Below are 56,164 nucleotides of genomic sequence, written 5' to 3' on the forward strand. Positions count from 1 at the left end.
CATTCGGCGCTTGGCGGAAGGACACCGGTTGAGGCCCATCAGGGCCAAGACCTGAAGGCGGCGGCATGATCAACAGGCAAGCTTAGCAACGCCGCAAATCTGTCCAGAAAACGGGGACCACCTCAGATCGGCCTTTACGGCAATTCCCGGGAAGAGGCGATCTATCCGGTCTATCGCGTCGACCACGAGGGGAAACCCCTGGATGGCGCGAAGCACCGCTACACGCTGCGCCTTGCTCCGGGACAGCTTCCGCCGGCCAACGCTTTCTGGTCACTGACCATGTACGGCCTGCCGGACAGCCTGCTGGTCGCGAACCCGATCAACCGCTACCTCATCAATTCTCCGATGCTGCCCGGCCTGCTGCGCGACGCCGATGGCGGGATCACGCTGTACATTCAGGCGACGTCGCCCGGGTCGGACAAGGAGTCGAACTGGTTGCCGGCGAATGACGGTCCGTTCTGGACGGCCATGCGCATCTACTGGCCGAAGGAAGCCGCGCTCGACGGAACCTGGACGCAGCCACCGTTGATCAGGGTGGAGTGATGGGGGGGGCGCCTTCGTCGGCGGCTACCGGTTCCAATCGCAACCGGGCGTGGACATCCTCGACGGCGCCACCTTCGTCTACTTCATGGCCACCGGCGTGACCCCGGCGATGGAGCAGAAGGTGGTCGTGCTCGGCCCGCAATACGCCTGGACGGCGCATGACGCGGTCGGCCCGCCGCTCGACGGCGGGTCGACCTATCGCCTCCACCCGCCCAAGGGCATCCCGGTCAAGGACTTCTGGTCGGAAATCCTCTTCTCCAACCCGGCCCGGTCGATAAGAATGGCATGTCGGAAGGCGCCGTCTGCAATTGGAAGGCCAGGTTCGGCGGCACCACGGTGCCCCGGGCTCGCACTTGCCGCGTAATCGGTCCGAGCGACGATGGCGACGCTGCTGAAGGCACTCCGGGATGAAAACGCCAAGCAGGAAAAACTCCTGCCCGAGGGTTCTCGGCGCCCCCCCCCCCCCGGCGACGGTTTCACGGGACGGCGGGATCTGCCAAAGCGTCAGGCCATCTCGGCCACGCGCGGGACCCAGTCATGCCCGGCCCGGCCGCGGTAGAAGCCGTTGACGAAGGGCGCCTCGATTCCGAGTTCGCGCAACTTCGCCTCGCCCTCGGCCACGTCGATCCGGCCTGCAAGCACGTCGTCGAAGGCCCGCGTGACCGCGATCATGTCGCAGGTATGCGGCATCACCCGGAAATGCGTGACCCCGATCGCGCGCATGTCGTCGATATCGGCCATCAGGTCGAGATAGCCGTAACTCAGCGTCTGGATGCCGTTGATAGTCAGGAACGGCTTTTCGTCCATGGTCATCAGCGTCATGCCGTCAGGGTCGTCGCCGCAGACGAACTGGCAATTGTCCTTGGTCCGCTCATGCGCCCGGGCGTGATAGCAGCGCGCCGACAGCGCCAGCGAGGCCCGGCCAAAGACCTGCACCTCGACGCCGACGCCCAGTTCCCGCGCCTTTTCGCCCAGCCGCGCGATGGCCGCGCGCGGCAATTCGGGCAACAGGCTGAAATGGGTCGTGCCCTGGCCCGCCAGATAGGCCATGGTGTCCTCGTTATAGACGTTCAGCAGCCCGCCGATCCGGTGCGGCCGGTCCTTGAGGTGCAGAAGTGCGGCGGTGTTGTTCACCTCGAGGTCGCGCCCCTCCTGCTTGGACCACTCCATCAGGATGTTGCGCTCGCGCTTGATCACCACCTCGGAGAAGGAGGAATAGACCACCGTCTTGCCCGCGCGTTCCAGCCGCTCGGCCACCGCCGGAAGGTGGACATCGTCGAAGAACGGCGTGCGCTTGGAACAGATCACCTCGCCCAGATAGACGGTCGAGACCGGGCTTTCGTCGGCGATCCGGCTGTAGAAGTCGATCCGCTGCTCGGCCGGCCAGTGAAACAGGTTCGGCCCCAGGGTCAGAGACGGGTTCATTCCGTCACCTCCATTTCTTGGTCTTGAGCGCGCCCTCGGTCTGCTTCTGACCCTCGGTCAGCGCGACGAGATCGGCAAGCTTGGGCTCCTGGCCCGCCATGATCGAATCGACGGCCTCGCGGAAGGCGGCGACCACCTTCTTGACATAGGCGCGCGAGCGTTGGCGGCCCTCAATCTTGAAGGCATGCACCCCCGCATTGATCAGGTCGGGCAGCATGGTCGAGGCGTTCAGGCTGATCGGTTCCTCGAAGGCGTAATAGCCGCCATCGCGGGCATCGCATTTGTAGCGGCCCTTGCAGATCGTCGGGTAGCCCGCGGTTTCCTCGGGACCGAAGCGGTCGATCATGTAATCGCCCAGGATCGTCGACATGCTGCCATCATCGGCGCGTTCGTATTTCACGCAGGCCGCGGGCGAGCATGCCCCGTCCATGTTGGTGGACTGGCCGGTGACATAATTGGTCAGCGAACAGCGCCCCTCGACCATCAGGCCATGGTTGCCGAAGATGAAGGTCTCGACCTCGCAGGGGATTTCCTTCAGCAGTCCCCGGATCTCGCTGACGGTCATGATGCGCGGCAGCACCACGCGTTTCACGCCGAATTCGCGGACGTAATACTCGATCGCCTCGGGCGACGAGGCGGCGGCCTGCACCGACAGATGGATGCGCAGGTCCGGGTAGGTGTCGCGAATATAGGCGGCCACCGCGATATCGGCGACGATGCAGGCATCCGCGCCCAGCCGCGCCGACAGATCGACCATCTCCTTCCACAGTTCGACCTTGCCCGCGGGCGGGAAGGTGTTCAGCGTGATCAGGACCTTGGTGCCGCCGTCATGGGCGTAGCGGATGGATTTCTCCATCTCCTCGGGGGTGAAGTTCAGCCCGACGAAATTGCGCGCATTGGTGGCGTTCTGATAGCCGCAATAGACGGCATCCGCGCCCGCATCCACCGCCGAGCGCAGCGCGGCAGGCGTGCCCGCGGGGCAAATCAGCTCGGGCTTGACCATGGCGTTCATCACTTGGCCCCTTTCCGTTTCTGGGCATTCTCGGCGGCGCGGCGCAGGGCGTTCAGCGCGGCGCGCCCGGGCGGGCCGAACATGTCGGCCACGCTTTCGGCAATCGGGTCGTCCACATCGTCCAGCGCGTTGCGCAGGCAGACCACCGCCTCGGTATCGCCCGTGACGATCAGATCGCGCGAGAAGAACAGCGCGTCGCCATCCTGCTCGGTATCCATCAGCGTCAGCAGGTCGAGGAACTTGCCCGAGATCCGCGCGGCATGCGGCGGCGGGTTCCTGCGGCCGACGGCGCGGAAATCCAGCGCCTCGGGATCGGGGCGCAGATACAGCATGAACGGGATGTCCACCGGGTCGATCAGGAAATAGGCATGCCGATGCGGACCCAGACGGTCGAACATGTCGGGGTTCTGCACCGCGATCCGATGCACGATCCGCTTGAGGATCGGGTTCAACAGGAACAGCGGCAGCGGCGGCGCGAAAGGGAAGCCGCCGGGGCCGGCGCCAAGGCGCGAGGACTGGGGTTCGGATGTCATGGCGTGGTCGTTACAGGAGTGTTCGGGCGAAGGACTTGACCTACGTCAAACCCCCGGGCCTGTCCGCGCCACGAATTGTCACAGGCGCGGCACAGGGGCCGAAAACAGGCTGTTTCCGGCCCTCGCTTCCCCGATCACATCGCCGCGAGATCCCGGGCACGGCGATCGAAGGGCAGACCGCAGAGCGGGGGAGGCAGACCATCCGGCCAGTCCTCGGCACCGTCTTGCGCCAGATCGGCAGACGCTGGCGCGACCCCATATCTAGCTGGCGAAAAGTCCACTACCCAAATCCTTGAGGCTCACCTATAGTCGCTGTGGATAACATTTCAGCACCACCGAGGGAGAGGCCATGCGCTGCCCGTTCTGCGGAAATATCGACACCCAGGTGAAGGATTCGCGCCCCGCCGAAGACCATGTGGCGATCCGGCGGCGGCGCTTCTGCCCGGCCTGCGGCGGGCGCTTCACCACCTATGAGCGGGTGCAACTGCGCGACCTGGTGGTCATCAAGTCCAACGGGCGGCGCGAGGATTTCGACCGCGACAAGCTGGAACGCTCGGTCCGGATCGCATTGCAGAAACGCCCCGTCGATCCCGAGCGGATCGACCAGATGGTGTCGGGCATCGTGCGGCGGCTGGAGAGCATGGGCGAGACCGACATCCCCTCGAAAACCATCGGCGAGATCGTGATGGAGGCGCTGGCCCGGATCGACACCGTGGCCTATGTGCGCTTCGCCAGCGTCTACAAGAACTTCCAGGCGGCGGACGATTTCGACAAGTTCGTGAGCGAGCTTCGCCCCGGCGCCGCGGCCGAGGAGTGAGCGCAGAGGACGATGCCCGCCACATGGCGCTTGCGCTGGCGCTGGGCGCGCGCGGGCAGGGGCGGGTCTGGCCGAACCCCGCCGTGGGCTGCGTGATCGTCAAGGACGGACGGATCGTCGGGCGCGGCTGGACCGCGCCGGGCGGGCGGCCGCATGCGGAACCTCTGGCGCTGGCCCAGGCGGGCGCGGCGGCGCGCGGGGCCACGGCCTATGTCAGCCTTGAGCCTTGCGCCCATCACGGGCAGACCCCGCCCTGTGCCGAGGCGCTGGTTGCGGCGGGCGTGGTGCGGGTGGTCACCGCGCTGGAAGACCCCGACCCCAGGGTGGCCGGGCGCGGCCATGCGAACCTGCGTGCGGCTGGCATCGCGGTCGAGACCGGCGTATTGGCCGAGGCCGCGCGGCGGGCGCATCGCGGGTTCCTGCTGAACCGGATCGAGGGGCGGCCCGCGGTCACGCTTAAGCTGGCCACGTCCTTCGACGGGCGGATCGCCACCGCGGCGGGCGAAAGCCGCTGGATCACCGGCGAGGGCGCCCGACGGCTGGTCCATGCCCAGCGCGCCCGCCATGACGCGGTGATGGTGGGCGGCGGCACCGCGCGGGCCGACGATCCGGAACTGACCGTGCGGGGGCTGGGCGCGGTGCAAAAGCCTGTGCGCGTGGTGCTGTCCCGGAGGCTCGACTTGCCGCCGGAAGGGCGGCTTGCCGCGACGGCTGCCGCAGTGCCCCTGTGGCTGTGCCATGGCCCCGATCCCGCGCCGGACCGCCGCAGCTACTGGCAAGGGCTGGGCGCGCGGCTGATCGAGGGGACCATCGGCCCGGGCGGCCAGCTCGACCCGGCGACGGTGCTGCGCGCGCTTGGCGCGGCGGGGCTGACGCGGGTGTTCTGCGAGGGCGGCGGCAGCCTGGCCGCGGCGCTGCTGTCGGCGGGGCTGGTGGACGAGCTTGTCGGCTTTACCGCGGGGCTGGCGCTGGGCGCCGAGGGGTGGCCCGCGATTGGCGCGCTGGGGCTGGAGCGGCTGACAGAGGCGCCGCGATTCCGGCTGATCGAGACCCGCGCCATCGGCGGCGACGCGATGCATCGGTGGGAGCGGGCCTGATCGGCGCGGTCCTCCGTCAAGGCGCTTGCGTCCTGCGACAAACTGCCACAATCCTTTTGCATCCTCCGGGCCAGGCCGCGGAGGATGCGTGTATTCGGACCAGTGCGGGGCCGTCTTCGGGCGGAGTTTTCCCGAGTTTCAGGACGCCCAGTATTTCAACGCTCCAAAAGGTGCGACATGATCAAGAAACTTTCGGCCGAATTCTTCGGCACATTCTGGCTGGTCTTCGGCGGCTGCGGCAGCGCGGTGCTGGCGGCGGGCTTTCCCGAACTCGGCATCGGCTTTGTCGGCGTTTCGCTCGCCTTCGGCCTGACCGTGATGACCATGGCCTATGCGGTCGGTCATATCTCGGGGGGGCATTTCAACCCGGCGGTGTCGCTGGGCCTTGCGCTGGGTGGCCGCTTCGGCTGGGGCGAGTTGCTGCCCTATTGGGCGGCGCAGGTGGTGGGCGGCTTTGCGGCGGCGGTGGTGCTGTTCCTCATCGCCTCGGGCGCGCCCGGCTGGACGGCGGGTGGCTTTGCCTCGAACGGCTATGGCACGCTCTCGCCGGGGGGCTATGGCATGGTCGCCGCGCTGCTGGCCGAGATCGTGCTGACGGCGGCCTTCCTCATCATCATCCTGGGGTCGACCTCGGCGCGTGCGCCGGCGGGCTTTGCGCCCATCGCGATCGGGCTTGGGCTGACGCTGATCCACCTGGTCTCGATCCCGGTGACCAACACTTCGGTCAACCCGGCGCGGTCGACTGCCGTGGCGGTCTTTGCCGAGACCGGGGCGCTGGGTCAGCTCTGGCTGTTCTGGGTGGCGCCGCTGATCGGGGCGGCCATCGGCGCGCTGATCTGGAAGGCGCTGCTGTCCGACGAGGGCTAAGCGCATGATCCTGCCCCCGGCCCGTTGCCCGGGCCGGGGCGCTAGCGCCAGAGCCAGGCATGGGCGGCCAGCGCCCCCTGCGCCCTGGACAGCATCCTCAGCCCCGGACCGGGGCGCGGCAGGCGACCTTCGGCCAAGCGTTCGGCCACGATCTCGGCGGGGCAGGGGCGGCCCGTGACGGGGTCGCGGTAACGCGGGTAGTCGATCAGCACCGCATGGGCCAGCGCCACGATATCGGGCCGCGCGGCACGGCGGGCGGGCACCGGGCCCAGATCGCGTGTCAGCCTCCAGCCCGCATAGAAGGGCACGCCCAGGCAGGTGACGGGCAGGCCGCGCAACAGCGCCTCGAAACCAAGGCCGGAACTCAGCGTCCAGACCTCATCGACCTGCGCCAACAGATCGGGCAGGCCCGCAGCGGCGGGGACCAGATCGGCATGGGCGCGCACCTGTTCCACGGACAGGGCGCCGGGGCGCAGGCCCGCCTCGACATCCGGATGCGGACGGTACAGGAGCACGGAATCCGGGTTCTCGGCCCGGGTGCGGCGCAGCAGCGCAAGGTTGGTCCGCTCGGCCGGGCAGCCCAGCCGCACCGAGGCGTCGTCCTCGACCTGGCCCGTCACCAGGATGCGGCGGCCCGGCGGCAGGTCGGGCAGGGAGGCGCCACCAAGGTTGTATTTCGTTACCCCCCGGCGCGTCAGAAGGCCGATCAGCCGCTCGGCCCGGGCGCGCGCGACGGGGTCGAGCGTGCAGGCCGCCGCCACCAGCTCTTCCAGCCTGCTTTCCCGGGCCGGATCGTAATGGATGCCCAGATCGTCCAGCACCAGCGACATGGGCGGCACCAGCGCCGCGCCCAGACCGCGCGAGCGCAGGAACCCGTCCTCTACTCGAACCGTGCCGGGGCGCGCGCCCTGCTCGGTCGCGGCCCAGACCATCGCCCGCCGCCCCGTTGCCGCCGCCCGCGCCTCGGCCGACGCGGCATCGGGTGCGAAGCGGACCGGCCGGACCCCACCGAAGAAGCGCTGCACCGTGCCACGTTTCCACATCCGCATGCCGCCCGCGACCCAGCCCTGCCGGTCCTCGCGCCAGGCGCGCGTCTCGGCCTCCAGCACGGCCAGCGCGTCTTCCAGCTCGCAGAGCCGGTCGCGGAACGGGTCGTACCAAGTCGGCGCCAGGATCAGCGCGGCGGCGGCCAGTTGCGCGCGGGTCAGCCTGCGGGTGCGGCGGGCGAGGGGGCGTTCGTCCGTCGTGAGCCCCCAGCCCGCGTAGAACGGCTGGCCGAAGACGCGGGGCCGGTGGCCCGCCAGGATCGCCTCGAACCCCATCTGGGAAGAGACGGTATAGACCGCCACCGCCCCCTCCAGCAGCGCCCAGGGCGAAACCGGTGCGGACAGCATTCCCGGCTGATCAGGCGCGTAATGCCCCGGCCGCAGGCCCAGCGCGGTTTCGGGATGCGCCTTGACGATCACCCGCGCGCCGGGGTTCTCGATCTGCGCCATGGCCAGCATCTCGCGGAAGGTGTCGGCATCCGCCCCGCTGGCCGTGACCGAGGCATCGCCCCGGCTCTGGTCGATCACCAGCACGTATCCGGGCGCGGGAACCGGCGTGGCGGGGTCGAAGCCGGTGTATTTGCCCAGATGCCCGGCTCTGATCCGCCCGATGGCCGCCCGCGCGCGGTCCAGCAGCGCGGTGTCGTCCAGCGGGTGGGTGGCTAGCAGATGTTCCAGATCGGACGGGCAGGACGGGTCGAAATGCACCCCACGCCGGTCGAGCATCAGCCCGAGCGGCCCGCCCGCGCCCCGCGCCCGCCCCGGCAGGACCGAGCGCAGGAACGCATCCTCCACCCGCAGGACGCCCGCGCCGCGGGCGTTGGCAACCGCAAGCCCCCGCCCCGCGCTCGGCCGCGCCCCCCAGACCGCCACAAGGTCGTCGCGGCCGGGCAGGCCCAGCCGGATTTCGTGGCCCGCCAGCGTCAGGATGCGCCGCACCCGCCGCCCGGTCAGGAAGCCGCCATTGAAAACGAAAAGCCGCCGGGAGGCCTGCCCCCCGGCGGCGCCGCTATCCCGGTCGGGGCGCATGGCCCCGGTCAGTTGCTGTCCGCAAGGTTGGCCAGGCTGTTGGCCGTGCCCGCCGTGCCCGTGATCGCGCCCAGCGTCTTCTGCCACTGCACGAAGGGCGCCTCGGTCACATAGACCGTGTCGCCATCGCGGATCGCGAAATCGCGGGCCAGGAACATGCCGTTGGGCTCGGTCAGGTCGAGCACATAGACCATGCGCTGTTCGCCGATCAGGTCGTCGCGGCCCAGTACCATCTGGGCGACCTCTTGCGACTCGTTGCGCATCACGAAGACGCCGGTGGGATCGGCCAGCCCGGTATTCAGCCCGCCCACCTGCGCGATCGCCTCGATCGCCGACAGGTTCTGCGTCTCGAACGGAACCCGGCGCTGGGCGCCCATCGCGCCGAGCGCGGTAAAGGCGCGGGTGTCGCGCTCCACGAGGATGCGGTCGCCGTTGCGCAGGGCGATGTCGATCTGGGGGTGGCTGTAGAGATCCTGGAACCACACATCGCCGCGCCGGCTGCCGCGCAGCACCGAGATGCGCGCCACCTCGGGCGGGATCGAGAGGCCGCCTGCGGTGGCCAGCATGCCGGACAGCGTTCGATTGGGGCGCTGGATCGGGTAGACGCCCTGGCCCGCAACGCCGCCCACGACCGATACGGTCGCCCCGTCCCCCGCCAGCCGACGCACCACGACTTGCGGATCGGGGGTCTGGGCGTCGAGCTTCTCGGTCACGATCTGGCGCAGCCGCTCGGGCGTGTTGCCTGCCGCGCGGATCCGCCCGGCATAGGGGATGAAGATGAACCCCGAATCGTCCACCTGCACCTCGTTCAGCATCGCGGCATTGCTGCCCTGGCGCGCGAGTATGCCATCGTCCACATTCTCGTAGATCGTCAGGCCCAGCACGTCGCCCGGCTGGATGATGTCGGCAGTGGCAATGCCTGCGCCGCTGAATTCGGGTGGAAAGCCGATCGCCGGGACTACCGACGTGGCCCGGGTGACCCTGTCATTGACCGCGACCACGAAGGAATCGCCCTGTTTCTGGACCGCACCGGCAAAGATCTCGCGCTTGTTGGGACCGGAGCGCGGCAGGCCGCAGGCGCTCACGGTCGCCACGAGGGCAAGAAGGGCCACGGCCCTCGCCCCTCGGGAATACATGATTCTCACTGCTCGGCGTCCTTGTTCTTGCTTGAAACTGCCTCAGGATCGTCTCGGACAGCATGGAACTGCCACGATTATTTTGGCTCAGCCTACAATGCCCGAGCCGTTCGGGCCAGTCCCGCGCGACCCTTGCTATCCGGCAAGGCGAAGGTGTTGCCCCTGCGCCGCGCCCCGGGCGGCGTGCGAGTCGTAGGGGTCGATGCTGGCCAGCATCATGTCGACCATAAGGCGCATCAGTTGGTCGCGACCCCTGCGCGAATAAAATCCCCCCGGCACCTGACTGGTTTCCAGCAGGAAGCGGCGGAACAGCCGATAGGCGGCGGGGTCCGGTGGGCGGGGATCGGCGAAGAACTCGGCCAACGGCTGGTCCGAGACCAGCTCCGGCTTGTCATAGACCGCCCGGCCAAAGGCGCGCAGCGGCAGGCCTCGCCACAGCGCCTGTTGCGCGGCTGTGGAATTGACGGTGACAGCACTGGTCGCCCCGTCGAGCAACAGCGCCAGCTTGCCGCCCGGCACGAAATGCACCCGCCCGGCCAGCCCCTGCGCGCGGGCCAGAGCCCGGATCGTGCGGGGCAGGGGGCTGCGCCCGTCCTCCAGCGGGTGGGCCTTGAACACCAGATGATGATGGGAGGGCGCGCCACGGGCAAAACCGTCTATGCAGAGCGCCAGGAAATCCTCGATCCGGGCGAATGGCCCGTGATGGCGGAAATTCGCGTCATGGGCCAGTTGCAGCAGCACCAGATGATAGGGAAACCCGCCGCCCCGGATCGTGCGTGTGGCGGCAAACCGGGCCGCGGCATGGACGGGCAGAAGCGCCAGCCGGCGCAGGTAAAGCGCGAACTCGGCGCGCACGGGCAGGCCGCGATGGGGGCTGAAGTGGCGATAGCGGCGCGAGGGCAGCATGACCAGCCCGTGATAAAGCGCGCCGTGGAAAATATGTGCGCGCAGGTCGCCCCAATGGGCGGGGGCCTCGGCGGCGGGGGGCGCGTCGCCCGGCAAACGTGCCGCGATGTCGGGGATCGACAGATCCATCAGCCGCGAATGGCCGTTCGCGCCTTCGCGCTCATAGGTGACCCAATAGGGCCGCAGATAGCCTTCTTCGAAGATATGGATGCGCAGCCCCCTGGCGCGGGCTGCGGCGATGGCGGCGGCGTGGATGGGCCTTGTATCTCCGTAAAGCGCGATATCGGTGATCGCCAGCCGATCAAGCAACCCGGCGCAGGCCATGGGCCAGTCGGCAGGCGTGCAGGTGACAGGCACATACCGCGCCCGGTCCGACCAGAAGGCGGAATCGCCCCGGTTGAAGCCTGCGCGCCAGACCGCGTGCCCGGCGGCGCGCAGGGCGCGGCCCAGCCGGTCGAAGAACGGCCCGTGCGGCCCCTGAAGAAGCAGAAAGCGCCGGTTGCTGCCCGAATGCGTCGTCATGCCCGCAATAGGGCCATTTTTCGGGCGGTTGCGAAAGCGTCAATCGGCTGCGCGGGCGCGGCGCTTGCCCTGTCCGTGGCCAGCGGCTAGGTCGGGCGCAGAACCGCAGAAGGAGCCAAGCGCCATGTTCACCGGCATCATCACCGATATCGGCACCGTCCGCGCGCTGGAAAAGCGCGGCGACCTGACCGCGCGGATCGGCTGCGGTTACGCGCCCGAGACCATCGAGATCGGCGCCTCGATCGCCTGCGACGGGGTCTGCCTGACGGTGACCGACCGGGGCCGGGACGAGAGGGGCGGCTGGTTCGCCGTCTCGATCTCGGCCGAGACGCTGTCAAAGACCAATCTGGGCGGCTGGGCCGAGGGCAGTCGGATGAACCTGGAGCGCGCGCTGCGGGTGGGCGACGAGCTGGGCGGGCATATCGTGTCGGGCCATGTCGATGGGCTGGCCGAGATCGTCGCGATGGTGGACGAGGGCGACAGCACGCGCATCACCTTTCGCGCGCCCGACGCGCTGGCGAAATTCATCGCGCCCAAGGGATCGGTCGCGCTGAACGGCACCTCGCTGACCGTGAACGAGGTCGAGGGCGCCAGCTTCGGCGTCAATTTCATCCCCCATACCAAGCAGGCCACGACCTGGGGGCTGGCGCGGGTGGGCGACCGGGTGAATCTAGAGATCGACACGCTGGCGCGCTATGTCGCCCGGCTGGCCGAGGCCGCGGGATAAGCGGGTCCGCGCCCTCTGGCGCTCTGTCGTGTGATGGTCTATCTGCCTCGCGACAGCCAAAGACGGGCAGACCATGACCACCGACCCCTCCGCATCCGATCAGGAAAGCTTCCGCGACGCGATCTCGTCGATCGAGGAGATCATCGAGGATGCGCGCAACGGGCGGATGTTCATCCTGGTGGACCACGAGGACCGCGAGAACGAGGGCGATCTGGTCATCCCCGCCCAGATGGCGACGCCCGAGGCGATAAATTTCATGGCCACCCACGGCCGCGGGCTGATCTGCCTGACCCTGACCGGCGAGCGGGTGGACGCGCTGGGCCTGCCGCTGATGGCCTCGCAGAATTCCAGCCGCCACGAAACCGCCTTCACCGTCTCGATCGAGGCGCGCGAGGGTGTGACCACCGGCATTTCCGCCCATGACCGCGCCCGCACCGTGGCCGTGGCCATCGACGCGGGCAAAACGGCGGCCGATATCGCGACGCCCGGCCATATCTTCCCGCTGCGCGCGCGCGATGGCGGCGTTCTGGTGCGCGCGGGCCATACCGAGGCGGCGGTCGATGTCGCCCGGCTGGCAGGGCTGAACCCCTCGGGCGTGATCTGCGAGATCATGAACGAGGATGGCTCCATGGCGCGGCTGCCCGACCTTGTGGCCTTTGCCCAGCGGCACGGGCTCAAGATCGGCACGATTTCCGACCTGATCGCCTATCGCCGCCGCCACGACAACCTGGTGAACGAAACGGCGGCGCGGCCTGTCACCTCGGCATTTGGCGGCGACTGGCTGATGCGCATCTTCGCCGATGTCACGCAGGGCGCCGAACATGTGGTGCTGACCAAAGGGGACATCGCTGCGCCCGGCCCGGTGCTGGTGCGGATGCACGCGCTCGACCCTTTGCAGGACGTGCTTGGCCTTGGCCCGCACCCGGCCGGGGAACTGTCCCGCGCGATGGAGATCATTGCCGCCGAGGGGCGCGGCGTGGTTGTCCTGCTGCGCGACACCACGATGAAGCTGGGCGGCGGAAGCGCGTCCCCCCAGACGCTGCGCCAATACGGGCTGGGTGCGCAGATCCTGGCCGCGCTGGGCCTGCACGAGTTGACTCTGCTGACGAATTCGCCCCTGCCGCGGGTCGTCGGGCTTGAGGGCTACGGGCTGTCCATCGCGGGCACCCGCAAGATCGACATGGAGGGCTGAGACATGGCCGACCAGGACCCACACCATATCCTGCCGCTGCCCGCCTTTGACCGGCCGGTGAAGCTGCTGATCGCGGTCGCGCCCTTCTATCGTGACATTGCCGAGATGCTGATCGCGGGCGCGCGGGCGAAACTGGACGCCGCGGGCGCCACCCATGACCTGATAGAGGTTCCCGGCGCGCTGGAGCTGCCGCCCGCAATCGCGCTGGCGCATCGGCTGTCGAATTTCGACGGCTATGTGGCGCTGGGCTGCGTGATCCGCGGCGCGACCAGCCATTATGAAACCGTCTGCAACGACAGCTCGCGCGGGCTGATGCTGCTGGGGCTTCAGGGCGCGCTGATCGGCAACGGCATCCTGACCGTGGAAAACCACGAACAGGCGTTTGAACGGGCGAACCCCGCGGACATGGACAAGGGCGGCGGCGCGGCGGCGGCGGCGTTGCACCTGATCGCGCTGGCCCGGCGCTGGGGCGGCGAAACCCGTGGCGTCGGCTTCCGGCCCTCGGGCGGCTTCCAGATCGCCGAGGGGGCGGACCGCGCATGACCTCAGCCGCCGAACGCCGCCAGATGAAATCCGCCGCCCGGCTTTACGCCGTGCAGGCGCTGTTCCAGATGGAGCAATCGGGCCAGAGCGTGGACGCCGTCCGCCGCGAGTTCGAGACATGGCGCTTCGGTGCCTCCTACGAGGAAGGCGAGGAACTGGCCGAGGGTGATGTCGAGCTGTTCCGCGCCACGCTGGAAGGGGCGGTGACCTGGCAGGCGAAGATCGACCAGATGACCGACCGGGCGCTGGTGGCGAAATGGCCGATCGCGCGCATCGACCCGACGCTGCGGGCGCTGTTCCGTGCCGCGGGCGCCGAACTGGTAGACGGCAAGGCACCGCCCAAGGTGGTCATCACCGAGTATGTCGATGTCGCCAAGGCGTTCTTTCCCGAGGGCCGCGAGCCCAAATTCGTCAATGCGGTGCTGGACCACATGGCGCGGGAAGCCCGACCCGAGGCGTTCTGAAACGCCCAGGCCGCATGATCCGAGTAGGGGGATGCGAGATTCTTCTTGGAATCGATCCATGAATGGCTACCTAATGGTGGGAAGCAACGGAGTCGGTCCATGCCCACACTGATCAGCCTTTATATTCGTCAGACGATCATAGGGTTCATCCTGTCATTCGTCTTCGTGGCGCTGCTGCTCCATTTCAACGTGGCCAATCTCTGGCACCTCGTCACCCATGTCTCGGGTGGGTGGCTGGCGGCGGTGCTGCTGTTCCTCTTCAACGGTATCGTCTTCTCGGGCGTGCAGTTCGGCATCGCGGTGATGTCCATGGCTCGCGACGAGAATGACGGTTCGCGCGGCCGGCGCCAGCCGGAGCGTGTGCGTGGGCTGGCCGAGGCGCTGGCGCCGATTCCGGTGCTGGTGCGTGACCGACGCCATCCCCCGCGATGACGATCACGACCCTTCGTTCGGGATGATGCACAAACTGGCGGCTTTCGGGCCGCCATTTTTTATCCGCGCAGCGGCTATTCCCCGGTCAGTGCCCGGAACCTCTGTTCCTGCCGCGCGGTCCAGTTGACCGTCAGAACGACGCCGTCCTCGCCTTGGCATTCGGCCTCGACCACGCCCTCGGCATAGAGCCAGGCCCGCCGCCGTCCGTCGGAAAAGCCCAGATTCACTTCGCGCCGCACCCGCGTCTCGTCCAGCGCCGCAGTGATCGCCTGCAGCAGACCCTCGATCCCCTCGCCTGTCCAGGCCGAGATCGTGCGCACCCCCTCATGCCGGGCCGCCACGGCTGCCAGCGCCTCGCGCCGCTCGGGCTCGATCAGGTCGGCCTTGTTCCACAGCTCGATCTGCGGCGTCTCTTCGGCCACGCCCAGATCGGTCAGGATCGCGCGCACATCGGCGGCCTGGGACTCGGTATCGGGATGGGCGATGTCGCGCACATGCAGGATCAGGTCGGCCTCCAGCACCTCTTCCAGCGTCGCGCGGAAGGCCGCGACCAGTTGCGTCGGCAGGTCCGAGATGAACCCCACAGTGTCCGACAGGATCACCTTCAGCCCGCTGGGCAGCGTGATGCTGCGCATGGTCGGGTCGAGCGTGGCGAACAGCATGTCCTTGGCCAGCACCTCCGCCCCGGTCAGCCGGTTGAACAGCGTCGACTTGCCCGCATTGGTATAGCCCACCAGTGCCACCACCGGGAACGGCACCTTGCGCCGCGCGGCACGGTGCAGGTCGCGGGTCTTGACCACCTTGGAAAGCTGCCGCTTCAGCCGAACGATCGCCTCGTCGATGGCGCGGCGGTCGGCCTCGATCTGGGTCTCGCCGGGGCCGCCCACGAAACCGAGACCGCCGCGCTGGCGTTCAAGGTGGGTCCAGGCCCGCACCAGCCGCGTGCGCTGATAGGACAGCGCGGCCAGTTCGACCTGCAACACGCCCTCGCGGGTGCGGGCGCGGTCGGCGAAGATTTCCAGGATCAACCCGGTCCGGTCGAGGATCTTGACCTTCCATTCCCGTTCCAGATTGCGCTGCTGCACCGGGGTCACGGGGCCGTCGATCAACACGAGCCCCACCTCGGCCGTCTTGAGGCGACTGCCCAGATCCTCGATCTTGCCCGACCCGAACAGCCAGCCCGGCCGCACCTTTGGCAGCGGCACGATCTCGGAGCCGACCAGTTCAAGGCCGGGCAGGGCAGCGGCCAGCGCCACCGCTTCTCCAAGCGCCGGGGCTGCGTCGCGGCGTGCTCGGTCCGCGGCAATATCGGGATGAAGCACCCAGGCGCGCGTCACCTGGGGGCCGTGCTCCTGAAGGTCAGAGGGGCTCAATCCTCACCGTCATAGAGATTGATTGGCTGCGAGGGCATGATCGTCGAGATCGCATGCTTGTAGACAAGCTGCGATTGCCCGTCCCGGCGCAGCAGAACGCAGAAATTGTCGAACCAGGTGATCACGCCCTGCAACTTGACGCCGTTGATCAGGAAGATCGTGACCGGCACCTTGGTCTTGCGAACATGGTTAAGGAATGCGTCCTGCAAATTCTGCTTGTCGGCAGCCATTCGTTTCTTGCCCTTGTTGTCTGGACCTGCCCCGGTATGGACAGAAGCCGTTCCCTCGGCGCGAGTATGTCGCGAGGTTTCAGGACTTTCCACCCCCCTTGACGGGTCGGCAATCCGAAAATGCAGCGCCGCGCCTCAGTTGCGCCAGAATTCGGGGTTCAGCAGCGCGATGATCGCCAGGGTCTCCAGCCGGCCCACAACCATCGCGGCGGCCAGCACCATCCGCGCGCCATCGCCCAGCGTGGCATAGGACAGCGCGGGTTCGGTCGTCGCGGCGGCCAGCGGGCCGGTGGTGGTCAGCGCGGCCACGGTCAGCACCATCGCCGCGTCGAACCCGATCCCGGCCGCGCCCAGCGCTACCATGGTCACGGCCACCGACAGCGCGAAGAGCATGAAGAAGACAAAGGCGATCTGAGCGCCCTCGCGGCGGATGCGCCGCGCAAAGGCTCCGGCGCCGCCGACCGAGGAGGGATGGATCAGCTTTTCCATCTCGCGCACCCCGTGCTTGTAAAGCGCGTAGATGCGCAGCAGCTTGACCCCGCCCGCAGTCGTCGCCACCCCGCCGCCGAACACCGCCAGCCCGACCAGGATCAGCCCCGGAGTGGCCAGCCCCGACCAGGTCTGCGCCTCGGCCCAGTCGGCCGAGACGAACCCCGTGGTGGTCAGGAAGGACGTCACCGTGAAGACCGCCCCCCAGAGCGCGCGCAGCGCCGCGAGGCCGCTGTCATCGGCGCCGCCCTCATAGGCGCCCAGCCAGTGGCGCGAGAACAGGAACAGCGTCACCGCCCAGGCGATCACCACCCCCATCCGCAACTCCATGTCCGTGCTCAGCGCGCGCCAGCTTTCGGGCCGCAGATCGAGCATGAAGCTTTGCCGGGTGAAGGCAAAGATGAAGAAGCCCCACAGGAACAGTTCGCCGGCAAAGCCGCTCTGGCCGCCGGGCACGCCGCCCACCGGCGAGATTCCCGAAGTCGCCAGCACCGACATCGCGTGGCAGGCTGCCACCAACGGGCCTTCGCCCGCGAGCAGCATCAGCACCCACAGGCTGGCCGTGAGGCCCAGATAGATCGGCGCGAAGCGGCGGGCAAAGCGCAGAAGCCGCCCGCGCGGATCGGCGGCCCGGCCCGTGCCCGGCCCTGCGGCGCCCAACTGGCGCGCGCCGCCGGGGCCCGCCGTGACCTCGAACCCGCCCAGGTTCATCGGCGCCAGGATCGAGATCGCCGTCACCCAGATGAAGAACCCGCCCAGCCAGCCGACCAGCGCCCGCCACAGATGCAGCCCCGACGACAGGGTCGCGGGGTCGTCGTAAAGCGTGGCTCCCGTGGTGGTCAGGCTCGAGATCATCTCGAAATAGCCGTCGAGATAGCGCGCGTCGGGCACTGCCTCGACAAAGGGAACGGCCAGCATCAGCGGCATCAGCCCATAGAAGCCCAGCATCGCCAGCAGATGGCTGCGGGCCTGGTTCGTCACCCGGTTGCCGATCGTCGCCAGCCCCAGCACCGCCGCCAGAACGCTGAACAGAAGCCCCGAATAGAAAAAGCTGCGCGCGGTCAGCCAGTCGCGTTCCGCCAGCGCCACGCCCACCGGCAGGAACATCGCCAGCGCCCCGATCCCCATCAGGATCACCAGGAACGGAAGATCGTAAAGCCGACGCATGGCCTCAGAAGAAGTCGATGGAGACCTGCAACAGGCGCTCCACTTCGGGCACATCGGCGGCCAAGGCAAAGATCGCCACCACGTCGCCTTCCTCGATGCGGGTGTCCCCCTTGGGCCGGATCACCCTGTCGCCTTTCATCACGCCGCCGATCAGCGCGCCCTCGGGAAAGTCGATGTCCTGCACCCGCTTGCCCGCCATCGGCGAGGTTGACAGCACCTGCGCCTCGATCACCTCGGCCTCGGCATCGCCGATCGAATAGACATTGCGCACCCGGCCGTGACGGACATGGCGCAGGATCGAGCTGACCGTGGTGGCGCGCGGGTTGATATAGGCGTCGATGCCCAGCGGACCCATCAGCGGCACAAGCGCGGGATCGTTGACCAGGCAGATCGCCATCGGGCAGCCCGACAGTTTGGCCCGGACTGCGGCCAGCAGGTTGGTCTTGTCGTCATCGGTCAGCGCCAGAACCGCGTCGGCGCGCTCGACATTGGCCTCTTCCAGCAGGCTGACATCCAGCCCGTCGCCATGCAGCACGATGGTGCGCTCCAGCGCATCGGCTGCCGTCTCGGCACGGGCGCGGTCCTTCTCGATCACCTTTGCGCGGACCCGGTCCTCGTTCCGTTCAAGCGCCTGGGCCACGGAAAGCCCGACATTGCCGCCGCCGATGATGACCACGCGCTCCTGCTTCTTCGTGGATTTGCCGAAGATCTCGAGCGTCCGGTTCACATCCTCGACATGCGAGAAGACATAGACCTGATCCTCGGGGAATAGCTGGTCGCCCGGTTCGGGCGCGAACAGCGTTTCCTCGCGGCGGATGCCGACGACCAGCGCGCGCAGCGTCGAGAACAGGTCGGTCAACTGGCGTAGCGGCGTCTTGAGAACCGGGCAGTCCGCATCGAGCGCGATCCCCAGAAGCTGCGCCTGGCCGCCCAGGAAATACTCGGTATCGAAGGCCGCGGGCGCCGCGATGCGTTGCAGCGCGGCCTCGGCGACCTCGCGTTCGGGGCTTATGACCACGTCGATGGGCAGGTGATCGCGGCGGTAAAGCTCGGAATAGATCGCGGTCAGATAGGACTCGGCGCGCAGTCGCGCGATCTTGCGCGGGATGGCAAAGATCGAATGGGCCACCTGGCAGGTGACCATGTTGACCTCGTCGGACTGCGTGGCGGCGATGATCATGTCGGCATCGCGAGCGCCCGCCCGTTCCAGGATGTCGGGATAGGAGGCATGTCCTGCGATGCCCTGAACGTCCAGCGCATCGGTCGCCCGGCGGATCAGGTCGCCGTTCATGTCGACGATGGTCACGTCGTTCTTCTCGCCCGAGAGGTGGCGGGCGATCTGCCAGCCGACCTGGCCCGCGCCGCAGATGATCACCTTCATTCAGGACACCTGACTGGGGAAACACGCCCCCGATGCATCGCAGAAGCCCGCTTGCCGGTCAATCGGCGCGGGCTTCCTCTTCCTCGTCCTCGAAATGCGCGAGCCGCGCGCCCGATTTGGGCGAGGTGACCACGCCCAGAGATTTCAGCTTGCGATGCAGCGCCGAGCGTTCCATGCCGACGAAATTCGCGGTGCGCGAGATGTTGCCGCCGAAACGATTGATCTGGGTCAGCAAGTATTCGCGTTCGAACAACTCGCGCGCCTCGCGCAGCGGCAGCGTGGCCAGCCCCGCCGACAGCACCAGGCGCCCCTCCTCGGCGGCGCCCTCGACCGGCATCGGCAGTTCCGCCGCCGTGATCGGATCGTTGCCTTCGCCCAGGATCAGCACCCGCTCGATCACGTTCTTCAACTGCCGCACATTGCCAGGCCATGCCATGGTCTGCAGCAGCGCCTCGGCCTCGTCGCTGAGCGCGCGCAGCGGCAGGCCCTGACTCTGGTTGAAGCCCTGAATGAAATGGCGGGCGAGGGTGGGGATGTCCTCGCGCCGTTCGTCCAGTGCGGGCACCTCGATCGGCACCACGTTCAGCCGGTGATAGAGTTCCTGGCGGAATGTGCCCGCGGCGATCTCGGCGGGCAGGTCGCGCGTGGTGGATGAAATTACCCGAATATCGACGCGCACCCGGTCGGTGCCGCCCGCGCGCTGGAACTGCTGATCGACCAGCACGCGCAGGATCTTGGATTGCGTGCCCAGCGGCATGTCGGCCACCTCGTCGAAATAGAGGATGCCGCCATGCGCCTGCTCCAGAAGGCCCGGCTCCACGCCGCGCGCGGCACTTTCCCGGCCGAACAGCACCTCCTCCATGCGCTCGGGCTCGATCGAGGCGGAATTGACGACCACGAAGGGGCCGTTCGCGCGGTTGGAATTTGCGTGAATATAGCGGGCGGCGACTTCCTTGCCCGATCCGGCGGGGCCGGTCAGCATCACCCGGCCATTCGATTTCGTCACCTTGTCGAGGTGGGATTTCAGCCCCTTGAAAGCCGGGCTTGCGCCGATCATCTCGGCCTGCGTCACGTCCTTGCGGCGCAGTTCGTGGTTCTCGCGGCGCAGGCGCGAGGCCTCCATCGCGCGGCGGATCACCACCAGCAACTGGTCGATGTTGAACGGCTTCTCGATGAAGTCATAGGCGCCCTGCTTGATCGCGGCGACCGCGATCTCGATATTGCCGTGGCCCGAGATGATGACCACCGGAATGTCGGGGTTGTCGCGCTTGACCCGGGACAGGATGTCGATCCCGTCCATGGTGCTGTCCTTGAGCCAGATGTCGAGGATCATCAGGGCGGGCGGTTCGGTGTTGATCTCGGCCATGCAGGCATCCGAATTCGCGGCCAGCCGTGTCGTGTAGCCCTCGTCCTGCAGGATATCCGCGATCAGTTCGCGGATGTCGCGTTCGTCGTCGACGATCAGAATGTCGCCCATGTCCTACTCCCCGGATACCGCTATTCTGGTTTCGTTGATTGCCGACGCGGACGACTGTCCGGCCTCGGCCACCGGCAGGCGGATCACCGCCATCGCGCCGCGGTGCGTGTCGGGCGCGAACGGTTCGGCGTCGACCAGTTCCAGCGTGCCGCCATGTTCCTCGATGATCTTCCTGACGATCGGCAAGCCCAGCCCGGTGCCACTGTCGCGCGTCGTGACATAGGGTTCGAAAAGCCGGGCGCGGTCCTCGGGCAGACCGATGCCATTGTCGGCGATCTCGATCAGGCCGCTGTCCTCCTCGCGCACGAGACGCAGCCGGATCTCGGGTACGAAGCCTTCGGGCACGCCCTTCTCGGTCCGCGTCTCGATGGCCTCGCCGGCATTCTTGATAAGGTTCGTCAGCGCCTGGCTGATCATCGTCGGGTCCAGTTCGGCGGGCATCGCGCCCTCGGGCAGGTCCGCGACAAAGCGCACGCCGGGCTGGCCGCTTTCCTGCAGGACCAGCGCATCGCGGACCAGCGCGGCAAGGTCGACGGGCTTGCGTTCGGGCTCGGGCATTCGGGCGAATTTCGAGAATTCGTCGACGATCCGGCGCAGATCGCCGGTCTGGCGCACGATCACGTCCGTATACTGGTCCAGCGTGTCGGCCTGGTCGCCCACCAGCGGGCGGAACTTGCGCTTGATGCGCTCGGCCGACAACTGGATCGGGGTCAGCGGGTTCTTGATCTCATGCGCGATGCGGCGGGCGACATCGCCCCAGGCGGCCATCCGCTGCGCGGTCACAAGGTCGGTGACATCGTCGAACGCCACCACATAGCCCTCGCGCCGCCCGTCCGCGCCACGCCGCGTCGACATGCGGACCAGCAGGTTCTCCATCTTGCCGCTGCGGATCAGACGGATTTCCTCTTGCGCGGTGGCGCGGCGATCGGTCCGCAACCGGTCTAACAGCGCGGCGAATTCGGGAACGGCGACGCGCAGGTCGTGGCCGTTGTCGCGCGCTTCGTCCAGTTGCAGAAGCGTCAGAGCCGAGCGGTTCATGAACTCGACCCGCCCCTCGGCATCCAGACCGATCACGCCTGCGGTGACCGAGGACAGCACCGAATCGAACAGCCGTCGCCGCATTTCGGTCTGGCGGTTGTTCTCCAGCAGCGCGTCGCGTTGCAACTTGAGCTGCCGGGTCATCTGGTTGAACATCCGCCCCAGCATGGCGATCTCGTCATCGCCCGCCTCCTCGCGCACGCGCACGTCCAGATCGCCCGCGCCGACCCGTTGCGCCGCCCCCGCCAGCCGCCCAACCGGACGCGACAGCCGCTCGGCGAACCACAGCCCCAGCCAGACCGCGGCAAGGATCAGGATCATTGCAAAGCCCAGATAGAGCAGCCCGAATTCGAACAGCACCCGCCCGCGCTCGCTTTCGAGTTGCTGGTAGAGCCGCGAGGTGGCCTGGGTGTCGTCCAGCAGGCTCAGCAACTCGCCATCCACGCTGCGCGAGATGTAGAGGAAACGATCGACATAGGCGCCCAGCGCCAGCAGTGCCCGGAACTCGTTATTGTCCCAATCATCGATGATGACCGTCTCGCCCGCGGCGGCCCGCGCGATCTCGGGCGCGGTCGGCTGCTCGTAATCGAACAGATAGGAACGTTCGCCGCGGGCCTTGATCTCGCCCGTGCCGTCGATGACATAGGCCTCCTTCAGACCACGCTGGACGCGTGCCTGGGCCTGGGTCAGAAGCTGCCTCAGTTCGCCGTCCGACAGCATGAAGCTGGCGTGGCGCGCGACATTCAGATAGCCTGCCAGCGTCTGCGCGTCGGCGGCAAGGTCGCGGCGGTGTTCCTCCTCATAGGCTTCGGCGGCCGAGAGCGAGGCGCCCACCACGTTGCGCACCCGCTCGGAGAACCAGCCTTCGAGCCCGATATTGATGGTCAGCCCCGCGAAGACCGCGACCAGAACGGTCGGCACCAGAGCGATGGTTGCAAAGACGCCCGTCAGCCGCATGTGCAGGCGCGAGCCCGCCGAATGGCTGCGTCTTGCGGCGACCATGCGCGCGATCTGGCGCACCACCATCGTGGCGATCGCCAGCGAATAGACCAGATCGGCCAGAAGGATCGCGCGCAGTCCGTGCGAGGTCGCGCCCTGGTCGAGCGGGCCGAGCAACAGGAAGGTGCCTATTGCCAGAACCGGCCCCAGCAGGACAAGACCAAGGGTCGCGACGTTCCGAATCCGCCGCGACGACCGTCTCTGGAAGAGCCGTTCAAGGGCCATCCGGCCCGTGGCGCTGGCCACTGCTCGCCTCGTGTCGTTGTGCCGCGGGGCGCGCGGCTTCGCTATCTGACGCGCGCTCCGCGGAAATGCGGATTCGACGCAACGCCCTGTTGCGAATTTACATCAACTTGCGGCGGCGTGTCACGCGGATATCGAGATCGGTGATCTTTTTCCTCAAGGTATTGCGGTTGATGCCCAGCAGATCGGCACATTTGGCCTGATTGCCGCCGGTCGCGTCGAGCGCGATCTCGATCAGCGGCATCTCAACCTCACGCAGTATTCGGGAATACAGGCCCGGAGGCGGCAGCACCCCGCCATGCAGGTCGAAATAGCGCCGCAGATGCCTGCCGACCGAGGCCGACAGTTTCTCGCCCTCGCCCCCACCGACCAGCGGTTCGATCTCGGGCTGGTTGCCCAGCACCGCCTCGACCTCGGCGCGGGTGATGACCTCTTCGGGGCTGGTGACGACAAGGCGGCGGATCGTGTGTTCAAGCTGGCGGACATTGCCCGGCCAGCTATAGGCGCGGATCAGGTCCATCGCATCGCCCGCGATCGTGCGCCGCGCCGCGCCGTCGCGTTCCGATCGGGCAAGGAAATGCTCGGCAAGCAACGGGATGTCGTCCACCCGTTCGCGCAGGGACGGCACGGCGACGGTGACCCCGCCCAGGCGGTAGAACAGGTCCTGGCGGAACTGGCCCGCCTCCATCCGGCCCATCAGGTCGGTCTGGCTGGTGGCCATGACGCGTGGCGCGGTATCGCCGAAGCTGTCCAGCATCCGCACGATGCGCGCCTGCGCGTCTTCGGTCAGGTCCGCCACCTCGTCGAACAGGATCGACCCGCCGCGGGCGCGGGCGGCCAGCGCCGAGGGCCCGTCTGCGCCCTCGAGGTCGCCGCCCGCGGCGATCACGAAGGGCAGCGAGCGGCGGTCGGAGAAATCATGGATCGCGCGCGCGATCAGCGATTTGCCGGTGCCCGATTCGCCGGTGATCAGCACCGGCAGATCGGCATTCATCACACGGGCCACAAGACGGTACAGTGCCTGCATCTGCGGCGTGCGGCCGACCAGCGGCAGGTCGTCCTCGTCGCGTGGCGGCTCGACGCTTTCGGTGCGGCTGCGCACCCGGCGCTTGGTTTCCAGCGCGCGGGCTGCGCGCTTCATCAGGTCGGGCAGGTCGAAGGGCTTGGGCAGGTAGTCATAGGCTTCGGCCTCGGCGGCCTGGATCGCCGTCATGATGGTATTCTGCGCCGAGATCACGATCACCGGCAGGCCGGGCCGCTCCTGCCCGATCTTGGGCAGCATTTCCAGCCCGTTGCCGTCGGGCATGATCACGTCCGAGATCACCAGATCGCCCTTGCCCTCGGACACCCAGCGCATCAGCGTCGTCAGCGAACTGGTCGCATGCACCTTGCAACCCGCCCGCGTAAGCGCCTGGGTCAGCACGGTTCGGATCGTGCGGTCGTCATCGGCGACAAGAACGGTGCCGTCCATCAGCTGTCATCCTCTTGGGGGGTGGGCTCTTGGGGTTTGCGCGCCACGGGGAGCGATACGCGGAACACGGTGCGCCCGGGCACCGAGTCGACCGCGATCCAGCCGCCATGGTCATTGATGATCTTGGACACGAGCGCGAGGCCCAGGCCGGTGCCGTTCTCGCGCCCCGAGATGAAGGGCTCGAACACGTCGCCCGCAATATCGGGCGGCAGGCCGGGTCCGTCATCCACGACCTCGACCTGCAGCGGCACGGGCACGCCCGGGCCTTCGGGGTGGCGCAGCCGCAGCGCGAGGTCGAAGAAGGTGCGCAGCCGGATCGTGCCGCCCGCGGACGGGGCAGCCTGTGCGGCGTTGCGGATCAGGTTGGAAAAGACCTGCATCAACTGGTCGGCATCGGCCCAGGTGGCGGGCAAGGAGGGGTCGTAATCCTCCTCGATCTTCATATGAGCGGCATAGCTGACCAGCGCCGATTTGCGCGCCCGGTCGAGGATGTCGTGGATGTTCACGGCCTTGCAGTTCGGCGGGCTGAGATTGCCGAACTGCTCGACCTGGTCCAGAAGCTTCACGATCCGTCGGCTTTCGGCCACGATCAGGTCGGTCAGTTCCAGATCGCCATTGCGCAGGTTCATCGAGAGCAGTTGCGCCGCCCCGGTGATCCCCGCCAGGGGGTTCTTGATCTCGTGGGCCAGCATCTCGGCCATGCCGATCGCCGATTTCGCCGCCGTCTTGACCGAATGTGCCCGGCCCAGCCGCCCGGCGATCTCGCGCGGGCTGACCAGCAGCAGGACATGCTCGGCCTGGTCGTTCATCGGCGCGATCTGAAGATTGCACTCGACCGGCGGGCGGGTGCCCGCAGTCACGTCGACATCGTTTATGAACAGCGGCGCCCGGTTCGTCCTTACCCGGGCGAAGGCCTCGTCCAGCGACGCGTCAACCGCCAGCCGGTCGAAGACCGGCGCATCGCGCAGCGCCTTGATCGTGGCGTTCATGAAGATCTCGGCCGCCGGGTTGATCGCGGCGATCCGGTCCTCGGCATCCAGCAGGAAGGCCGGGATCGGCAGCGCGGTCCAGATTGCGTCCACCTCCAGCGTCATGCCGCCTCGCTTTCGCCGTGGCCCGCCATTGCCTCGGACAGAAGCGCCAGCACCCTGCCCGGATCGCGTTCGGTCAGCACCGCCTGGCGCAGGGCAGGCGGCGTGCCCGCCTCGTCCATGTACCAGCCCAGATGCTTGCGGATCACCCGCGCGCCCAGGGTGCGGCCATAGAAGGACAGCGACGCCTCGTAATGGCCCGCCACCATGTCGGCGAAGGCTGCGCCGGTCGGTGCGGCGGGGGCGGGCCGTCCGGCCAGCGCCGCGGCGATCCGCGCCAGAACCCAGGGCCGGCCCTGCGCACCGCGCCCCACCATCACCCCATCCGCGCCCGAGGCTGCCAGCGCCGCGCGCGCCGTCGCTGCATCGACGATATCGCCATTGGCCACCACCGGCACCGACACGGCCCGTTTCACCGCGCGGATCGCTGCCCAGTCGGCCCGGCCGGAATAGAACTGGCAGCGGGTGCGGCCGTGAATGGTAATCATCCGCACCCCAGCTGCCTCGGCCCGGCGGGCAAGCTCGGGGGCGTTCAGCAGGTCACTGTCCCAGCCCAGCCGCGTCTTCAGCGTCACCGGCACCTTGACCGCGCCCACCACCGCCTCGATCAGCCGCAGCGCGCGGTCGGGGTCGCGCATCAGCGCCGAGCCCGAGAAGCCGCCCGTCACCTTGCGCGCGGGGCAGCCCATGTTGATGTCGATGATCTGCGCGCCCTGATCCTCGAGGATGCGGGCGGCGCGCGCCATCCAGTCGGCGTCGCGTCCCACGATCTGCACCGCGCTGGACTGTTCGCCCAATCCCAGCGCCGCGCGCTCGCGCGTGCCGGGCCGGGCCTGGACCATGTCCTGGCTGGCCACCATTTCCGAGACCACCAGCCCCGCGCCGAAAGACGCGACAAGCCGACGAAAGGGCAGGTCGGTGATCCCGGCCATCGGGGCCAGCAGGACGGGCGGATCGAGCGTGATATCTGCCACCTGAATGGCCAACTGATTAATCCTTGTGCATTTGATACGGGATGTAGCTTGCCCGAACGGGAAATACAATCTGGGGGATAGGCCCGCGAGGCATTAAACATCTGTTGCATAAAATTTAATCGTATGGCCCCGCCCTTTTGCCCCATTGCCCCGCAGCGCGCCCCCGCCTAAAGAGTCGCCGACCGGTTCGGGGGCAAGGCATGACAGTCACGGCGATCATCGTGGCCGCGGGACGCGGAACCAGAGCCGGCGGCGACCGACCCAAGCAATATCAGCGGCTTGGCGGTCGCGCGGTGCTGGGCCGGACGGTCGCGGCCTTTGCCGCGCATCCCCGGGTGTCGGGGCTGGTGGTGGTCCAGCATCCCGACGATGCCGATCTTTTCGCCGAAGCGATGGCGGGGCTCGACCTGGCGGTGACGAGGGTTCCCGGGGGCGCGACGCGGGATGCCTCGGTCGCGGCGGGGCTGGGGGCCGTGCCGCCGGGCACCACGCGCGTTCTGATCCATGACGGCGCCCGGCCGCTGGTCTCGGCGGCGCTGATCGACCGGGTGATCGACGCGCTGGATACCCATCCGGGGGCAGCACCCGCGCTGGCCGTGACCGATGCGCTCTGGCGCGGCGCGGCGGGGCGCGTGCTGGCGCCGCATCCGCGCGACGGGCTGTTCCGGGCCCAGACCCCCCAGGGCTTCCGGATCGAGGCGATCCGCGCGGCCCATGCGGCGCATCCGGGCGGCGCGGCCGACGATGTCGAGGTGGCGCTGGCCGCGGGGCTTGACGTGGCCATCGTCGAGGGCGACGAGGACAATCTGAAGATCACCCATGCACAGGATTTCGCCCGCGCCGAGCGGGTCTTGCGGGAGAGGGACATGGATATTCGCACCGGCAACGGCTTTGACGTGCACGCCTTCTGCGAGGGCGACGGCGTGATCCTGTGCGGCATCAAGGTGCCGCATGACAAGGCGCTGAAGGGCCATTCGGATGCCGATGTCGGCATGCACGCGGTCACCGACGCGATCTATGGTGCGCTGGCGGATGGCGATATCGGCCAGCATTTCCCGCCCTCGGATCCGCAATGGAAGGGCGCGGCCTCGGACATCTTCCTGAAACATGCGGTGGGGCGGGTGGCCGAACGCGGCTACCGGATCGCGCATGCCGATCTGACGCTGATCTGCGAGCGGCCCAAGATCGGCCCGGTCGCGGGTGCGATGCGGGCCGAGATGGCGCGGCTGATGGGGATCGAGCTGGACCGGATCAGCGTCAAGGCCACCACCTCCGAGCAACTGGGGTTCACCGGCCGGGAGGAGGGAATCGCGGCTCTGGCCACGGTCACGCTGGTGCGGCCATGAGCCCGGCGCGCTTTGTCGCGACCTGGTTCGGCGTCGGTCTCCTGCGCCCCGCCCCGGGCACCTGGGGCTCGCTGGCCGCGCTGCCGATCTTCTGGGCGCTGCATGTGCTGGGCGGGCCGTGGCTGGCGGTGGCGTCGACGGTGGTGGTCTGCGTGCTGGGCTGGTGGGCGGTGGGCGCCGCCGCGCGCGGGGCGGCCGATCCCGACCGGTCGGAATATGTCATCGACGAGGTTGCGGGGATGTGGATCGCGCTTTTGCCGCTGTCCTTCGGCGCGCGGGCGTCGGGGGCCGACATCCTGGCGCTGTATCCCGGCTGGATTGTCGCGTTCTTCGGCTTCCGGCTGTTCGACATCTGGAAACCGGGACCGATCGGCTGGGCCGACCGGCAGAAGACGGCGCTGGGCGTGATGCTGGACGATGTGCTGGCGGGTATCGCGGCGGGGGCGCTGGTGCTTGCGCTGGCGGCGGCGTGGCATATCCTTCTGGCATGACCAGTCGGGCCGATACACTCGTGGCGCTGGCCCGCGCCCGGGGCGCGCGCGTTGCCACCGCCGAAAGCTGCACCGGCGGCATGGTTTCGGCCGCGATCACCGATATTCCCGGGTCGTCGAAGATGTTCGACCGGGGGTTCGTGACCTATTCCAACGCCGCGAAACAGGCCCTGCTGGGTGTGCAGGACCGGACGCTGGAGGCCCATGGCGCGGTGTCCGAGCCGATCGCGGCCGAGATGGCCGAGGGCGCGCTGGCCCGGTCCGAGGCCGATCTGGCCGTCGCGATCACCGGCATCGCGGGGCCCGGCGGGTCCGAGCACAAGCCCGAGGGGCGCGTCTGCTTCGCGCTGGCGCGCAGCGGTGCGGGCGTTGTCACCGAAACCGTGGAATTCGGCCCGCTGGGCCGCGACCGGGTGCGCGCCGCCAGCCGCGACCACGCGCTCGACCTGCTGATAGCTGCGCTGGGGGGCTAGCCCGCCCCGGACGGAAGCGCCGCGGGGGCGGGGGCGTCGGGCAGCCCATGCGCGGCCGCGCGTCACCTACGCTGCCATGACACGGGCGACGAAATCTGCCGGGGCGCCGGCGAGTCCCGTCGCTTCGCCCTTGGGGCGCCCGACGGGCGGCAAGGCTCAGGTGGCGGGCTTGCCGTACAGGTCTTCGGCCCGGGCCTCGAAGGCGCGCACGATCCGCAGCATCGCCTCGTTGAACACCACGCCGATCACGCCCTGCAACACGCGATTCTTGAACTCGAAATCCACGAAGAATTCCACCTTGCAGCGACCTTCGGCGATTTCCTCGAAATGCCAGTAGGATTTGAGGTATTTGAACGGCCCGTCCAGGTATACGGTGTCGATCCGGTGGAGGCTGGGCCACAGCGTCACCCGGCTGCCGAAGCGTTCGCGGAACACCTTGAACGAAATCACCAGATCGGCCTCCATCAACTCGTGATCGCCGAAATCCGTGCGCCGACGGATGCGCGCGGCGGCCGTCCAGGGCAGGAATTCGGGATAGGCGGCGACATCGGCCACCAGATCGTACATCTGCTGCGCCGAATAGGGCATCTCGCGGTTTTCGGAATGTCTGGGCATGATCCCGTTTGTCTGCTGACAGTGGGCAGTCGTTTCTGCTAGTGAGCGGCCGAAATCAAGGGGGAAGGCATGGGCGAGCGACCCTATGTCATAGACGAGATGCTGTCGGCCAAGACGATTGCCGCCCGCGTCGAGGCGCTGGCGGCCGAGATCACGCGCCATTTTGCCGATACCGACAAGCTGGTGGTGGTGGGGCTGTTGCGCGGCTCGTTCGTGTTCATCGCCGATCTGGTGCGCGAGTTGCGGCTGCCGGTCGAGGTCGATTTCATCGAGACCTCGTCCTATGGCAGCGGCATGGAAAGTTCGCGCGAGGTGCGCATCCTCAAGGATCTGCGCGGCAAGATCGAGGGGCGCGACGTTTTGGTCGTCGAGGATATCGTCGATACCGGGCACACGCTGGCCCATGTGCTGCACCTGCTGGCCGCGAAAAAGCCCCGGCGGCTGGAATCCTGCGCGCTGCTGGACAAGCCGTCGCGGCGCGAGGTCGAGGTACGGGCAAGCTGGGTAGGCTTCGAGATCCCCGACCGTTTCGTGGTGGGCTATGGCATCGACTTCGCCCAGCGCAACCGCAACCTGCCCTATATCGGATCGGTCCGGTTCGAGGAGTGAACCTGCTGTGGCTTCTGCGTGCGAAACGCTGGGCGCAACACCCGCCGAGCGCGTCGCGCGTGCGGCTGGTGCTGGGGGTGGTCGCGCTATGCCTGCTGCTGGTGCTGGTCGAATGGCTGGTCGGCTGGCCCGAGGCGCTGACGGTCAATTCCGGTGCGCGCGGCGGCATGGCCCCCTGACCGGGGCGCTCTAATCGGTATACGGGGCGGCAAAGGGGCGGGACCACCACGACCGTAAGGGCAGCTCATTCCCGAGGACCTGTTCATACAGGTGGGCGCCAGGTAACCGGGCCAGGACCCGGACAGAGCCAGCTCCCTCGGATTTGCTTAAGGCCACCGGAATTTGACCCCAGCACGGGAAGGGCAGAACCCGCCTTGGATCACAGATAGGGCAGGGCGGGGGTGGCTGCAAGGCTTGCCATTTGTTCATGGATTGTTCAACCTTCACCCATGCCAAGCGTCCCTCCCCAACCGCCTGCCGCGCTGGCCCCCGGCCAGCTGATCGCCCGCGGCGTCTGTCGACACCTGCGCGACCTGGGCTTTGCCTGTGTCGAGGAACTGGTTCCCACGGCAGGGCTGCGCGTCGATGTGATGGCGCTGGGGCCGAAGGGCGAGGTCTGGATCGTCGAATGCAAGTCGTGCCGGGCCGATTTCGCCGCGGATCGCAAGTGGCAGGGCTATCTCGACTGGTGCGACCGCTTCTTCTGGGCGGTGGACGAGGCGTTCCCGGTGGACCTGTTGCCGCCCGGCACCGGGTTGATCCTGGCCGATGCCTATGGCGCCGAGATCCTGCGCGAGAGCCCCGAGACAAGGCTGGCGGGGGCAAGGCGCAAGGTGGTTACGCAGAGATTCGCCCGCCACGCGGCGCTGCGGTTGCAGGCGCTGCGCGATCCGGGCCTCAGCCCCTAGGGCGGTCCTTCTTGCCCGGTTTGGCGGCCTTCTCGCCGATGGCGCGGGCCTGTGCGGCGGCGGCGCGGATTTCCTCGGCGATCTCCTCGGCCTCGTCGGGGTCGAAATCCATCGGCAGGTCGAAACCCTCGCCCTCGACATAGATCCGCACCATGCCAAGGCTCGTCGGCCCGATCTGCAAATTCGCGGCGAGTTCGCTTTCCTTGTCGATGCCCATGGCAGCCCCTCGGAATGGTCAGGGCCCTGCGTTAGCCTGTCGCCCCCACGCTGGCAAGAGGCGTGCGGCACAGGCAAAAGCCGTCCCGATCCGGCAACGGGGCTTGCATTGCGCCCCGACGGGCGTTAAATCGCGCCCCAGTGCCGCCTTAGCTCAGTTGGTTAGAGCGCTGGATTGTGGATCCAGAGGTCCCCCGTTCAAGCCGGGGAGGCGGTACCATGCATCTCCCTGATATGTTGTCCTTTGACGACGGTGATTTGAACCGCCGGCGCGGCGGGCTGCGGCCGGTTGGCATTTGCCGGACCCGACAAAGTCTCGAACACCCGCAAAGCCCTTTCGCCGACCTTGCTCCGTTTGCTGGAAAGGTCGGGAACCGGCATCGCGATCTCGATGATATGCGCGGCGATCGCGCCGATCCTGTCCGGCGTGGCCCGGTCTTGAGCAGGGGGAGGGGCGATGTGCCGCCCGGAGTGATGCGCTCCGCGGGGCGACCCCCAATCCCCATCTTCCGCACATGGCCGTCGCTTTTCAGCAAACGGGTTTGTCGTCAGCCTCGCCGAAAGCGCGCTCGCCGATGGTCCGTGTTCACCGACCGGGACCCAGCGTCTTGACGGATGCCGTCCCTTTCCAGTCCGACCGAGATGGCCAGCCGCGCGGCTTCGCGCGACCGTTGTCGGTCCGGTTGGACATCTGTCTTGTGAAATTCTGGAGCGGGCGATGAGATTCGAACTCACGACCCTTACCTTGGCAAGGTAATGCTCTACCCCTGAGCTACGCCCGCATCCATTGGGTGAGGCGTGACTTATAAACTCCGCCGGGGGGCTGCAAGCGGAAAATTCCGCTTGTACGGTTTTTTTCGAACGGCGCTGGACACAGATGCTCGCCGCCGCGCTACAGGGACGCATGCAGCACGCGCGTCGCTCCATTTGGAGCAGAGTGAGCGCAAGGCCGAGCAGAGGCGCGAAATGGGAGATCCCGTTTCAACTGGGGCTGATCCCGAACCCGCGATCCGGGGCGATGCTGAACGAGGCGGAATCGGCCGGACCGGTGACAGGCTCAGGCGCGCGTACATCGCCCAGCATGCTGCAATCCCGCCTGTTGCTCGAACGGGCGGGCATCGCCCGGTCGGTGGGATAGCAGGCGTCGCCGCGGCGGCATTTGGGCGGTCCGCGGTCACGACTTCATTGGCACCCTGCCAGAGCGGTTCGGCGTCGATGCCTTGGGCGATTGGCGCGGCGCTGGTGACGGAGGGAAACGAGGGGCTGAGACGGGCCATGGGAAATCACATGGGGTCTCGCTTTCGTTTCGAAGCGGGCGCGGCATTGCCTGGGTGGACGGGTGCGCACCCCCTCCACTATCGCCACGGCGGGAAGCCTCGGAGCGGCTCTTTCCGGCCTTCAAGGCCAACGACGTCATCCGGCCCAGCCAGTGCGGGCGGCTTGGCCGGACACCGCCAGATCTATCCTGGCTGCTCTGCGTCGGTGCATGCAGCCCGCCGCGGCCTATTCGAACTCGACCAGCAGGTCCTTGGCGTCGATCTGGGCGCCGGGCGTCACATGCACCGCCTTCACCGTGCCGTCGCGCTCGGCATGCAGGCCCGTCTCCATCTTCATCGCCTCGATGGTCAGGAGCAGGTCGCCGGTCTTGACCTTCTGCCCGGCGCTGACCGCAACGGTTGCGATCGCACCCGGCATCGGCGCGCCGACATGGGCGGGGTTGCCAAGTTCCACCTTGGGCCGCTTGGCCACCTTGGCCTTGGCCTTGCGGTCGGGCACGCGGATCACGCGGGGCTGGCCGTTCAGCTCGAAGAAGACACGCACGTCGCCCTCCTCGGTGGTCTCGCCGATGGCCGACAGCCGGATCTCCAGCGTCTTGCCCGGGTCGATCTCGGCCGTGATCTCCTCGCCCGGCTCCATCCCGTAGAAGAAGGTGCGCGTGGGCAGGGTGCGGACCGGGCCATACATCTGGTGCCGCGCCGTGTAGTCGGTGAAGACCTTGGGATACATCAGGTATCCGTTCAGGTCCTCGTCGTCGAAGTCGAGATCCTCGAACTGCGCCTTCAGGTCGGCGCGCAGCTTGTCCAGATCGGCGGGCGGCACCTTGGCGCCGGGCCGCTCGGTCAGGGGTTTCTCGTCCTTCAGCACCTTGCGGAGGATGGCCTCGGGGAAACCGCCCGGCGGCTGGCCGAGATTGCCGCGCAGCATGTCGATGACGGAATCGGGGAAGGCCACGTCGCGGGCGGGGTTCTCGACATCGGCGCGCGTCAGCCCCTGGCTGACCATCATCAGCGCCATGTCGCCCACCACCTTGGAACTGGGCGTCACCTTGACGATGTCGCCGAACATCTGGTTCACGTCGGCATAGGTCTTGGCGACCTCGGACCAGCGGTCCTCAAGCCCTAGGCTGCGGGCTTGCGCCTTGAGGTTGGTGAACTGGCCGCCCGGCATCTCGTGCAGGTAGACCTCGGAGGCGGGGGCCATCAGCCCCGATTCGAAGGCGGCATATTGCGCGCGCACCTGTCCCCAGTAATCCGAGATCTCGCGCACCGCCTCGATGTCGATGCCGGTGTCGCGCGGGGTGTTGCGCAGGGCCTCGACGATGGACCCCAGGCAGGGCTGCGAGGTGCCGCCCGAGAACGCGTCCATCGCCGCGTCCACCGCGTCCACCCCCGCCTCGGCCGCGGCCAGGATCGTGGCGCCCGCGATGCCGCTGGTGTCATGGGTGTGGAAGTGGATCGGCAGGCCCACCTCGTCCTTCAGCGCCTTGAACAGCACACTTGCGGCGGCGGGTTTCAACAGCCCCGCCATGTCCTTCAGCCCCAGGATATGACAGCCCGCCGCCTTCAGTGCCTTGGCCATCTCGACGTAATATGTCAGGTCGTATTTCGCCCGGTCCGGGTCGAGGATGTCGCCGGTATAGCAGATCGCGCCTTCCAGCACCTTGCCGCTGTCCAGCACCGCATCCATCGCGACGCGCATGTTCTCGACCCAGTTCAGGCTGTCGAACACGCGGAACACGTCGACGCCCGTCTCGGCCGCCTGTTTCACGAAGCTCTGCACCACGTTGTCGGGATAGGTGGTGTAGCCCACCCCGTTCGCGCCCCGCAGCAGCATCTGGGTCATCAGGTTCGGCATCCGCGCGCGGATGTCCCGCAGCCGCTGCCAGGGACATTCCTGAAGAAAGCGATAGGCCACGTCGAAGGTGGCCCCGCCCCAACATTCCACGCTGAAAAGCTGTGGCAGGTTGTGGGCATAGGCGGGTGCGACGCGCACCATGTCGATCGACCGCATCCGGGTGGCCAGAAGCGACTGGTGCCCGTCCCGCATGGTGGTGTCGGTCAGCAGAAGCTGTGTCTGTTCGGCCATCCAGTCGGCCACCGCCTGCGGGCCGAACTCGTCGAGGATCTGCCGCGTGCCGGGGGCAAAGCTCTCGCGCCGGTTCTCGGGCGGGCGGGGGGTGCGGACCTCGGCGGGCGGGCGCGGGCGGCCCTCGGTCTCGGGGTTCCCGTTGACCGTGACATCGGCGATGAAGGTCAGGATCCGCGTCGCCCGGTCGCGCCGCTTCTCGAACTGGAACAACTCGGGCGTCTGGTCGATGAACTTGGTGTGGTATTCGTTGTTCAGGAAGGTCGGGTGCTTCAGCAGGTTCTCGACGAAGGCGATATTCGTCGAAACCCCGCGGATGCGGAACTCGCGCAGCGCCCGGTCCATCCGGGCAATCGCCGCCTCGGGGGTGGGTGCCCAGGCGGTGACCTTTTCCAAGAGCGAATCGTAATAGCGCGTGATGACCGCGCCGGAATAGGCGGTGCCGCCGTCAAGCCGGATGCCCATCCCCGTCGCGCCGCGATAGGCGGTGATGCGGCCGTAATCGGGGATGAAGTTGTTCAGCGGATCCTCGGTCGTGATCCGGCATTGCAGCGCGTGGCCGGTCAGTTCCACGTCGTACTGGCTGGCGATGCCGGTGGCCTCGACCAGGCTCTTGCCCTCGGCGATCAGGATCTGCGCGCGCACGATGTCGATGCCGGTCACTTCCTCGGTGACGGTGTGTTCGACCTGGATGCGGGGGTTGACCTCAATGAAGTAGAACTCGCCCGATTCCATGTCCATCAGGAACTCGACGGTGCCCGCGCATTCGTAGTTCACGGCTTCCGCGATCTTCTTGCCCAGATTGCACAGGTGTTCGCGCTGGGTGGGGGACAGGTAGGGGGCGGGGGCGCGTTCGACGACCTTCTGGTTGCGCCGCTGCACCGAACAGTCGCGCTCCCACAGGTGATAGATGTTGCCATGCTGGTCGCCGAGGATCTGCACCTCGACATGGCGGGCGCGCAGGATCATCTTTTCCAGATAGCCCTCGCCGTTGCCGAAGGCGGCCTCGGCCTCGCGCCGGCCCTCGCGCACCTTCTCCTCCAGTTCGTCCGGGCCGTTGATCGGGCGCATGCCCCGCCCGCCGCCGCCCCAGCTGGCCTTGAGCATCAGCGGATAGCCGATCTCGGCGGCCTCGGTGCGGATCGCGTCCATGTCCTCGCCCAGCACCTCGGTCGCGGGGATCACCGGCACGCCCGCGGCGATTGCCACCTTGCGCGCGGACGCCTTGTCGCCCAGCGCGCGCATGGTTTCGGCCTTGGGCCCGATGAAGGCGATGCCCGCCGCGTCGCAGGCCTCGACAAAGGCCGGGTTCTCGGACAGCAGGCCATAGCCCGGGTGGATCGCGTCGGCGCCGCACATCTTCGCCACGCGGATGATCTCATCGATGGCCAGATAGGCCTGCACGGGGCCCAGCCCCTCGCCGATCTTGTAGGCCTCGTCCGCCTTGAAGCGGTGCAGCCCCAGCTTGTCCTCCTCGGCATAGACCGCGACCGTGCGCTTGCCCATTTCATTGGCGGCACGCATGACGCGGATGGCGATTTCACCGCGGTTCGCGACGAGGATTTTCTTGAATTCGGTCAAGGGCAGGGCCTCCTTCGGGACGTCCTTGCTGCGCATGCGAGACGCGCGCCTGTGCTATCGGTATACGGTCGTGCGCCGGGCTGGCAAGTAGGAGCTTGGTCCAGGGCCGCCGTGTTTCGCGGCGAGGCTTGGGATTGCGCGCGCCACGAAACTCGGGGGCTGGTCCGCTTGGGACAATCTCGCAGGGCCGTTCGGGAACATTATGCGAACTCGTCTTTCCCTTCCTTCGTCCGCGCGCTAGGATCGCAATATGGATCCCATCGACGACTCCGACGACTCCGACGCCTTCGAGGCCGCCGCCCGAACGACGCTCAGCCAGCGCGCGCTGGCGGCGCGGCCTGCGCCCTATCTGGATGGCCTGAACCCGGCGCAACGGCAGGCGGTGGAAACGCTGGACGGCCCGGTGCTGATGCTGGCGGGCGCGGGCACCGGAAAGACCCGCGCGCTGACCGCCCGGATCGCGCATCTGCTGAACACGGGCGCCGCCCGGCCGAACGAGATCCTCGCCGTCACCTTCACCAACAAGGCCGCCCGAGAGATGAAGGACCGCATCGGCCGTCTGATGGGCCATGCGGTCGAGGGCATGCCGTGGCTCGGCACCTTCCACGCAATCTGCGTGAAACTGCTGCGCCGCCATGCCGAACTGGTCACCCTAGATAGCTTTCCGCGTTCCGGTTTCAGGCCACATTCGAATGCGCGACTGGCCGAAATCGGTTTCACCCAAGCGTCGTTCCAAAACGATGATCTTCATCTGAAAAGCAATTTCACGATCCTCGACACCGACGACCAGATCCGGCTGATGAAACAGTTGATCGCCGCCGCCAATATCGACGAGAAACGCTGGCCCGCCCGGCAACTGGCCGGGATCATCGACCACTGGAAGAACCGCGCATGGACCCCGGACAACGTGCCTGCGGGCGAGGCGGCGGCCTTCAACAACCGGGGCGTTGAACTCTATGCCGCGTATCAGCAGCGCCTGCTTACCCTGAACGCCGTCGATTTCGGCGATCTCTTGCTGCACATGGTCACGATCTTCCAGACCCATGACGACGTGCTGGACCAATATCGCCGCTGGTTCCGCTATATCCTGGTGGACGAATACCAGGACACCAACGTCGCCCAGTACCTCTGGCTGCGCCTGCTGGCCGGGGGGCACAAGAACATCTGCTGCGTGGGCGACGACGACCAGTCGATCTATGGCTGGCGCGGCGCCGAAGTGGGCAACATCCTGCGCTTCGAAAAGGATTTCCCCGGCGCGCAGGTGATCCGGCTGGAACAGAACTACCGCTCCACGCCCCACATCCTCGCCGCCGCCTCCGGCCTGATTGCGGCCAACAAGGGCCGTCTGGGCAAGACGCTCTGGACCGAGGCCGACGAGGGCGAAAAGGTGCGCCTGATCGGCCACTGGGACGGCGAGGAAGAGGCCCGCTGGATCGGCGAGGAGGCCGAGGCGATGACGCGGGGCACCCGCGGGTTGCGCCCCTATTCCCTTGACGACATGGCGATCCTCGTCCGCGCCTCCCACCAGATGCGCGCCTTCGAAGACCGGTTCCTGACCATCGGCCTGCCCTATCGCGTGATCGGCGGCCCGCGCTTCTACGAGCGGATGGAGATCCGCGACGCGATGGCCTATTTCCGCCTCGCCGTCAGCCCCGCGGACGACCTCGCGTTCGAGCGGATCGTCAACACCCCGAAACGCGGCCTTGGCGACAAGGCGCAGCAGAGCATCCAGCAGATGGCGCGGGCCAATGGCGTGTCGCTGGTCGAGGGCGCGCGGCTCTTGCTGGAAACGGGCGGCTTGGGCGGCAAGGGCGCGGCCGAGCTGAAGAAGCTCTTGCAGGGGATCGGCCGCTGGCACGGGGCCGCGCTGGACGCCCGCGTGAACCATGTCGAACTGGCCGAGCGCATCCTTGATGAAAGCGGCTACACATTTTCGTTTTTCAAGCCACAGACCGCCGAAGAGAGAGAACGCGGCGATCCCATGCTGCCGAAGGATGCCGAGGCGCCGGCGCGGCTGGAGAACCTCAAGGAACTGGTCAAGGCGCTGGAGGAGTTCGAGAACCTGCAGGGCTTCCTCGAACATGTCGCCCTCATCATGGACAACGAGACCGAAGCTGAGGGCGCCAAGATCACCGTCATGACGCTGCATGCCGCCAAAGGGCTGGAGTTCCCCGCGGTGTTCCTGCCGGGATGGGAAGACGGGCTGTTCCCCTCGCAACGCTCGATGGACGAAAGCGGGTTGAAGGGGCTGGAGGAGGAGCGCCGCCTCGCCTATGTCGGCCTCACCCGCGCCGAGGAGTTGTGCACGATCTCCTTTGCCGCCAACCGCCGCGTCTACGGGCAATGGCAGTCGCAACTGCCCTCGCGCTTCATCGACGAACTGCCCGAGGTCCATGTCGAGGTGCTGACGCCCCCCGGCCTTTACGGCGGCGGCGCGGCGCCCCTGCGCTCCACCATCGAAGAGGCCGCCAGCCGCGCCGATGTCTACGCCTCGCCGGGCTGGAAGCGGTTGCAGGCGCGCAGCAGCCAGCGCCCCGTCGGCCAGCCCCGCGAAAGCCGCGGCCTCGTGATCGACGCCGAGGCCGTGGCCGCCCACGCCAGCGGCGACCGCGTCTTTCACCAGAAGTTCGGCTATGGCACGGTGACGGGGATCGAGGGCGACAAGCTGGACATCGCCTTCGACAAGGCCGGCGAGAAGAAGGTCGTCGCGCGCTTCGTCGTCGCCGCCGGGGCCGCGGACGACGTGCCGTTCTAGGCCACGCGAACGCCCCGGATTTGCCGAAAATCCAAGCGAAAAAGCGTTTCCCGGCAAGAATCGGGTTAACGCTTTGTTCTCCGTCGCGGGCGAGATTCTGGAGGGAAGGACTCCGAAGGCATGGTCACGTTCAACGCCATAGACAATGAATTCGCTGCCGCGACTGGCAGCAATGTCGACAGCAATGCCGGCGGCCCGGGCACGTCGACCTTCGACTACCCGCCCAATGCGACCAAGGACCTTGTCATCACCTCCAAGCCGGACGACCCGGATCCCTACAGATTCCAGGTCGACGATGTCTACGAACTCAGCTTTGGCGGCATGGGCGGCAATACCACCATCGCGGACGCCAGGGTCATCCGCTCCGACGAGATTTCGTTCGCCTCGGGCCATGCTGTCGTCTTCGAAGGCACCGACCAGAAAGGCGATCTCGTCCAGGTCGTCTGGTCGCCGGGATTCGACCTGGAGCAATGGTATTGGGATCATTTCGAGGGTGGGCAGAGTCCGGGATTCTACGTCTATGATCTCGATCCGGGTACGGAATTCTCCGCGCCGGTAATGTGTTTCGAGGCCGAGACGCTGATCGCCACCCCGCGCGGCCCGGTTCGCGCGGCCAGCCTCGCGCCTGGAATGATGGTTGAAACGGTGGATCACGGGCCGCAGATGTTGCTCTGGGTCGGGCAAAGCGTGACACGGGGCACCGGGGTGATGGCACCGGTGGTGTTTCCGCCCGGGGCGCTTGGCAACGACCGGCCTCTGGTGCTGTCGCAGCAGCATCGCGTGATGCATGGCTCGGCGATGGCGGCGCTTCTGTTCGCCACCCCCGAAGTGCTCATCCCGGCGCGCGCCTTTGCCATCGCCGGGATCGGTGGCGCCGCCATCGCCGAGCGGCCCGTGGTGCGCTATGTCCATCTGCTGTTCGAACGGCACGAACTGGTGCAGGCCGAGGGAGTGGTCTGCGAGAGTCTCTATCTGGGCGATGTCGCCCGCCGCGCCCTAGATGCCGAGGCGCGCGACGAGATCGCCACCCATTTTCCCGAACTCGATTTCACCCTCGGTGACGACGAACCGTTCGAGGCCGCCCGGCCGATCCTGCGCGCCTATGAGGCACGCGCCCTTTTCGGTGCCGGGTCCGCGGCTGGCGGTCAGGGCGCATGTCGTGAGACGGCCGAGTCGGACGCCCGCCCCAGACGGCTGGCAGCCTCCTGCTAGAGGCGCCTGTTCGGCCCGGCGGGCCTTGATCCTGCTGATCCAAAAAAACGGCGACGCCAGGGAGGAGAGGCGTCGCCGTTCTTGTCGGCGGCGGTGTCAGGGAGGAGGAGACCACCCGCCGCATAGATTGGGACCCGAAAGCCCCGAAAGGGTGCGGCGGCACCAGGGAGGAGGAGGGTGCCGCCGCGAGACAAGGAAACCCAGGGAGGAGGAGGGGCTTCCAAGTCGTGTTCGGCATGCCGGGCGTCTTGGTCTGCCCGACCGCGACTTTCGCCGCGCGCCGTTGAGATCAAAGATACGGCAATGCTGCGCATGCACAATAGTTTCCGGGTGAAATGCCGCCATGCAGAAAATGCATGAGTCTTGCTGACGTAATTTCGAGCATCGTGCGCGCCGTTGCAAACGAAACGGGCATGCCGAAAATGACCTTGCCCTCCGGGCGCGTCCGGACAAGTTAAGGGGTGGGGCCGCGGCCCCCGAATGCCCGAAAGGAAGACAGCCATGCCCGTCACGCGCGATGCCGTCCTCGAATCCCTGTCCCGAGTCGCGCTGCCCGATGGCGGCGATCTGGTCTCGCGCGACATGGTGCGCGCGCTGTCGATCGAGGACGACACCGTGCGCTTCGTGATCGAGGCGCCCGATCCCGACCGGGCCGCGGAACTGGAGCCGGTGCGCGCCGCCGCCCAGGCCGCCGTCGAGGCGCTGGCGGGGGTGACGCGCGCCTCGGTTGTGCTGACCGCCCATGGCCCCGCCCCCAAGGCCCCGCCCGGCGAGGCGCTGAAGATCGGCCGCCATCCCACGCCCAAGGCCGGCCCCGAAAACCCCGCGGGCATCGACCGCATCCTCGCCGTCGCCTCGGGCAAGGGCGGAGTCGGCAAGTCCACCGTGGCCAGCAACCTTGCCGTTGCGCTGGCCCGGCAGGGCCGCCGTGTGGGCCTGCTCGATGCCGACATCTACGGCCCCTCGCAGCCCCGTATGATGGGCGTGACCCGCCGCGCCGCCTCGCCGGATGGCAAGACCATCGAGCCGATCGTGGCCCACGGCGTTACCATGATGTCGATCGGCCTGATGATGGAGGAGGGCCAAGCGGTGGTCTGGCGCGGGCCGATGCTGATGGGGGCGCTGCAACAGCTGTTGACCCAGGTGAACTGGGGGCCGCTTGACGTGCTGGTGGTCGATCTGCCGCCCGGCACCGGCGACATCCAGCTGACGCTTTGCCAGCGCACCAAGCTGAACGGCGCGATTGTCGTCTCGACGCCGCAGGATGTGGCGCTGATCGACGCACGCAAGGCCATCGACATGTTCGGCAAGCTCGGCACCCCCGTCCTTGGCCTGATCGAGAACATGTCCGCCTATGTCTGCCCGAATTGCGGACATGAGGCACATATCTTCGGCCATGGCGGCGTCGCGGCCGAAGCCGAGAAACTGGGCGTGCCGCTTCTGGGGGCGCTGCCGCTGGCGCTGGACATGCGCTTGGCGGGCGACGCTGGCCGCCCGGTGGCGCTGGGCGAGGGGCCGCTGGCCGACGCCTATGCCCATATCGCCGCCCGCCTGATCGGTGGCGGGATGGCCTGAACTGCCTGCGGGTATTCCAGCCACGGGATTTCATGGCCTGAGCGGCCCTGCGGATCGAACCGGTGCGAATCATCGGCCGGTTTCGCCCGACCCACAGGGCAGAATCCGCTTCAGAACCCCGTAGCTACGGCGCCGTCCAACCAGCCCGTCGGTTTTCTTGGGAAAACACGGGAAAAATCCGGCCCCTCAAGAATGCACAACATTTAGAGAGATCCCGTGTCGTTCCCGCAATAGGCGGTGTTCGCTCGCGTCGCGCTGTGGATTTGCGCTGCTCGTCGCGATGCTGACAGCCTGAGCTTGGCTCTTCTGCCCGCAGATTTCAGTTGATTTCCATGAATTCCCGTGACATCCCTTGGTCATCGGATGACGGCGGACGTTTTCAGGGGCACCAAGACCCCACAGGCAAACGGGTTTCATACAGGCAGCCCGCCGTCATCGAAGAACAGAGATCCGGCGCGCGGGCGAGCAGAACATCCCCCCAGGTGGCGCGCGCAGCCGGACATCCCGAAGCGGGACGAGGGCGGCGGATCGGGCAGTGGCAGCAGCTCGGTCCGCCGTTTCCGTTCCTGGCCGGAGAGCGAGAAGGAGCGGACGTCCGGTGGCGCGCAGGTTCAGAGGTTCGAGCCGCCACAAGGTGGATGCCAAGGGCAGGGTGTCTATTCCGGCCCAGTTCCGGCGCGTCCTCGAGTCCTGCGATCCCGAATGGACTGACGGGTTGCGTCCGCAACTGGTGATCGTCTACGGCGATCACCGTCGCAAGTTCCTGGAATGCTATTCGATAAAGGCGATCGACGAGGTTGACGAGAAGATCGAGGCGCTGCCCCGCGGCTCGGTCGCGCGGCGCAGGCTGGAACACCTGTTCAATGGCCAGTCGTTGCCCACCGAGGTCGATCCCGACGGGCGGCTCGTGCTGCCGCAGAAGTTGCGCGAGAAGATCGGCCTGGGCGAGGAGGCGTTCTTCATCGGCTCGGGCGACACGTTCAAGATCTGGAATCCCGACATCTATGAGGCCGAGGAACTGGCCGATACCGAAGCCTGGCTCGAGGACAAGCCGGACGATTTCGACCTGCTGTCGCTTCTCGACAATCCCGAGGCGGTCTGAACGATGGCCGCCGCGGAACGCCCCGCCCCCTCAGAGCCGCCTCATATCCCCGTCCTTCTGCGGCCCCTGCTCGAGGCCGTCGCGCCGGTCTGCGGCGTCTGGCTTGACGGGACCTTCGGGGCAGGAGGCTATGCCCGCGGCCTGCTGGATGCCGGGGCGGATCGCGTGATCGGTGTGGACCGCGACCCCAGCGTGTTCGAGATGGCGCAGGGATGGGCGGCCGAGTATGGCGAGAGGCTGCGGCTGGTGCAGGGCACGTTCTCGCGGCTCGATGAACATGCGGGGGAACCGCTTGACGGCGTGGTGCTGGATCTCGGCGTGTCCTCGATGCAGATTGACCGGGCAGAGCGGGGCTTTTCCTTCCAGAAGGACGGCCCGCTGGACATGCGGATGGGCGATAGCGGGCCTTCGGCGGCAGATCTGGTGAATTCCGCGCCCGAGGCGACGCTGGCCGACATCCTGTTTCATTACGGCGAGGAACGCGCTGCCCGCCGGATCGCGCGGGCCATCGTCGCGGCCCGCGCCATCGCGCCTCTTGTCACCACCGCGCAACTGGCCGAGGTGATCGCCCGCTGCCTGCCACGACCGCAGCCGGGCCAGATCCACCCCGCGACGCGCAGTTTTCAGGCGATTCGCATCGCGGTGAACGACGAGTTGGGCGAACTGGTGGCCGGGCTAGAGGCGGCCGAACGCGCGCTGAAACCCGGCGGCAGGCTGGCGGTCGTGACCTTCCATTCGCTCGAGGATCGGATCGTCAAACGTTTCCTGCAATTGCGTGCGGGTCAGACGGGCGGGGGCAGCCGTCACGCGCCCGAGATCCCGATCGAAGCGCCGCGGTTTCATATCCTGACCCGCAAGGCCGTCGGACCCGATGATGCGGAACTTGCCGCCAACCCGCGCGCGCGTTCGGCAAAGCTGCGCGTTGCCGAGCGCACCGACGCGCCTGCGGGGCCTGTGGATCGCGCCCAACTGGGTTTGCCGGCGATCATGGAGGGGGCATAGATGCGCGGTCTTTTCTACGTTCTGACGGCGCTGGCGGTGATGGGGCTGGCGGTCTGGGCCTATCGCGAGAACTACGCCACCCAGCAGGTGATCGCCGAGGTCGAGAGGCTGAACCGCGATATCGGTCTGTGGCGTGAACGCCGCGCGATCCTGAACGCCGAATGGGCCTATCTGAACCGGCCCGACCGGCTGCGCGCGCTGGCCAATCTGAATTTCGAGAGGCTGGAACTGCTGCCGCTTGCGCCCGAGCAATTCGCCGCCATCGACCAGGTGGCCTATCCGACCTTCGAACTGCCCGAGATCGTGATCCCGATCGAGCTTCTGGGCAGCCTCCTTGCCGATGAGGACCTGGAGTCTCAGCCATGATCCGCACGCCGCTGCGCCCGCTCGCCCGCATCCTCGAGGCCCGCGCCCGGGGCGAGAATCCCGCCGCCATCGAGCGCGAGAACCTGCGGTTGCGCCACGAACGGATGCGCGACACCGCCCGCAGCCGCGCCGAGGGGCGGTTGTTGATGCTGGGTGTGATGTTCTGCGCGGCCTTCCTGGTGGTGGGCGTGCGCATGGGCACGCTGGCCGCCGCGGTCCCCTCCGAGCCGCGCGCCGCGGCCTCGGGCGCGGCCATCGTCGCGCAGCGCGCCGATATCGTGGACCGCAACGGCAATATCCTGGCCACCAACCTTGCCACACACGCGCTTTACGCCCAGCCACCCCACATGATCGAACCCGCCCGCGTCGCCCGGGAACTGGCGCAGATCTTCCCCGATCTCGACGAGCAGCGCCTGCTTGCCGACTTCACCGGCGAGCGCAAGTTCCTGTGGATCAAGCGTCGTCTCAGCCCCGAACAGATGCAGAAGGTGCATGACATCGGCGATCCGGGCCTGCTGTTCGGCCCGCGCGAGATGCGGCTTTACCCCAACGGCCGACTGGCCGCCCATGTGCTGGGCGGGTCCGGCTTCGGGCGCGAGGGCGTGTCCTCGGCCGAGGTTGTGGGGCGCGCGGGCGTCGAACAGGCCTTCGACGGCTGGCTGCGCGACCCGGCGAATGGCGGCGCGCCGCTGCGGCTGTCGCTCGACCTGACCGTGCAGGCCGCGGTCGAGCGTGTGCTGGCAGGCGGCATGCGGCTGCTGAATGCCAAGGGTGCCACGGCAATCCTCATGGACGTGAATACGGGCGAGGTGATCTCGATGGTCTCGCTGCCCGATTTCGATCCCAACGAACGTCCGCGCCTTCCGACTCAGGGCGATCCGTCCGACAGCCCGCTGTTCAATCGCGCGGTGCAGGGGGTCTACGAGCTTGGCTCGACCTTCAAGACCTTCACCATCGCGCAGGCGCTGGAAGAGGGGATCGTCTCTCCGAGGACCGTTATCGACACAAAGGGGCCGATGGTCTGGGGCCGCTACCGCATCCGCGATTTCCGTAATTACGGCCCCGAACTGTCGGTGACCGACGTTCTGGTGAAAAGCTCGAATATCGGCACCGCGCGTCTTGCCCAGCGGATCGGCGCGGAACGACAGCGCGCCTTTCTTGACCGGCTCGGTTTTCTGGAGACGGTGCCGCTGGAACTGGTCGAGGCGCCGACCGGCAAGCCGCTCTTGCCGCCACGCTGGACCGATATCTCGATGCTGACGATATCCTATGGCCACGGGCTCTCGGCCAGCCCGATGCACCTGGCCGCGGGCTATGCGACGCTTGCCAATGGCGGCTTCCGGGTGACGCCGACGCTGCTTGCCGGTGGGGGGAAGCCGGGCGAGCGGGTGGTGTCCGCAGAGACATCCGCGGCGATCCGTTCGATGCTGCGCGAGGTCGTCTCTCACGGAACGGCGACCCTGGCCGATGTCGAGGGCTATTCGGTCGGCGGCAAGACCGGCACCGCGGACAAGCCCAAGCGCACCGGAGGCTATCACAAGGACAAGGTGCTTGCGACCTTCGCCGCCATCTTTCCGTCCGACGCGCCGCGCTATGTGCTGGTCGTCACGCTCGACGAGCCCGAAGACACCTCCGGCTCGGAGCCGCGCCGAACGGCAGGCTGGACCGCCGCGCCGGTTGCAGGCGAGATCATCCGTCGCGCGGCGCCTTTGCTGGGGCTGCGGCCGGAGATTGAAACGGCCCAGGGCTTCGGGGTAACACTGGCCGCGAATTGATGGGCGCGGGGATCATGGCGGACCGCTCGGAGAAATCGCTCGCCGCGCTCGGCCTCAGGGCAAGGGGCGGGCGCGAGGCGCGCATCGCGGGGCTTGCCATCGACAGCCGCGCGGTCCGCCCCGGCTTCCTGTTCGCGGCCTTCCCCGGCAGCCGCGCCCATGGCGGCGCCTTCATCCCGCAGGCGCTGGCCGGGGGAGCGGTGGCCATCCTGACCGATGCCGAGGGCGCCGGGATCGCGGCCGAGGCGCTGTCCGCCAGTCAGGCCGCGTTGATCGTGGTCGAAGACCCGCGCGCCGCCTTTGCCGGGGCAGCCGCGCTCTGGTTCGCGGCCCAGCCCGCCACCATGGCCGCGGTGACCGGGACCAATGGCAAGACCTCGGTCGCCCAGTTCACCCGCCAGATCTGGACGCTGCTGGGCCATCAGGCCGCAAGCCTCGGCACCACCGGGGTCGAGGGCGCGTTCCAGGCGCCACTTGCACATACCACGCCCGACGCGCTGACGCTGCATCGCCTGCTGGCCGAGATGGCCGGGGCGGGGGTCAGCCATGCCGTGATGGAGGCGTCAAGCCATGGCCTTGCCCAGTCCCGGCTTGATGGCGTGGTGCTGCGCGCGGCGGGATTCACGAATTTCACCCAGGACCACCTCGATTACCACGAGACCTTCGACTCCTATTTCGCCGCCAAGGCCGGGCTCTTTGGCCGCGTGCTGCCCGAGGATGGCACGGCGGTTGTCAATATCGACGATCCGAAGGGCGCGTCCGTGACGGCCATCGCCGAGGCGCGCGGGCAGCAAGTGCTGACCGTCGGCTCCAACCCGGCCGCCGATTTGCGGATCGCCGCGCAACGCTTCGATGCGACGGGGCAGGAGGTGCGGCTTGACTGGCAGGGCCGGGCGCGGCAGGTGCGGCTTGGCCTGATCGGCGGGTTTCAGGCGCATAACGTCGCGCTCGCCGCGGGGCTGGCGATCGCCTGTGGCGACGAGCCGGGCCAGGTCTTCGACACGTTGCCCGATCTTGTCGGCGTGCGCGGGCGGATGCAACTGGCGGCGCGGCGGGCGAACGGCGCGGCGGTCTTTGTCGATTACGCCCACACCCCCGACGCCATCGCCACCGCGCTCAAGGCGCTGCGCCCGCATGTGATGGGTCGTATCGTCATCGTCTTTGGTGCGGGTGGCGACCGCGACCGGGGCAAGCGCCCGCTGATGGGCGCGGCGGCGGCCGAACATTCCGATGTTGCATATGTGACAGACGACAACCCCAGATCCGAGGATCCCGCATTGATCCGTGCAGAAATACTGAAAGCTTGCCCCGATGCCATCGAGGTCGGCGACCGGGCCGAGGCGATCCTGCGCGGCGTCGATGCGCTGGAACCGGGCGACGCGCTGCTGATCGCGGGCAAGGGGCATGAGACCGGCCAGATCGTCGGCGACGATGTGTTCCCCTTCGACGATGCCGAACAGGCCAGCGTGGCGGTCGCCGCACTTGACGGGCGGCTGGCATGAGCGCGCTCTGGACGGCTGCCGACGCCGCCGCCGCGACCGGCGGGCAGGCCACCTGCGACTGGCGTGCAACGGGCGTGTCGATCGACACCCGCAGCCTTGCCCCCGGCGATCTGTTCGTCGCGCTGACCGACCAGCGCGACGGGCATGATTTCGTTGCCGACGCGCTGGCACGGGGGGCGGCAGCGGCGATGGTGTCGCGCATCCCCCAGGGCCTTGCCCCCGACGCGCCGCTCCTGATCGTGCCCGATGTGCTGGAGGCGCTGATCGCGCTGGGGCAGGCGGGGCGGGCGCGGGCGCGGGCGCGGGTCGTGGCGGTGACGGGCTCGGTCGGCAAGACCTCGACCAAGGAGATGCTGCGCGCCGTCCTTGCCGGGCAGGGCCGGGTTCACGCCGCCGAGGCGAGCTTCAACAACCATTGGGGCGTGCCGCTGACGCTGGCGCGCTTGCCCGAAGAGGCCGATTTCGCGGTGATCGAGATCGGCATGAACCATCCCGGCGAGATCGCGCCGCTGGCCCGCATGGCGCGGCCGCATGTTGCGCTGATCACCACGGTCGCCCCCGCCCATCTGGCCGCCTTCGACGATCTGGCAGGCATCGCGCGCGAGAAGGCGGCGATCTTCGAGGGGCTGGAGCCGGGCGGCATCGCGGTCTTTCCCGACGATCTGGACGTAAGCCCGATCCTGGAAAGCGCCGCCCGCTCCGTCGGAAAGCTCACCTTCGGCGCAACGAAATCTTCCGAATTCAGGCTGCTGAAGGCGCAGCTTCATCCGGACTCGACGGTGGTCGAGGCAAAGGCGCAGGGCGAGAAGCTCTTGTTCAAGATCCGCGCGCCGGGTCGGCATTTCGCGATGAACGCGTTGGGCGTGCTAGCCGTGGCCGAGGCGCTGGGCATCGACCGCGCGGTGGCGGCCTGCGATCTGGGCAGATGGCTGCCGCCCGACGGGCGCGGCGCACGGCTCAGGATCGCGCTTGACCCGATCGACCGCGATATCGCGATCGAGGTGATCGACGACGCGTTCAATGCCAATCCTGCCTCGATGGCGGCCGCGCTCGAGGTGCTGGCCGCCGCCGCGCCGCGCGACGGGGTGGGGCGCGTGGCCCGGGGCCGCCGCATCGCGATCCTCGGCGACATGCTGGAGCTTGGCGAGCAGGAACAGGCGCTGCATGCGGGCCTGGCCGATCTGCCCGCCATGGCCCGCGTCGATCTGGTGCATTGCGTCGGACCGCGAATGCGCGCGCTCTATTTCGCGTTGCCGTTGAAGCACCGCGGCCAATGGTTCGACGAGGCCGAACCGCTGGCAGCCCGGATACACGCACTGGTCGATGCGGGCGATGTCGTGCTGGTCAAGGGCTCCAAGGGCAGCCGCGTCTCGATCGTCGTTGACGCGCTGGGCAAACTGGGCCAAGCGCTCCCCGAAACCGACGAGGACCTTGAGTAATGCTCTTCTGGCTGGCCGATCTTTCCGACGGGGGCGGCGCGTTCAACCTCTTCCGCTACATCACCTTCCGTGCCGGCGCGGCCTTCTTCACCGCGCTGCTGTTCGGCTTCCTGTTCGGTCGGCCGCTGATCAACCTGTTGCGCAAGCGCCAGAGGAACGGCCAGCCGATCCGCGCGGACGGCCCGGCCAGCCATCTGGAAACCAAGGCGGGCACCCCGACCATGGGGGGCGTGCTTATCCTTGGCGGGCTGATCGTTTCGACGCTTCTGTGGGCGCGGCTCGACAACCCCCATATCTGGATGGTGCTGTTCGTGACCCTGTGCTTCGGGGCCATCGGCTTTGCCGACGACTATGCCAAGGTGTCGAAGAACAACGTCAAGGGCGTGCCCGGCCGGGTGCGCTTCGGGCTGGGGCTGCTGATCGCTGCGATCGCCGGATACTGGGCGGCGAGCGTGCATCCCGAGGCGCTGACCAACCAGCTTGCGGTGCCGGTCTTCAAGAATGCTCTGTTCAATCTGGGTATCCTTTTCGTTCCCTTCTCGATGATCGTGATCGTGGGCGCGGCGAATGCGGTGAACCTGACCGACGGGCTGGACGGGCTGGCAATCATGCCGGTGATGATCGCCGCCGCGGCGCTGGGCGTGATTGCCTATGCCGTGGGCCGCGTCGATTTCACCACCTATCTCGATGTCCACTACGTCCCCGGCACCGGGGAGATCCTGATCTTCTGCGCCGGGTTGATCGGCGCGGGGCTGGGGTTCCTGTGGTATAATGCCCCACCGGCGGCGGTGTTCATGGGCGATACCGGCTCGCTTGCGCTGGGCGGCGCGCTGGGTGCGATCGCGGTTGCCACCAAGCACGAGATCGTTCTGGCCATTGTTGGCGGGCTTTTCGTGGTCGAGGCGCTGTCGGTCATCATCCAGGTCGGCTACTTCAAGGCGACCGGCAAACGTGTGTTCCTGATGGCACCCATCCACCATCACTTCGAGAAGAAGGGCTGGGCGGAACCCCAGATCGTGATACGGTTCTGGATCATCAGCCTGATCCTCGCGCTGATCGGGCTGGCGACCCTCAAGGTGCGCTGAGCCCGAGGGAACAGGAGGACGAGAGCATGGAATACAAGATCGTGGACGAGGAATTCGTCCGGGAAGTCCGGCCCAGCCCCAAACGCGACAGGCGCGCGTTCTGGGCTTCGCCGCGGCTTCATGCGGTGACCCCCGATGTCACGCTCAAGCAATGGGACGGCGTGCCGCCCTATGCGGTCGTGGCCTTCATCGGCTACCTGATCGCGCTGGTCGTGGTCTTCTCGAACCAGATCGTGCCCTATTGCATCGAGAATTTCGCCAATCCGCAGAATTGCGCGCCGATCTTCGATCGCGTCCTGCCGATCACGCTGGCCGCGATCGTGGTCGCCCCGGCGATCAGCGGCGCGGTGCGGCGGATGGGCGGCAACCGCACGGCGGGCTTCCTGTTCGCGCTGACCGCCGTGGCGATGCCGCCGCTGATGATCGGCTGGCACTACCTGGTCTGAGCGTCGGGGCAGCCGGGAACACGCCTGGCGCGGGCCGGGCCGTCTTGCATCCGGCGCTTCTCGATGGGCATTCTCCGCCCACCTTTGAAAGGGGTGGGGCATGATTCCGGTGCGCGGGTTTGACGGGGCGCGGGTCGCCGTTCTGGGGCTGGGGCGGTCAGGCCTGTCGGCGGCGCGGGCGCTGCGGGCGGGCGGGGCCGAGGTGCTGGTCTGGGACGACAACGAGGCCGCCCGCGCCGCCGCAATGGCCGAGGGGTTCCCCCCCGTCGACCTGACGCGTCCGGGCGCACTGGGGGGTGCCGCCGCGCTGATCCTTAGCCCGGGTATCCCCCACCTCTACCCCCTGCCCAATCCCGTTGTCGCCGCCGCCTGGGCGGCCGGGGTGCCGGTCGACAACGATATCGGCCTCTTTTTCCGCTCGCTCGCCACCGAGGAGTGGGAGGGATTCGACAGCCCGCCGCGCGTGATCGCGGTGACCGGCTCGAACGGCAAGTCCACCACCTCGGCGCTGATCCATCATGTGCTGAGCGCGGCGGGTCGCGACAGCCAGCTTGCGGGCAATATCGGACGCGGCGTGCTGGACATGGACCCGCCGGGCGAGGGCGGCGTCGTGGTGCTCGAGCTGTCCTCCTACCAGACGGAACTTGCCCGTGCGCTGACGCCCGACATCGCGGTGTTCACCAACCTTTCGCCCGACCATCTGGACCGCCATGGCGGGCCGGGGGGGTATTTTGCCGCCAAGCGGCGCCTGTTCGCCGAGGGCGGGCCGGACCGGGCGATCATCGGCGTGGACGAGGACGAGGGGCGGTTTCTGGCCAACCAGATGGCCGAGGGGCCAGCCGACGACCGGGTGATCCGCATCTCGGCGGCGGACAAGCTGACCGGACCGGGCTGGGCGGTCTTTGCGCGCAAGGGGTTTCTGGCGGAATGGCGCAAGGGCCGACAGGTGGCCAGCATCGACCTGCGCGCTATCCCCGGCCTGCCCGGCGCGCATAACCACCAGAACGCCTGCGCCGCCTATGCCGCCGCCCGCTGCCTTGGCATCGCGCCAAGGGAGATCGAGCGCGCCTTCCACGATTTCGCCGGTCTGCCGCATCGCAGCCAGCTTGTGGCCGAGGCGGGGGGGGTGCGTTTCGTCAACGATTCCAAGGCCACCAACGCCGCCTCGGCCGCGCGTGCGCTGGCCGCCTTTGCGCGCATCCGCTGGATCTGTGGCGGACTCGAGAAAGAGGGCGGGCTGGCCGAGCTTGCGCCGCATCTGGGCAATGTCGCCAAGGCCTATGTGATCGGGCGCGAGGCGGCGGCCTTTGCGCTTCATCTGCGCGACATCCCGCACGAGATCTGCACGACGATGGCAACCGCCGTCGCCCGCGCCGCCGCCGAGGCCGAACCGGGCGATGTCGTCCTGCTTGCGCCCGCTGCGGCCAGTTTCGACCAGTATGACAATTTCGAACGCCGCGGCGAGGATTTCGTCGCCGAACTGGACCGCTGGCTCGAAGCGCGGGGCCGCGCGGGATCGTGAGATGCGCACGCGGCCTCCTGCGCCTATGATCCCGGAAAAGGAGACCCGCAATGAACCGACGCAGCATCCTTCTGGGCGGCGCAGCATTTGCGCTGACATCCCGCGCCGCTCGCGCCAGCACGTTCGAGATCACCCGCAGCGAGGCCGAATGGCGCGCGATGCTCGATGATCTGGAATACCGCGTGATGCGGCAGGAGGGCACCGAACGCGCCTTCACCAGCCCGCTCAACGACGAGAAACGCCCCGGTCTCTATCACTGCCGGGGATGCGAATTGCCGCTTTATGATGCCGCGACCAAGTTCGACAGCGGCACCGGCTGGCCCAGCTTCTGGCAGGCGTTGCCCGACGCGGTCGGAACCAAGCCTGATCGCAAGTTCCTCATGCTGCGCACCGAGGTTCATTGCCGCCGCTGCGGCAGCCATCTGGGCCATATCTTCGACGATGGCCCGCCCCCCACCGGCAAGCGCCATTGCATCAACGGCGTAAGCCTGCTGTTCCGCCCCGCAGAGGGCGCCTGAGCCCGCGCGGTCGGCTATGCGACGCGGAACAGCGTCAACCCTTCGAGCACGGCATGGGCGGTGCGCACCGCGCGGTTGAGATAGGCGCGGATGCGCGGATCGCCGGGCGCAAGGCGCGGCATCGTCCAGCCGACCGAGGCCAGCGTGCGCAGCATCACGAAGACCGGCAGCATCGCAAGATCGTCATCGGTCAGCGGACGATGCGTGGCATAGCCCTCGATCAGCCCGGTCGCGATCTGGTCCAGCGCCGGTTCCTCGAGGTTCTGCGCCAGTGCCGTGCCCAGATCGTAAAGCCGGAAGCCGAAACCGCTGTCGTCGAAGTCGATCAGCCTTGCATGATGGCCGTCATGCAGGATGTTCTCGCGCAACAGATCGGCATGGATCAGCCCCTGGTCGGCGCCCTGTGCGGCATGGTCCGACAACCGCTCGCGGGCATAGCGGCGGGCCTCTTGCAGCAGAAGCGCCTCGGCCTCGCTGGCGGCGGGATGATCCCAGAACCGGCCCCAGAAGGGCGCGGCCCCCAGCAGGCCGTCGATGTCCCAATGCGGTCGGCTGAACCAGGGTGGCAGCGTGATCCGGTCGGTGGCGACATGCAGCTGCGCGATGGCCCGGCCGACGCTGGCATAGCGGCGCATCTGCTCGTCGGGCGTGCCGTCAAGCGGCTCGCCGCCCGTGCCGATGGGCCGTCCCTCGACCCAGCTCAGCACCGAGGCGATGCGCCCGTCGGCAAGCTGCGCCATCAGCGCGCCATCCACGGTGCGCTGGGGCCGCGGCACGCCCAGCCCCGCCTCGGCCAGCGCGTCCATCCACCAAAGTTCCGAGCGGATCGCCTCCTCGGTCTGATAGCCGCGACGGTGCAGCCGCAGTACCCCCCGACAGGCATCGGGCAGGTCCACCGCAAAGACCGCGTTCTCGCGATGCGAGATCGGGCGCAGATCGGCGCAGCCGGTCCAGTGGGCCGTGGCCTCCCGGGCCAGCATCAGGGCTTCGGCATCGGTCATGCGGGTTCCTCCGTCCGGGCCAGCAGGTCGTCGAGCGTCTCGACCAGAAGATCGGCATTCTCGCGCGAGAAGGGCAAGGGGGGGCGGATCTTCAGCGTGTTCATGTGCCGCCCGATCCGGCCCGTCAGGATCCCGCGCTGGCGCAGCCCCTCGACCAGCCGTTCGGCGAAACCGGTGGCGGGGGAGCCGTCCGGGTGGACGAATTCGGCCCCCAGGAACAGCCCCGCGCCGCGTATCTCTGCCAGAAGCGGATGGCGCAGCGCGCGCAGCCGGGACAGCATGTGCGCCCCGACATCCCGCGCATTCGCGACCAGCCCCTCCTCCTCCAGCACATCAAGCGTGGCCAGCGCCGCCGCGGCCGAGACCGGGTTGCCGCCGAAGGTGTTGAAATAGCCGAACGCGGTGCGGAAATCGGCCATGATGTCGGGCCGCGTCACCACCGCGCCGACCGGATGGCCGTTCGCCATCGGCTTGCCCAGCGTCACAACATCGGGCGCAAACCCCAGCCGCTCATGGCCCCAGAACGCATCGCCCAGCCGCCCGAAACCCGGCTGCACCTCGTCGGCCAGGATCAGCCCCCCCGCGCGCCGGATCACCGCGACCGTGGGATCCAGAAACCCGCGGGGCAGCGTCGGGAACCCCTCGTTCGCGAAGAACGGACACAGCATGAACCCGGCAAAGCCCTGGCCCGTCTCCTCGAACTCGGCGATGGCACGGGCGACATTGGCGGCAAAGGCAGCGGCCTGCGCCTCGGGGCTGCCGCCCAGCGGGGTCAGGCTTTCGGGGGCGGGGACAAGGCGGACATGGGCGGGATAGCCACCGATGGGGGGGCGGCGCGTCGAAAGCTGGCTGACCGCGGCGGTGTTGCCATGATAGGTGTTGTCGGTCGCGATCAGCCCGCGCGCGCCGGTGGCCGCCTGCGCCATGCGCAGCGCCACGTCATTCGCCTCGGACCCGGTGCAGACCATGATCGCCTGGCTCAGCCCATGGCCCAGCGTCGCGATCAACCGCTCGATATAGTCCAGGATGGCCGTATGCAGATAGCGCGTATGGGTGTTCAGCGTCGCGGCCTGCCTGGCAATCGCCTCGACCACGCGGGGGTGGCAATGGCCGACATGGGGGACGTTGTTATAGGCGTCCAGATAGCGCCGCCCCTCGGCATCCCACAGCCAAACGCCCTCGCTACGCACCAGATGCACCGGCTCGGCGTGGAAGGTGGGCACGTTCGGCCCCATCAGCCGGGCGCGGCGCTCGATCAGGGTTTCGCTCATGGCCTCCTCGCCCGGCTCGCGCCCCAATCTGGAACCGACCCCGGCCCGAAGGCAAGAGAGACTTCAGCCGAAACCCGGGGCAAGCCGGATTTCCCCTGTCACGATCCCGCGCCAGTTCCGGATCGGCCCGCCCAGCCGCCCGCGCGTGGCCGGGTGTTCGGGGTCGAGCACGCCCAGCCGGATCAACAGCCCCGCGATCGCCGCCTCGGCCGCGCGGGTGGCGCCGTCCTCGATCTTGACCGCGATGCCAAGGCCCCGCTCGGGCAGGATCGCGACAAAGACCCCCTCGGCCCCGGTCTTGACCGCGACGCGGCCATCCACGGCGCGCATCAACTCGGTGCAGGCCCGGCCCTCGCCCGCCACCAGATCGGGATGGGCCAGCATCGCCCCTGTCAGCCGCGCGGCGGCGCGGACGCGGGGGGTGGCGGCATCGGGCCGGGCGGTCGCAAAGAATGCCATGGCGCGGCCAAGGCCATGCATGGTCGTCGCGAAATTCGGCGCGGAACAGCCGTCGATCCCGAAGCATGGGCTCGCCTGCCCCGTCACGTCCTCGAACGCGGCGCGGATGGCGCGTTGCACCGGATGGCCGGTATAGTTGTAATCGCCCCCCGCCCCCAGATGACGCGCCAGCGTCAGGAACCCCGCATGCTTGCCCGAGCAGTTGTTGTGCAACTGGCTTGGCGCCTCGCCCGCGATCAGCATCCGCTTGCGTTCCGCGCTGTCGCGGCTGGGCTGCGCGCCGCAACGCAGGTCGGCCTCGGACAGGCCCAGCCGGTCAAGCCAGGCCGCGATGCGGGCCACATGGACCGGCGCCCCCTCATGCGAGGCGCAGGCCAGCGCCAGGTCCGCATCGTCCAGCCCTGCCGCCTCGGCCGCGCCGCTTTCGACCAGCGGCAGCGCCTGGATCATTTTCACCGATGAGCGCGGATAGATCACCGCGCCCGGGTCGCCCCAGGCCTCAAGAACCGCGCCCGCGCCGTCGCAGATCACCGCATGCCCGCGATGCCGCGACTCGACCATGCCGCCGCGCCACAGATCGACCATCTCCACCGCTTCGGCCATGATCCGCCTCCCCTTCAAGCCCACGCGATTTTGTGCGATGAGGGATTTCACATCGCTGCGCGCCTACGGTAGGTTGCGCCTATCGAGTTGCAAACCGTCCCGCCAACGGAGAAACGGCTGACCGAGGGGCCGGTCCGGCGGACAGAGAGGCAAACACGGCTGGAGGCCTGTATCGACGATGAACTCCCTCATGCGAACGGCCCTTGCGGGCGGATTGACGGCGCTATGGGCATTGGCTGCCCAGGCACAGCAGGAATCGACCAACAATGTCGCGGTCAAGACCGACTGGAACGTCTTCGTCGAGACGAACCCGCGCGAATGCTGGGGCGTCTCGCCGCCCAAGGAGACGGTGAACACCCGTGACGGGCGGGTGGTCGCGGTGAATCGTGGCGATATCCGTCTGTTCGTGACTTTCCGGCCCGGCGCCGGTGCCGCGGGAGAGGTGTCGTTCACCGGCGGCTATCCTTTCGCAGATGGCTCGACCGTCTCGGTCCGGATTGGCGACGAGACCTATGAACTGTTCACCGAGAACCAGTGGGCGTGGCCTGCTTCCAAGGAGGAAGATGCCCGGCTGCTCGCCGCGATGAAGCGCGGCGCCGAGGCGGTGGTGACGGCGCGGTCGTCCCGCGGTACGACGACCAAGGATACTTTCTCGCTGATGGGCTTTACCGCCGCGATGGAGGAGGCCGAGCGCCGCTGCGC

General features: G+C 67.8%; 51 protein-coding genes and 2 tRNA genes (1 of these 53 cut by a window edge). 31 read left to right on the forward strand and 22 right to left on the reverse strand.

The window, feature by feature from the left end:
- Nucleotides 1-159: 159 nt before the first annotated feature.
- Entirely contained in the window at nt 160-543 is a 384-nt protein-coding gene (locus tag NHN26_RS11835) for a DUF1214 domain-containing protein (RefSeq protein ID WP_354595933.1), read from the forward strand.
- 49 nt (nt 544-592) lie between these two features.
- Complete coding sequence (locus NHN26_RS11840; RefSeq protein WP_253089626.1) at nt 593-907, forward strand: DUF1214 domain-containing protein; 315 nt, start codon at nt 593-595, stop codon at nt 905-907.
- A gap of 140 nt (nt 908-1,047) precedes the next feature.
- Here the strand turns inward: NHN26_RS11840 and ubiV are convergent, their stop codons facing one another.
- Genes ubiV through ubiT form a run of 3 tightly spaced genes read right to left on the reverse strand, consistent with a single transcriptional unit; the run spans nt 1,048 to nt 3,513 of the window.
- The gene (gene ubiV, locus NHN26_RS11845) at nt 1,048-1,968 is read right to left on the reverse strand and encodes a ubiquinone anaerobic biosynthesis protein UbiV (protein ID WP_253089627.1); all 921 of its coding nucleotides are present in this window, start codon (nt 1,966-1,968) and stop codon (nt 1,048-1,050) included.
- A gap of 4 nt (nt 1,969-1,972) precedes the next feature.
- On the reverse strand, nt 1,973-2,971 hold the full coding sequence (gene ubiU / locus NHN26_RS11850) for a ubiquinone anaerobic biosynthesis protein UbiU (RefSeq protein WP_253089687.1): 999 nt from the start codon (nt 2,969-2,971) through the stop codon (nt 1,973-1,975).
- 8 nt (nt 2,972-2,979) lie between these two features.
- Nucleotides 2,980-3,513: a ubiquinone anaerobic biosynthesis accessory factor UbiT gene (gene ubiT, locus NHN26_RS11855; protein ID WP_253089628.1), complete on the reverse strand. Its 534-nt coding sequence runs from the start codon at nt 3,511-3,513 to the stop codon at nt 2,980-2,982.
- Between the two features lie 349 nt (nt 3,514-3,862).
- Between ubiT and nrdR the strand changes: the two genes are divergently transcribed.
- The 3 genes from nrdR to aqpZ all read left to right on the forward strand — a co-directional run bounded on the left by nrdR (nt 3,863) and on the right by aqpZ (nt 6,294).
- Nucleotides 3,863-4,330 (forward strand): transcriptional regulator NrdR, encoded by a 468-nt coding sequence (gene nrdR, locus NHN26_RS11860; RefSeq protein WP_132694425.1) that lies wholly within the window; start codon nt 3,863-3,865, stop codon nt 4,328-4,330.
- Nucleotides 4,327-5,427, forward strand: a complete 1,101-nt coding sequence (gene ribD / locus NHN26_RS11865) for a bifunctional diaminohydroxyphosphoribosylaminopyrimidine deaminase/5-amino-6-(5-phosphoribosylamino)uracil reductase RibD (protein WP_354595932.1) — start codon at nt 4,327-4,329, stop codon at nt 5,425-5,427. The genes nrdR and ribD overlap by 4 nt, the downstream gene beginning before the upstream one ends.
- 177 nt (nt 5,428-5,604) lie before the next feature.
- Nucleotides 5,605-6,294 (forward strand): aquaporin Z, encoded by a 690-nt coding sequence (gene aqpZ, locus NHN26_RS11870; protein WP_253089629.1) that lies wholly within the window; start codon nt 5,605-5,607, stop codon nt 6,292-6,294.
- A 41-nt stretch (nt 6,295-6,335) separates the two neighbouring features.
- Here aqpZ and NHN26_RS11875 read toward each other — a convergent pair whose 3' ends face one another.
- The 3 genes from NHN26_RS11875 to NHN26_RS11885 all read right to left on the reverse strand — a co-directional run bounded on the left by NHN26_RS11875 (nt 6,336) and on the right by NHN26_RS11885 (nt 10,933).
- A complete protein-coding gene (locus NHN26_RS11875) occupies nt 6,336-8,369 on the reverse strand; it encodes a capsule polysaccharide biogenesis protein (RefSeq protein ID WP_253089630.1) in 2,034 nt (677 codons plus the stop codon).
- 8 nt (nt 8,370-8,377) lie between these two features.
- Nucleotides 8,378-9,505: a polysaccharide biosynthesis/export family protein gene (locus tag NHN26_RS11880; protein WP_253089631.1), complete on the reverse strand. Its 1,128-nt coding sequence runs from the start codon at nt 9,503-9,505 to the stop codon at nt 8,378-8,380.
- A gap of 135 nt (nt 9,506-9,640) precedes the next feature.
- A complete protein-coding gene (locus NHN26_RS11885) occupies nt 9,641-10,933 on the reverse strand; it encodes a capsule polysaccharide biogenesis protein (protein ID WP_253089632.1) in 1,293 nt (430 codons plus the stop codon).
- A 124-nt stretch (nt 10,934-11,057) separates the two neighbouring features.
- Between NHN26_RS11885 and NHN26_RS11890 the strand changes: the two genes are divergently transcribed.
- From NHN26_RS11890 to NHN26_RS11910, 5 genes are all read left to right on the forward strand, one after another.
- Nucleotides 11,058-11,660: a riboflavin synthase gene (locus NHN26_RS11890; protein WP_253089633.1), complete on the forward strand. Its 603-nt coding sequence runs from the start codon at nt 11,058-11,060 to the stop codon at nt 11,658-11,660.
- Nucleotides 11,661-11,733: 73 nt separating this feature from the next.
- Entirely contained in the window at nt 11,734-12,852 is a 1,119-nt protein-coding gene (gene ribB, locus NHN26_RS11895) for a 3,4-dihydroxy-2-butanone-4-phosphate synthase (protein ID WP_253089634.1), read from the forward strand.
- 3 nt (nt 12,853-12,855) lie between these two features.
- Nucleotides 12,856-13,395 carry a 6,7-dimethyl-8-ribityllumazine synthase gene (locus NHN26_RS11900; RefSeq protein WP_253089635.1) on the forward strand — a complete coding sequence of 180 codons (540 nt, stop codon included), beginning with the start codon at nt 12,856-12,858 and terminating at the stop codon, nt 13,393-13,395.
- Nucleotides 13,392-13,859, forward strand: coding sequence for a transcription antitermination factor NusB (gene nusB, locus NHN26_RS11905; RefSeq protein WP_253089636.1), 468 nt, complete (start codon nt 13,392-13,394; stop codon nt 13,857-13,859). The genes NHN26_RS11900 and nusB overlap by 4 nt, the downstream gene beginning before the upstream one ends.
- A 99-nt stretch (nt 13,860-13,958) precedes the next feature.
- Nucleotides 13,959-14,291, forward strand: coding sequence for a hypothetical protein (locus tag NHN26_RS11910; RefSeq protein ID WP_253089637.1), 333 nt, complete (start codon nt 13,959-13,961; stop codon nt 14,289-14,291).
- A 74-nt stretch (nt 14,292-14,365) separates the two neighbouring features.
- On the opposite strand, the gene hflX is transcribed toward NHN26_RS11910, so the two are convergent.
- The 9 genes from hflX to dusB form a co-directional block, all read right to left on the reverse strand.
- Nucleotides 14,366-15,664, reverse strand: coding sequence for a GTPase HflX (hflX, locus tag NHN26_RS11915; protein WP_253089638.1), 1,299 nt, complete (start codon nt 15,662-15,664; stop codon nt 14,366-14,368).
- Nucleotides 15,661-15,894: an RNA chaperone Hfq gene (hfq, locus tag NHN26_RS11920; protein ID WP_081535796.1), complete on the reverse strand. Its 234-nt coding sequence runs from the start codon at nt 15,892-15,894 to the stop codon at nt 15,661-15,663. The genes hflX and hfq overlap by 4 nt, the downstream gene beginning before the upstream one ends.
- A gap of 135 nt (nt 15,895-16,029) precedes the next feature.
- Nucleotides 16,030-17,550 carry a TrkH family potassium uptake protein gene (locus NHN26_RS11925; protein WP_253089639.1) on the reverse strand — a complete coding sequence of 507 codons (1,521 nt, stop codon included), beginning with the start codon at nt 17,548-17,550 and terminating at the stop codon, nt 16,030-16,032.
- A gap of 4 nt (nt 17,551-17,554) precedes the next feature.
- Nucleotides 17,555-18,931, reverse strand: a complete 1,377-nt coding sequence (trkA, locus tag NHN26_RS11930; RefSeq protein WP_253089640.1) for a Trk system potassium transporter TrkA — start codon at nt 18,929-18,931, stop codon at nt 17,555-17,557.
- Between the two features lie 58 nt (nt 18,932-18,989).
- Nucleotides 18,990-20,408 carry a nitrogen assimilation response regulator NtrX gene (gene ntrX / locus NHN26_RS11935; RefSeq protein WP_253089641.1) on the reverse strand — a complete coding sequence of 473 codons (1,419 nt, stop codon included), beginning with the start codon at nt 20,406-20,408 and terminating at the stop codon, nt 18,990-18,992.
- Between the two features lie 3 nt (nt 20,409-20,411).
- A complete protein-coding gene (locus NHN26_RS11940; protein WP_253089689.1) occupies nt 20,412-22,670 on the reverse strand; it encodes a sensor histidine kinase NtrY-like in 2,259 nt (752 codons plus the stop codon).
- Between the two features lie 118 nt (nt 22,671-22,788).
- On the reverse strand, nt 22,789-24,159 hold the full coding sequence (locus NHN26_RS11945) for a response regulator (protein WP_253089642.1): 1,371 nt from the start codon (nt 24,157-24,159) through the stop codon (nt 22,789-22,791).
- Nucleotides 24,159-25,253, reverse strand: coding sequence for a two-component system sensor histidine kinase NtrB (locus NHN26_RS11950; protein WP_253089643.1), 1,095 nt, complete (start codon nt 25,251-25,253; stop codon nt 24,159-24,161). The genes NHN26_RS11945 and NHN26_RS11950 overlap by 1 nt, the downstream gene beginning before the upstream one ends.
- Complete coding sequence (dusB, locus tag NHN26_RS11955; protein WP_435594205.1) at nt 25,250-26,182, reverse strand: tRNA dihydrouridine synthase DusB; 933 nt, start codon at nt 26,180-26,182, stop codon at nt 25,250-25,252. Before dusB ends, NHN26_RS11950 begins: the two co-directional genes overlap by 4 nt.
- A gap of 242 nt (nt 26,183-26,424) precedes the next feature.
- Here dusB and NHN26_RS11960 point away from each other — a divergent pair, with 242 nt between their 5' ends.
- Genes NHN26_RS11960 through NHN26_RS11970 form a run of 3 tightly spaced genes read left to right on the forward strand, consistent with a single transcriptional unit; the run spans nt 26,425 to nt 28,534 of the window.
- On the forward strand, nt 26,425-27,570 hold the full coding sequence (locus NHN26_RS11960) for a bifunctional 2-C-methyl-D-erythritol 4-phosphate cytidylyltransferase/2-C-methyl-D-erythritol 2,4-cyclodiphosphate synthase (protein ID WP_253089645.1): 1,146 nt from the start codon (nt 26,425-26,427) through the stop codon (nt 27,568-27,570).
- Nucleotides 27,567-28,061 carry a phosphatidylglycerophosphatase A family protein gene (locus tag NHN26_RS11965; RefSeq protein WP_253089646.1) on the forward strand — a complete coding sequence of 165 codons (495 nt, stop codon included), beginning with the start codon at nt 27,567-27,569 and terminating at the stop codon, nt 28,059-28,061. The genes NHN26_RS11960 and NHN26_RS11965 overlap by 4 nt, the downstream gene beginning before the upstream one ends.
- Entirely contained in the window at nt 28,058-28,534 is a 477-nt protein-coding gene (locus NHN26_RS11970) for a CinA family protein (protein WP_253089647.1), read from the forward strand. Before NHN26_RS11965 ends, NHN26_RS11970 begins: the two co-directional genes overlap by 4 nt.
- Nucleotides 28,535-28,690: 156 nt before the next feature.
- On the opposite strand, the gene NHN26_RS11975 is transcribed toward NHN26_RS11970, so the two are convergent.
- Nucleotides 28,691-29,149 carry a type II toxin-antitoxin system RatA family toxin gene (locus NHN26_RS11975; protein WP_253089648.1) on the reverse strand — a complete coding sequence of 153 codons (459 nt, stop codon included), beginning with the start codon at nt 29,147-29,149 and terminating at the stop codon, nt 28,691-28,693.
- Between the two features lie 69 nt (nt 29,150-29,218).
- Here NHN26_RS11975 and hpt point away from each other — a divergent pair, with 69 nt between their 5' ends.
- The 3 genes from hpt (at nt 29,219) to NHN26_RS11990 (ending at nt 30,666) form a co-directional block, all read left to right on the forward strand.
- Nucleotides 29,219-29,758 carry a hypoxanthine phosphoribosyltransferase gene (gene hpt, locus NHN26_RS11980; RefSeq protein WP_132694446.1) on the forward strand — a complete coding sequence of 180 codons (540 nt, stop codon included), beginning with the start codon at nt 29,219-29,221 and terminating at the stop codon, nt 29,756-29,758.
- Nucleotides 29,755-29,937 carry a hypothetical protein gene (locus NHN26_RS11985; protein ID WP_253089649.1) on the forward strand — a complete coding sequence of 61 codons (183 nt, stop codon included), beginning with the start codon at nt 29,755-29,757 and terminating at the stop codon, nt 29,935-29,937. The genes hpt and NHN26_RS11985 overlap by 4 nt, the downstream gene beginning before the upstream one ends.
- Nucleotides 29,938-30,207: 270 nt before the next feature.
- Nucleotides 30,208-30,666 carry an MmcB family DNA repair protein gene (locus NHN26_RS11990; RefSeq protein ID WP_253089650.1) on the forward strand — a complete coding sequence of 153 codons (459 nt, stop codon included), beginning with the start codon at nt 30,208-30,210 and terminating at the stop codon, nt 30,664-30,666.
- Here the strand turns inward: NHN26_RS11990 and NHN26_RS11995 are convergent.
- Nucleotides 30,656-30,883, reverse strand: a complete 228-nt coding sequence (locus NHN26_RS11995; RefSeq protein WP_253089651.1) for a DUF6324 family protein — start codon at nt 30,881-30,883, stop codon at nt 30,656-30,658. The genes NHN26_RS11990 and NHN26_RS11995 overlap by 11 nt on opposite strands.
- A gap of 142 nt (nt 30,884-31,025) precedes the next feature.
- On the opposite strand from NHN26_RS11995, the gene NHN26_RS12000 reads away from it, so the two are divergent.
- Nucleotides 31,026-31,102 (forward strand) — tRNA-His (locus tag NHN26_RS12000).
- Nucleotides 31,103-31,589: 487 nt separating this feature from the next.
- On the opposite strand, the gene NHN26_RS12005 is transcribed toward NHN26_RS12000, so the two are convergent.
- Together NHN26_RS12005 and NHN26_RS12010 are read right to left on the reverse strand one after the other, a co-directional pair.
- Nucleotides 31,590-31,664 (reverse strand) — tRNA-Gly (locus NHN26_RS12005).
- A 721-nt stretch (nt 31,665-32,385) separates the two neighbouring features.
- Nucleotides 32,386-35,829 (reverse strand): pyruvate carboxylase, encoded by a 3,444-nt coding sequence (locus tag NHN26_RS12010; RefSeq protein WP_253089652.1) that lies wholly within the window; start codon nt 35,827-35,829, stop codon nt 32,386-32,388.
- 259 nt (nt 35,830-36,088) lie between these two features.
- On the opposite strand from NHN26_RS12010, the gene NHN26_RS12015 reads away from it, so the two are divergent.
- The 13 genes from NHN26_RS12015 to msrB all read left to right on the forward strand — a co-directional run bounded on the left by NHN26_RS12015 (nt 36,089) and on the right by msrB (nt 52,128).
- Nucleotides 36,089-38,584: an ATP-dependent helicase gene (locus tag NHN26_RS12015; RefSeq protein ID WP_494338021.1), complete on the forward strand. Its 2,496-nt coding sequence runs from the start codon at nt 36,089-36,091 to the stop codon at nt 38,582-38,584.
- Nucleotides 38,585-38,704: 120 nt separating this feature from the next.
- On the forward strand, nt 38,705-39,796 hold the full coding sequence (locus tag NHN26_RS12020) for a Hint domain-containing protein (RefSeq protein WP_253089654.1): 1,092 nt from the start codon (nt 38,705-38,707) through the stop codon (nt 39,794-39,796).
- Nucleotides 39,797-40,297: 501 nt separating this feature from the next.
- Nucleotides 40,298-41,371: an Mrp/NBP35 family ATP-binding protein gene (locus NHN26_RS12025; RefSeq protein ID WP_253089655.1), complete on the forward strand. Its 1,074-nt coding sequence runs from the start codon at nt 40,298-40,300 to the stop codon at nt 41,369-41,371.
- A 598-nt stretch (nt 41,372-41,969) separates the two neighbouring features.
- Nucleotides 41,970-42,473 (forward strand): division/cell wall cluster transcriptional repressor MraZ, encoded by a 504-nt coding sequence (gene mraZ / locus NHN26_RS12030; protein ID WP_253089656.1) that lies wholly within the window; start codon nt 41,970-41,972, stop codon nt 42,471-42,473.
- Between the two features lie 3 nt (nt 42,474-42,476).
- On the forward strand, nt 42,477-43,475 hold the full coding sequence (gene rsmH / locus NHN26_RS12035; RefSeq protein WP_253089657.1) for a 16S rRNA (cytosine(1402)-N(4))-methyltransferase RsmH: 999 nt from the start codon (nt 42,477-42,479) through the stop codon (nt 43,473-43,475).
- Nucleotides 43,476-43,841 (forward strand): cell division protein FtsL, encoded by a 366-nt coding sequence (gene ftsL, locus NHN26_RS12040; protein ID WP_253089658.1) that lies wholly within the window; start codon nt 43,476-43,478, stop codon nt 43,839-43,841.
- On the forward strand, nt 43,838-45,616 hold the full coding sequence (locus tag NHN26_RS12045; RefSeq protein WP_253089659.1) for a peptidoglycan D,D-transpeptidase FtsI family protein: 1,779 nt from the start codon (nt 43,838-43,840) through the stop codon (nt 45,614-45,616). The genes ftsL and NHN26_RS12045 overlap by 4 nt, the downstream gene beginning before the upstream one ends.
- A gap of 14 nt (nt 45,617-45,630) precedes the next feature.
- Entirely contained in the window at nt 45,631-47,118 is a 1,488-nt protein-coding gene (locus NHN26_RS12050) for a UDP-N-acetylmuramoyl-L-alanyl-D-glutamate--2,6-diaminopimelate ligase (RefSeq protein WP_253089660.1), read from the forward strand.
- Nucleotides 47,115-48,557, forward strand: coding sequence for a UDP-N-acetylmuramoyl-tripeptide--D-alanyl-D-alanine ligase (locus NHN26_RS12055; protein ID WP_253089661.1), 1,443 nt, complete (start codon nt 47,115-47,117; stop codon nt 48,555-48,557). The genes NHN26_RS12050 and NHN26_RS12055 overlap by 4 nt, the downstream gene beginning before the upstream one ends.
- The gene (gene mraY / locus NHN26_RS12060) at nt 48,557-49,642 is read left to right on the forward strand and encodes a phospho-N-acetylmuramoyl-pentapeptide-transferase (protein WP_253089662.1); all 1,086 of its coding nucleotides are present in this window, start codon (nt 48,557-48,559) and stop codon (nt 49,640-49,642) included. The genes NHN26_RS12055 and mraY overlap by 1 nt, the downstream gene beginning before the upstream one ends.
- A gap of 26 nt (nt 49,643-49,668) precedes the next feature.
- Nucleotides 49,669-50,088, forward strand: coding sequence for a hypothetical protein (locus NHN26_RS12065; protein WP_253089663.1), 420 nt, complete (start codon nt 49,669-49,671; stop codon nt 50,086-50,088).
- Nucleotides 50,089-50,188: 100 nt separating this feature from the next.
- A complete protein-coding gene (gene murD / locus NHN26_RS12070) occupies nt 50,189-51,610 on the forward strand; it encodes a UDP-N-acetylmuramoyl-L-alanine--D-glutamate ligase (protein ID WP_253089664.1) in 1,422 nt (473 codons plus the stop codon).
- 50 nt (nt 51,611-51,660) lie between these two features.
- Nucleotides 51,661-52,128 carry a peptide-methionine (R)-S-oxide reductase MsrB gene (gene msrB, locus NHN26_RS12075; RefSeq protein ID WP_253089665.1) on the forward strand — a complete coding sequence of 156 codons (468 nt, stop codon included), beginning with the start codon at nt 51,661-51,663 and terminating at the stop codon, nt 52,126-52,128.
- Nucleotides 52,129-52,142: 14 nt separating this feature from the next.
- Here msrB and NHN26_RS12080 read toward each other — a convergent pair whose 3' ends face one another.
- The 3 genes from NHN26_RS12080 to NHN26_RS12090 form a co-directional block, all read right to left on the reverse strand.
- Nucleotides 52,143-53,129, reverse strand: a complete 987-nt coding sequence (locus NHN26_RS12080) for a phosphotransferase enzyme family protein (protein ID WP_253089666.1) — start codon at nt 53,127-53,129, stop codon at nt 52,143-52,145.
- The gene (locus NHN26_RS12085) at nt 53,126-54,400 is read right to left on the reverse strand and encodes an aspartate aminotransferase family protein (protein WP_253089667.1); all 1,275 of its coding nucleotides are present in this window, start codon (nt 54,398-54,400) and stop codon (nt 53,126-53,128) included. The genes NHN26_RS12080 and NHN26_RS12085 overlap by 4 nt, the downstream gene beginning before the upstream one ends.
- A gap of 63 nt (nt 54,401-54,463) precedes the next feature.
- Nucleotides 54,464-55,462, reverse strand: coding sequence for an asparaginase (locus NHN26_RS12090; protein ID WP_253089668.1), 999 nt, complete (start codon nt 55,460-55,462; stop codon nt 54,464-54,466).
- A gap of 190 nt (nt 55,463-55,652) precedes the next feature.
- On the opposite strand from NHN26_RS12090, the gene NHN26_RS12095 reads away from it, so the two are divergent.
- Nucleotides 55,653-56,164 carry the 5' portion of an invasion associated locus B family protein gene (locus NHN26_RS12095; RefSeq protein WP_253089669.1) on the forward strand. Its footprint extends 10 nt past the window's final position, so the window shows 512 of its 522 coding nt (coding positions 1-512); the start codon lies at nt 55,653-55,655; its stop codon lies off the right edge, out of view.

The sequence above is a fragment of the Rhodovulum tesquicola genome, assembly GCF_024128855.1.
Lineage (GTDB): Bacteria > Pseudomonadota > Alphaproteobacteria > Rhodobacterales > Rhodobacteraceae > Rhodovulum > Rhodovulum tesquicola.

Bases quoted from the DNA above. Each gene is read 5' to 3' on its own strand.
- ubiV (WP_253089627.1), bottom strand. From the start codon at position 1,968: ATGAACCCGTCTCTGACCCTGGGGCCGAACCTGTTTCACTGGCCGGCC.
- ubiU (WP_253089687.1), bottom strand. From the start codon at position 2,971: ATGGTCAAGCCCGAGCTGATTTGCCCCGCGGGCACGCCTGCCGCGCTG.
- ubiT (WP_253089628.1), bottom strand. From the start codon at position 3,513: ATGACATCCGAACCCCAGTCCTCGCGCCTTGGCGCCGGCCCCGGCGGC.
- nrdR (WP_132694425.1), top strand. From the start codon at position 3,863: ATGCGCTGCCCGTTCTGCGGAAATATCGACACCCAGGTGAAGGATTCG.
- aqpZ (WP_253089629.1), top strand. From the start codon at position 5,605: ATGATCAAGAAACTTTCGGCCGAATTCTTCGGCACATTCTGGCTGGTC.
- NHN26_RS11875 (WP_253089630.1), bottom strand. From the start codon at position 8,369: ATGCGCCCCGACCGGGATAGCGGCGCCGCCGGGGGGCAGGCCTCCCGG.
- NHN26_RS11880 (WP_253089631.1), bottom strand. From the start codon at position 9,505: ATGTATTCCCGAGGGGCGAGGGCCGTGGCCCTTCTTGCCCTCGTGGCG.
- NHN26_RS11885 (WP_253089632.1), bottom strand. From the start codon at position 10,933: ATGACGACGCATTCGGGCAGCAACCGGCGCTTTCTGCTTCTTCAGGGG.
- NHN26_RS11890 (WP_253089633.1), top strand. From the start codon at position 11,058: ATGTTCACCGGCATCATCACCGATATCGGCACCGTCCGCGCGCTGGAA.
- ribB (WP_253089634.1), top strand. From the start codon at position 11,734: ATGACCACCGACCCCTCCGCATCCGATCAGGAAAGCTTCCGCGACGCG.
- NHN26_RS11900 (WP_253089635.1), top strand. From the start codon at position 12,856: ATGGCCGACCAGGACCCACACCATATCCTGCCGCTGCCCGCCTTTGAC.
- nusB (WP_253089636.1), top strand. From the start codon at position 13,392: ATGACCTCAGCCGCCGAACGCCGCCAGATGAAATCCGCCGCCCGGCTT.
- NHN26_RS11910 (WP_253089637.1), top strand. From the start codon at position 13,959: ATGCCCACACTGATCAGCCTTTATATTCGTCAGACGATCATAGGGTTC.
- hfq (WP_081535796.1), bottom strand. From the start codon at position 15,894: ATGGCTGCCGACAAGCAGAATTTGCAGGACGCATTCCTTAACCATGTT.
- NHN26_RS11925 (WP_253089639.1), bottom strand. From the start codon at position 17,550: ATGCGTCGGCTTTACGATCTTCCGTTCCTGGTGATCCTGATGGGGATC.
- trkA (WP_253089640.1), bottom strand. From the start codon at position 18,931: ATGAAGGTGATCATCTGCGGCGCGGGCCAGGTCGGCTGGCAGATCGCC.
- ntrX (WP_253089641.1), bottom strand. From the start codon at position 20,408: ATGGGCGACATTCTGATCGTCGACGACGAACGCGACATCCGCGAACTG.
- NHN26_RS11940 (WP_253089689.1), bottom strand. From the start codon at position 22,670: ATGGCCCTTGAACGGCTCTTCCAGAGACGGTCGTCGCGGCGGATTCGG.
- NHN26_RS11945 (WP_253089642.1), bottom strand. From the start codon at position 24,159: ATGGACGGCACCGTTCTTGTCGCCGATGACGACCGCACGATCCGAACC.
- NHN26_RS11950 (WP_253089643.1), bottom strand. From the start codon at position 25,253: ATGACGCTGGAGGTGGACGCAATCTGGACCGCGCTGCCGATCCCGGCC.
- dusB (WP_435594205.1), bottom strand. From the start codon at position 26,182: ATGGCCGGGATCACCGACCTGCCCTTTCGTCGGCTTGTCGCGTCTTTC.
- NHN26_RS11960 (WP_253089645.1), top strand. From the start codon at position 26,425: ATGACAGTCACGGCGATCATCGTGGCCGCGGGACGCGGAACCAGAGCC.
- NHN26_RS11965 (WP_253089646.1), top strand. From the start codon at position 27,567: ATGAGCCCGGCGCGCTTTGTCGCGACCTGGTTCGGCGTCGGTCTCCTG.
- NHN26_RS11970 (WP_253089647.1), top strand. From the start codon at position 28,058: ATGACCAGTCGGGCCGATACACTCGTGGCGCTGGCCCGCGCCCGGGGC.
- NHN26_RS11975 (WP_253089648.1), bottom strand. From the start codon at position 29,149: ATGCCCAGACATTCCGAAAACCGCGAGATGCCCTATTCGGCGCAGCAG.
- hpt (WP_132694446.1), top strand. From the start codon at position 29,219: ATGGGCGAGCGACCCTATGTCATAGACGAGATGCTGTCGGCCAAGACG.
- NHN26_RS11990 (WP_253089650.1), top strand. From the start codon at position 30,208: ATGCCAAGCGTCCCTCCCCAACCGCCTGCCGCGCTGGCCCCCGGCCAG.
- NHN26_RS11995 (WP_253089651.1), bottom strand. From the start codon at position 30,883: ATGGGCATCGACAAGGAAAGCGAACTCGCCGCGAATTTGCAGATCGGG.
- NHN26_RS12020 (WP_253089654.1), top strand. From the start codon at position 38,705: ATGGTCACGTTCAACGCCATAGACAATGAATTCGCTGCCGCGACTGGC.
- NHN26_RS12025 (WP_253089655.1), top strand. From the start codon at position 40,298: ATGCCCGTCACGCGCGATGCCGTCCTCGAATCCCTGTCCCGAGTCGCG.
- rsmH (WP_253089657.1), top strand. From the start codon at position 42,477: ATGGCCGCCGCGGAACGCCCCGCCCCCTCAGAGCCGCCTCATATCCCC.
- ftsL (WP_253089658.1), top strand. From the start codon at position 43,476: ATGCGCGGTCTTTTCTACGTTCTGACGGCGCTGGCGGTGATGGGGCTG.
- NHN26_RS12045 (WP_253089659.1), top strand. From the start codon at position 43,838: ATGATCCGCACGCCGCTGCGCCCGCTCGCCCGCATCCTCGAGGCCCGC.
- NHN26_RS12050 (WP_253089660.1), top strand. From the start codon at position 45,631: ATGGCGGACCGCTCGGAGAAATCGCTCGCCGCGCTCGGCCTCAGGGCA.
- NHN26_RS12055 (WP_253089661.1), top strand. From the start codon at position 47,115: ATGAGCGCGCTCTGGACGGCTGCCGACGCCGCCGCCGCGACCGGCGGG.
- mraY (WP_253089662.1), top strand. From the start codon at position 48,557: ATGCTCTTCTGGCTGGCCGATCTTTCCGACGGGGGCGGCGCGTTCAAC.
- NHN26_RS12065 (WP_253089663.1), top strand. From the start codon at position 49,669: ATGGAATACAAGATCGTGGACGAGGAATTCGTCCGGGAAGTCCGGCCC.
- murD (WP_253089664.1), top strand. From the start codon at position 50,189: ATGATTCCGGTGCGCGGGTTTGACGGGGCGCGGGTCGCCGTTCTGGGG.
- msrB (WP_253089665.1), top strand. From the start codon at position 51,661: ATGAACCGACGCAGCATCCTTCTGGGCGGCGCAGCATTTGCGCTGACA.
- NHN26_RS12080 (WP_253089666.1), bottom strand. From the start codon at position 53,129: ATGACCGATGCCGAAGCCCTGATGCTGGCCCGGGAGGCCACGGCCCAC.
- NHN26_RS12085 (WP_253089667.1), bottom strand. From the start codon at position 54,400: ATGAGCGAAACCCTGATCGAGCGCCGCGCCCGGCTGATGGGGCCGAAC.
- NHN26_RS12090 (WP_253089668.1), bottom strand. From the start codon at position 55,462: ATGGCCGAAGCGGTGGAGATGGTCGATCTGTGGCGCGGCGGCATGGTC.